The organism is Spirosoma liriopis (assembly GCF_023196085.1).
GTDB lineage: Bacteria > Bacteroidota > Bacteroidia > Cytophagales > Spirosomataceae > Spirosoma > Spirosoma oryzicola.
In genome coordinates this window covers 1-57,671 of sequence record NZ_JALPRF010000007.1, presented here as the reverse complement: position 1 = coordinate 57,671, position 57,671 = coordinate 1, and the positions used below count along the sequence as shown (strand labels likewise).

55 protein-coding genes and 1 pseudogene (1 of these 56 running past the window's edge) are annotated in these 57,671 nt (G+C 48.7%); 27 read left to right on the top strand and 29 right to left on the bottom strand.

Annotated features, from left to right (window positions below):
* Together M0L20_RS25455 and M0L20_RS25450 are read left to right on the top strand one after the other, a co-directional pair.
* Positions 1–214, top strand: partial view of an MbcA/ParS/Xre antitoxin family protein gene (locus tag M0L20_RS25455; RefSeq protein ID WP_248479961.1) — the final stretch only. The gene continues 317 nt to the left of window position 1, outside the view; the window shows 214 of its 531 coding nt (coding positions 318–531); its start codon lies beyond the left edge, outside the window; it ends in the stop codon at positions 212–214.
* Between the two features lie 4 nt (positions 215–218).
* Positions 219–686, top strand: a complete 468-nt coding sequence (locus tag M0L20_RS25450; RefSeq protein WP_248479960.1) for an RES family NAD+ phosphorylase — start codon at positions 219–221, stop codon at positions 684–686.
* Between the two features lie 180 nt (positions 687–866).
* Here M0L20_RS25450 and M0L20_RS25445 read toward each other — a convergent pair whose 3' ends face one another.
* Positions 867–2,009, bottom strand: a complete 1,143-nt coding sequence (locus M0L20_RS25445) for a lycopene cyclase family protein (RefSeq protein WP_248479959.1) — start codon at positions 2,007–2,009, stop codon at positions 867–869.
* A gap of 745 nt (positions 2,010–2,754) precedes the next feature.
* On the opposite strand from M0L20_RS25445, the gene M0L20_RS25440 reads away from it, so the two are divergent.
* Positions 2,755–3,183 (top strand): Xre family toxin-antitoxin system antitoxin, encoded by a 429-nt coding sequence (locus M0L20_RS25440; protein ID WP_248479958.1) that lies wholly within the window; start codon positions 2,755–2,757, stop codon positions 3,181–3,183.
* A 3-nt stretch (positions 3,184–3,186) separates the two neighbouring features.
* On the top strand, positions 3,187–3,654 hold the full coding sequence (locus M0L20_RS25435) for an RES family NAD+ phosphorylase (protein WP_248479957.1): 468 nt from the start codon (positions 3,187–3,189) through the stop codon (positions 3,652–3,654).
* Positions 3,655–3,803: 149 nt separating this feature from the next.
* On the opposite strand, the gene M0L20_RS25430 is transcribed toward M0L20_RS25435, so the two are convergent.
* The 3 genes from M0L20_RS25430 to M0L20_RS25425 form a co-directional block, all read right to left on the bottom strand.
* A complete protein-coding gene (locus tag M0L20_RS25430) occupies positions 3,804–4,100 on the bottom strand; it encodes a YdeI/OmpD-associated family protein (RefSeq protein WP_248479956.1) in 297 nt (98 codons plus the stop codon).
* Between the two features lie 31 nt (positions 4,101–4,131).
* On the bottom strand, positions 4,132–4,257 hold the full coding sequence (locus tag M0L20_RS30175; RefSeq protein ID WP_262924018.1) for a hypothetical protein: 126 nt from the start codon (positions 4,255–4,257) through the stop codon (positions 4,132–4,134).
* 214 nt (positions 4,258–4,471) lie between these two features.
* On the bottom strand, positions 4,472–5,515 hold the full coding sequence (locus M0L20_RS25425; RefSeq protein ID WP_248479955.1) for an amidohydrolase family protein: 1,044 nt from the start codon (positions 5,513–5,515) through the stop codon (positions 4,472–4,474).
* A gap of 312 nt (positions 5,516–5,827) precedes the next feature.
* Between M0L20_RS25425 and M0L20_RS25420 the strand changes: the two genes are divergently transcribed.
* Positions 5,828–6,223 (top strand): hypothetical protein, encoded by a 396-nt coding sequence (locus M0L20_RS25420; protein WP_248479953.1) that lies wholly within the window; start codon positions 5,828–5,830, stop codon positions 6,221–6,223.
* 22 nt (positions 6,224–6,245) lie between these two features.
* Positions 6,246–6,914, top strand: a complete 669-nt coding sequence (locus M0L20_RS25415; RefSeq protein WP_248479951.1) for a DUF5700 domain-containing putative Zn-dependent protease — start codon at positions 6,246–6,248, stop codon at positions 6,912–6,914.
* A 182-nt stretch (positions 6,915–7,096) separates the two neighbouring features.
* On the opposite strand, the gene M0L20_RS25410 is transcribed toward M0L20_RS25415, so the two are convergent.
* Positions 7,097–7,447 carry a hypothetical protein gene (locus M0L20_RS25410; protein ID WP_248479949.1) on the bottom strand — a complete coding sequence of 117 codons (351 nt, stop codon included), beginning with the start codon at positions 7,445–7,447 and terminating at the stop codon, positions 7,097–7,099.
* A 616-nt stretch (positions 7,448–8,063) separates the two neighbouring features.
* Between M0L20_RS25410 and M0L20_RS25405 the strand changes: the two genes are divergently transcribed.
* Together M0L20_RS25405 and M0L20_RS25400 are read left to right on the top strand one after the other, a co-directional pair.
* Positions 8,064–9,146, top strand: a complete 1,083-nt coding sequence (locus tag M0L20_RS25405) for a PA14 domain-containing protein (protein ID WP_248479947.1) — start codon at positions 8,064–8,066, stop codon at positions 9,144–9,146.
* Positions 9,147–9,524: 378 nt separating this feature from the next.
* Positions 9,525–10,721, top strand: coding sequence for a PQQ-dependent sugar dehydrogenase (locus M0L20_RS25400; protein WP_248479945.1), 1,197 nt, complete (start codon positions 9,525–9,527; stop codon positions 10,719–10,721).
* Between the two features lie 743 nt (positions 10,722–11,464).
* On the opposite strand, the gene M0L20_RS25395 is transcribed toward M0L20_RS25400, so the two are convergent.
* The 3 genes from M0L20_RS25395 to M0L20_RS25385 form a co-directional block, all read right to left on the bottom strand.
* A complete protein-coding gene (locus M0L20_RS25395; protein WP_248479944.1) occupies positions 11,465–11,953 on the bottom strand; it encodes an SRPBCC family protein in 489 nt (162 codons plus the stop codon).
* The gene (locus M0L20_RS25390) at positions 11,950–12,270 is read right to left on the bottom strand and encodes an ArsR/SmtB family transcription factor (RefSeq protein ID WP_232563156.1); all 321 of its coding nucleotides are present in this window, start codon (positions 12,268–12,270) and stop codon (positions 11,950–11,952) included. Before M0L20_RS25390 ends, M0L20_RS25395 begins: the two co-directional genes overlap by 4 nt.
* Before the next feature lie 281 nt (positions 12,271–12,551).
* Positions 12,552–13,682, bottom strand: coding sequence for a beta-1,2-mannosidase (locus M0L20_RS25385; protein ID WP_248479942.1), 1,131 nt, complete (start codon positions 13,680–13,682; stop codon positions 12,552–12,554).
* A gap of 592 nt (positions 13,683–14,274) precedes the next feature.
* Here M0L20_RS25385 and M0L20_RS25380 point away from each other — a divergent pair.
* The 4 genes from M0L20_RS25380 to M0L20_RS25365 all read left to right on the top strand — a co-directional run bounded on the left by M0L20_RS25380 (position 14,275) and on the right by M0L20_RS25365 (position 18,323).
* Entirely contained in the window at positions 14,275–14,709 is a 435-nt protein-coding gene (locus M0L20_RS25380) for an SRPBCC family protein (RefSeq protein WP_248479940.1), read from the top strand.
* Positions 14,710–14,975: 266 nt separating this feature from the next.
* Positions 14,976–15,338: a cupin domain-containing protein gene (locus tag M0L20_RS25375; RefSeq protein WP_354004279.1), complete on the top strand. Its 363-nt coding sequence runs from the start codon at positions 14,976–14,978 to the stop codon at positions 15,336–15,338.
* 269 nt (positions 15,339–15,607) lie between these two features.
* The gene (locus M0L20_RS25370; RefSeq protein ID WP_248479938.1) at positions 15,608–16,444 is read left to right on the top strand and encodes a penicillin-binding transpeptidase domain-containing protein; all 837 of its coding nucleotides are present in this window, start codon (positions 15,608–15,610) and stop codon (positions 16,442–16,444) included.
* Between the two features lie 550 nt (positions 16,445–16,994).
* Entirely contained in the window at positions 16,995–18,323 is a 1,329-nt protein-coding gene (locus M0L20_RS25365) for a MutS-related protein (RefSeq protein ID WP_248479937.1), read from the top strand.
* A 112-nt stretch (positions 18,324–18,435) separates the two neighbouring features.
* Here the strand turns inward: M0L20_RS25365 and M0L20_RS25360 are convergent, their stop codons facing one another.
* A complete protein-coding gene (locus M0L20_RS25360) occupies positions 18,436–18,630 on the bottom strand; it encodes a hypothetical protein (protein WP_248479936.1) in 195 nt (64 codons plus the stop codon).
* 905 nt (positions 18,631–19,535) lie between these two features.
* On the opposite strand from M0L20_RS25360, the gene M0L20_RS25355 reads away from it, so the two are divergent.
* The 9 genes from M0L20_RS25355 to M0L20_RS25315 all read left to right on the top strand — a co-directional run bounded on the left by M0L20_RS25355 (position 19,536) and on the right by M0L20_RS25315 (position 29,586).
* Complete coding sequence (locus M0L20_RS25355) at positions 19,536–19,925, top strand: DUF3592 domain-containing protein (RefSeq protein ID WP_248479935.1); 390 nt, start codon at positions 19,536–19,538, stop codon at positions 19,923–19,925.
* A 90-nt stretch (positions 19,926–20,015) separates the two neighbouring features.
* Positions 20,016–20,174, top strand: a complete 159-nt coding sequence (locus M0L20_RS25350; protein WP_248479934.1) for a hypothetical protein — start codon at positions 20,016–20,018, stop codon at positions 20,172–20,174.
* A gap of 507 nt (positions 20,175–20,681) precedes the next feature.
* Positions 20,682–21,842, top strand: a complete 1,161-nt coding sequence (locus tag M0L20_RS25345; RefSeq protein WP_248479933.1) for a zinc-dependent alcohol dehydrogenase — start codon at positions 20,682–20,684, stop codon at positions 21,840–21,842.
* A gap of 11 nt (positions 21,843–21,853) precedes the next feature.
* Positions 21,854–22,399 (top strand): hypothetical protein, encoded by a 546-nt coding sequence (locus M0L20_RS25340; protein ID WP_248479931.1) that lies wholly within the window; start codon positions 21,854–21,856, stop codon positions 22,397–22,399.
* A 239-nt stretch (positions 22,400–22,638) separates the two neighbouring features.
* Entirely contained in the window at positions 22,639–23,667 is a 1,029-nt protein-coding gene (locus tag M0L20_RS25335) for a major royal jelly family protein (RefSeq protein WP_248479930.1), read from the top strand.
* A 24-nt stretch (positions 23,668–23,691) separates the two neighbouring features.
* Positions 23,692–24,546: an SRPBCC family protein gene (locus M0L20_RS25330; RefSeq protein WP_248479929.1), complete on the top strand. Its 855-nt coding sequence runs from the start codon at positions 23,692–23,694 to the stop codon at positions 24,544–24,546.
* A complete protein-coding gene (locus M0L20_RS25325) occupies positions 24,527–25,693 on the top strand; it encodes a zinc-dependent alcohol dehydrogenase (protein WP_248479928.1) in 1,167 nt (388 codons plus the stop codon). The genes M0L20_RS25330 and M0L20_RS25325 overlap by 20 nt, the downstream gene beginning before the upstream one ends.
* 230 nt (positions 25,694–25,923) lie before the next feature.
* The gene (locus M0L20_RS25320; protein WP_248479927.1) at positions 25,924–28,422 is read left to right on the top strand and encodes an excinuclease ABC subunit UvrA; all 2,499 of its coding nucleotides are present in this window, start codon (positions 25,924–25,926) and stop codon (positions 28,420–28,422) included.
* A 621-nt stretch (positions 28,423–29,043) separates the two neighbouring features.
* Positions 29,044–29,586: an NADPH-dependent FMN reductase gene (locus tag M0L20_RS25315; RefSeq protein ID WP_262924017.1), complete on the top strand. Its 543-nt coding sequence runs from the start codon at positions 29,044–29,046 to the stop codon at positions 29,584–29,586.
* 271 nt (positions 29,587–29,857) lie between these two features.
* Here M0L20_RS25315 and M0L20_RS25310 read toward each other — a convergent pair whose 3' ends face one another.
* A complete protein-coding gene (locus M0L20_RS25310; RefSeq protein WP_248479925.1) occupies positions 29,858–31,030 on the bottom strand; it encodes an aspartyl protease family protein in 1,173 nt (390 codons plus the stop codon).
* Positions 31,031–31,451: 421 nt separating this feature from the next.
* Here M0L20_RS25310 and M0L20_RS25305 point away from each other — a divergent pair.
* Positions 31,452–32,081, top strand: a pseudogene (locus tag M0L20_RS25305) (serine hydrolase domain-containing protein); the annotation flags it as partial.
* A 2-nt stretch (positions 32,082–32,083) separates the two neighbouring features.
* The gene (locus tag M0L20_RS30385) at positions 32,084–32,590 is read left to right on the top strand and encodes a serine hydrolase (RefSeq protein WP_354004278.1); all 507 of its coding nucleotides are present in this window, start codon (positions 32,084–32,086) and stop codon (positions 32,588–32,590) included.
* Between the two features lie 359 nt (positions 32,591–32,949).
* Here the strand turns inward: M0L20_RS30385 and M0L20_RS25300 are convergent, their stop codons facing one another.
* The 13 genes from M0L20_RS25300 to M0L20_RS25245 form a co-directional block, all read right to left on the bottom strand.
* Positions 32,950–33,648, bottom strand: coding sequence for a Rossmann-fold NAD(P)-binding domain-containing protein (locus M0L20_RS25300; RefSeq protein ID WP_248479922.1), 699 nt, complete (start codon positions 33,646–33,648; stop codon positions 32,950–32,952).
* Positions 33,649–33,654: 6 nt separating this feature from the next.
* The gene (locus M0L20_RS25295) at positions 33,655–34,068 is read right to left on the bottom strand and encodes a hypothetical protein (RefSeq protein ID WP_248479920.1); all 414 of its coding nucleotides are present in this window, start codon (positions 34,066–34,068) and stop codon (positions 33,655–33,657) included.
* Positions 34,065–34,211 carry a TetR/AcrR family transcriptional regulator gene (locus tag M0L20_RS30380; protein ID WP_354004277.1) on the bottom strand — a complete coding sequence of 49 codons (147 nt, stop codon included), beginning with the start codon at positions 34,209–34,211 and terminating at the stop codon, positions 34,065–34,067. Before M0L20_RS30380 ends, M0L20_RS25295 begins: the two co-directional genes overlap by 4 nt.
* A 190-nt stretch (positions 34,212–34,401) precedes the next feature.
* Positions 34,402–34,692: a nuclear transport factor 2-like protein gene (locus tag M0L20_RS25290; protein WP_248479918.1), complete on the bottom strand. Its 291-nt coding sequence runs from the start codon at positions 34,690–34,692 to the stop codon at positions 34,402–34,404.
* Positions 34,693–35,386: 694 nt separating this feature from the next.
* Positions 35,387–37,822, bottom strand: a complete 2,436-nt coding sequence (locus tag M0L20_RS25285) for a hybrid sensor histidine kinase/response regulator (RefSeq protein ID WP_248479917.1) — start codon at positions 37,820–37,822, stop codon at positions 35,387–35,389.
* A 1,003-nt stretch (positions 37,823–38,825) separates the two neighbouring features.
* Entirely contained in the window at positions 38,826–39,260 is a 435-nt protein-coding gene (locus tag M0L20_RS25280; protein ID WP_248479916.1) for a response regulator, read from the bottom strand.
* A gap of 597 nt (positions 39,261–39,857) precedes the next feature.
* A complete protein-coding gene (locus M0L20_RS30170; protein ID WP_262924016.1) occupies positions 39,858–40,508 on the bottom strand; it encodes a transposase in 651 nt (216 codons plus the stop codon).
* Entirely contained in the window at positions 40,430–40,666 is a 237-nt protein-coding gene (locus tag M0L20_RS25270; RefSeq protein ID WP_262924027.1) for a hypothetical protein, read from the bottom strand. The genes M0L20_RS30170 and M0L20_RS25270 overlap by 79 nt, the downstream gene beginning before the upstream one ends.
* Before the next feature lie 409 nt (positions 40,667–41,075).
* Positions 41,076–42,203, bottom strand: a complete 1,128-nt coding sequence (locus M0L20_RS25265; protein WP_248479915.1) for a hypothetical protein — start codon at positions 42,201–42,203, stop codon at positions 41,076–41,078.
* Positions 42,203–42,835: an ABC transporter ATP-binding protein gene (locus M0L20_RS25260; RefSeq protein WP_248479914.1), complete on the bottom strand. Its 633-nt coding sequence runs from the start codon at positions 42,833–42,835 to the stop codon at positions 42,203–42,205. The genes M0L20_RS25265 and M0L20_RS25260 overlap by 1 nt, the downstream gene beginning before the upstream one ends.
* A gap of 701 nt (positions 42,836–43,536) precedes the next feature.
* Complete coding sequence (locus tag M0L20_RS25255) at positions 43,537–45,303, bottom strand: glycosyltransferase family 39 protein (RefSeq protein ID WP_248479913.1); 1,767 nt, start codon at positions 45,301–45,303, stop codon at positions 43,537–43,539.
* 76 nt (positions 45,304–45,379) lie between these two features.
* The gene (locus M0L20_RS25250) at positions 45,380–45,763 is read right to left on the bottom strand and encodes a hypothetical protein (RefSeq protein WP_248479912.1); all 384 of its coding nucleotides are present in this window, start codon (positions 45,761–45,763) and stop codon (positions 45,380–45,382) included.
* 12 nt (positions 45,764–45,775) lie between these two features.
* Entirely contained in the window at positions 45,776–46,516 is a 741-nt protein-coding gene (locus M0L20_RS25245; RefSeq protein ID WP_248479910.1) for a class I SAM-dependent methyltransferase, read from the bottom strand.
* A 592-nt stretch (positions 46,517–47,108) separates the two neighbouring features.
* Between M0L20_RS25245 and M0L20_RS25240 the strand changes: the two genes are divergently transcribed.
* Positions 47,109–48,647: a SulP family inorganic anion transporter gene (locus M0L20_RS25240; RefSeq protein ID WP_248479909.1), complete on the top strand. Its 1,539-nt coding sequence runs from the start codon at positions 47,109–47,111 to the stop codon at positions 48,645–48,647.
* Between the two features lie 184 nt (positions 48,648–48,831).
* Here M0L20_RS25240 and nhaD read toward each other — a convergent pair whose 3' ends face one another.
* Both nhaD and M0L20_RS30375 read right to left on the bottom strand, forming a co-directional pair.
* Entirely contained in the window at positions 48,832–49,923 is a 1,092-nt protein-coding gene (gene nhaD, locus M0L20_RS25235; RefSeq protein ID WP_354004286.1) for a sodium:proton antiporter NhaD, read from the bottom strand.
* A 12-nt stretch (positions 49,924–49,935) separates the two neighbouring features.
* On the bottom strand, positions 49,936–50,127 hold the full coding sequence (locus M0L20_RS30375; protein ID WP_354004276.1) for a hypothetical protein: 192 nt from the start codon (positions 50,125–50,127) through the stop codon (positions 49,936–49,938).
* Between the two features lie 907 nt (positions 50,128–51,034).
* Here M0L20_RS30375 and M0L20_RS25230 point away from each other — a divergent pair.
* Entirely contained in the window at positions 51,035–51,172 is a 138-nt protein-coding gene (locus M0L20_RS25230) for a hypothetical protein (protein ID WP_248479908.1), read from the top strand.
* A gap of 455 nt (positions 51,173–51,627) precedes the next feature.
* On the opposite strand, the gene M0L20_RS25225 is transcribed toward M0L20_RS25230, so the two are convergent.
* The 4 genes from M0L20_RS25225 to M0L20_RS25210 form a co-directional block, all read right to left on the bottom strand.
* Complete coding sequence (locus M0L20_RS25225) at positions 51,628–52,068, bottom strand: VapA/VapB family virulence-associated protein (protein ID WP_248479907.1); 441 nt, start codon at positions 52,066–52,068, stop codon at positions 51,628–51,630.
* Positions 52,069–52,187: 119 nt separating this feature from the next.
* Entirely contained in the window at positions 52,188–53,810 is a 1,623-nt protein-coding gene (locus tag M0L20_RS25220) for a hybrid sensor histidine kinase/response regulator (protein ID WP_248479906.1), read from the bottom strand.
* Complete coding sequence (locus M0L20_RS25215) at positions 53,774–54,139, bottom strand: hypothetical protein (RefSeq protein ID WP_248479905.1); 366 nt, start codon at positions 54,137–54,139, stop codon at positions 53,774–53,776. The genes M0L20_RS25220 and M0L20_RS25215 overlap by 37 nt, the downstream gene beginning before the upstream one ends.
* 90 nt (positions 54,140–54,229) lie before the next feature.
* The gene (locus M0L20_RS25210) at positions 54,230–55,030 is read right to left on the bottom strand and encodes a hypothetical protein (RefSeq protein WP_248479904.1); all 801 of its coding nucleotides are present in this window, start codon (positions 55,028–55,030) and stop codon (positions 54,230–54,232) included.
* 439 nt (positions 55,031–55,469) lie between these two features.
* Between M0L20_RS25210 and M0L20_RS25205 the strand changes: the two genes are divergently transcribed.
* Together M0L20_RS25205 and M0L20_RS25200 are read left to right on the top strand one after the other, a co-directional pair.
* Complete coding sequence (locus tag M0L20_RS25205; protein ID WP_248479903.1) at positions 55,470–55,625, top strand: hypothetical protein; 156 nt, start codon at positions 55,470–55,472, stop codon at positions 55,623–55,625.
* Between the two features lie 815 nt (positions 55,626–56,440).
* Positions 56,441–57,439: a S41 family peptidase gene (locus M0L20_RS25200; protein WP_248479901.1), complete on the top strand. Its 999-nt coding sequence runs from the start codon at positions 56,441–56,443 to the stop codon at positions 57,437–57,439.
* Positions 57,440–57,671 lie beyond the last annotated feature (232 nt).

Sequence of the window (57,671 nt, the reverse complement as noted above, 5' to 3'; positions counted from 1 at the left end):
CCTTGAGCTAACCGCTCCTAACTCTCTTCGAGATATGGGTAGCTTTACTCAACCCATTGAGCAAGCGACTCAGCCAGCTAACAAGGAAATGCCTTCTACATTGTCTAATGAAGCGGTGGTCGCCCAATCCCCTCTAGCTATGCTGGATACGGTATCGGGATTCTCACTGGCCGAAGATGTACTGGGCCGCATTGAATGGGGCCTGATAGGGTAAGCAAATGGACGTCTACCGTATCAACAAAGAGCCCTATCATCGGGAGCCGTTATCCGTCGTGGGAAGCCACCGACATGGAGGCCGTTGGAATCCCAAAGGGATGGGTATCCTGTACACTAGTCGCACCCCAGAACTAGCCTTGCTGGAAACATTGGTGCATTTACCTCCCTTAACCTTAGGAGAACTACCTCAACTGTGGTTGAGTACCCTACGTTTGCCTATCGAGACTGACAGTATTTTTTGGCTTGAGCCGACCAAGCTACCTAATTATTGGAAGAGTGGTACTTTGGGCGAAACCCAAACAATCCTAACCGAATGGTTGCAAGCCCCTTTTTGTTTAGCTATAGCGGTACCGTCGGTCATCTTGGAAATGTCGTACAATCTCCTGTTGCACCCCCAACATGCTTCCTATGCGGCAGTAGAGGTCGTTGGCCAATCTCCTATACCACTCGAGAGCCGACTGCGTAAATGAGACGTTTTCAAGATCACATGGTGAAAACGAAAAAGGAGCGTTTAAAGAGATAAGATAACTATTAGCTACATGCATAAGCGCACGTTCGCAAACGAATGACCTTGGGTTGACAAACAAATAGCATCCCTATTGCCTAAACAGTACACTATGCCAATACAATGAAGATGAGAATACCATCCTCTAATGAGCAGTAGCTTCTCGCAACGCGGCTAAAATAAAGGTAGGCTTGTCCATCACGTTGGTTAATCGAAATTCTTCCCAAACATTCGTCTCTTCGGACAGAAAGCGGAGAATAAGGGCCGCTGGCAACTGCTTAAACAGATCATTGAAGACTAACCAAGAAGGCCGCTTTTTTTCCTTTAGCACGCGCAGAAAGATGCGGTCATACAGCGCGAAGCGATTTAACTTGAATCGCTCTGCGCTGGTAGGTGACTGGCCAAATGCCAACCGCCTGGCGATTGCTTGACACTGCTTTTGAATAAAGCTGAAGGTATACCCCGTTGAGGCTTTGGTGGCTCCACCGGCCGTGCCAATGTTAACAATGGCTCCTTCACCCACTGGAAAAGCAGCGTTGGTCATGGGAATCACACCCGACTCGACGTGAGATATCCGATAGTCATTAAGCCCTAAATAAGTTCGAATATACCCATCAAGAGCTCGATCATACTGGGCGGATTCCAACATAGTGGTTGAGAATCCGGTATACTCGACCAAGGCCCGGTAGGGGCTGGTTGGTAGCACATAGACAAACCGACAATCCTGGTCTTGCTCGACTCGGAAATCCATCAACACGGGCTTCTCCACATCAAAAGTTGGTTGATCGGTCTCAATGAAATAGCCTCGGAAGTGTTGCAATAAGTAGTGGGTGTGGGTTGATTGAGCCGGATTTCGAAAGACGCTGTTGAACACATAGGTTGCTTTATAACTGTCTTTTGTTCCGACCACTGAGCCGTTAGGGTGTATGGATGTAATCTGGTCTTGCTTGAAAACTACCTTAGGATGGTGCTCAATGAGTTGAAAACAATGCTGGTAGAAGGCGATGCTTGTCAACATTTTGTACTTATAGGGGCCGATGTCAACTTGCTCCGAAAAATCAGGCGAATGAAACATTAGTTTTTCCCATTGGCTTTCTAGGCATGATTCAAACGGACCCTGCTCTTGCTGCCAGAAGCACCAAGTTCGATCATTGGTTTTTTTTAAGTCACTATCAATCAATAGAATACTCTTTTGGGCAAGATTCTCTTCCGCAAGGAGGTAACACAGCAGGCTTAGACCCGCAGCGCCCGCGCCAGCAATTATGTAATCGTAATTTGATTGATCCATGTTAATGCAATTATACTCATTGGCAGTGGTACAACTAAAGTTACGCCCAAAGAGCCTGATCTCTATTTTTATTTATTCAACTTGTCAAGGGCGTCTTTTAAGCGCCCTTTTTATGAAGCAACCGTTATTTTGCTTCTTGCCAAGCTAAGTAGCGGTACGCCGTTGCTCGGCTGAGATAAAATAACTGACCAATCTCTAAAATCGTATGGGTTTTAAGAGCATGAATAGACTTCATGGCCCGGGCTTTCGCTTGAGCTTCAAGCGTGAGTCCTTTGGGTCGCCCGCCGATACGTCCCCTGGCCCGAGCTGCAGCTAAACCGGCTTTGGTTCGTTCCCGGATCAGATCCCGCCGGGTGGCCGACCGTCCGCGGCTGCGGTGCCATCAAATTTAGCTAATGAAGCAAACAGGTTAAACACCAAGCGACCGTGCGGTGTTGGTATCAATAGCCACCGTGGCGCGGCAATAGCATACTAGTATTTCATTACAGGAAAGGAAGCCAGTCTGAACTAACAGCGGCTAACCATATACTTCGTAAGTGAATTAGCAGGGTAGGGCTGATTGATAAGCCACTACCTTATCTACAGTTTCTCAGGAAGATGCGACTAACAATCCGTCAGTTGCATCTTCCTGAGAAACTCTCATTTTGCTGTACGCTTATTATTACGTGCTATCAGGCTGGCCAAGCAGATGACAAACTTGATTGAGTGAACTTTTATAGTTATCTTAGTGAAAAAATTCATCCTAATGGCCATCACTTTGCCTTTCTTACCGCCTAACCAAGCCCTGTTACCCCGGCTCATGACCGAACAGGAGATCATCGCCCGCAGTCGACAAGGCGTGCTACGAGCGGAAGCCGACCGCGTAGCAAGGTTAGTTGGCTTAACTGACAAAGAAATGGCTATTGCTTTAGGCTTATCAGCTTCATACCTGCATCGACTGAAAGTCGATCAACGCATCAGTCAGGATGCTTCCGAGCGACTGCTGCTGCTAGAGAACTTACTTCTACACATGTTAGATACCTTTGAAGGACGTGCGTCAACTGCCCTCAACTGGATGCGCGCCCCCCTACGTGAACTTGACTACCAAACGCCCCTTCAGACGTTAGATACGGTTACGGGCTATACTTTGGTAGATCGGGTACTGGGCCGAATTGACTATGGCATCTTCGGATAAGCTATGGCCCTTGTTTATCGAGTGGTGCGCCAGAAGTATGCCGCCCAACCCCTAGATGTTACCGGTACCTGGCTCAATGGAGGCCGGTGGAATCCGCCGGGTGTTGGCATTCTCTATACGGCCGAACATCCGGCACTCGCTTTGGTGGAAATCTTAGTGCATATGCCTCAAGTGCCCTATGATGAGTTACCCGCCTATCGGTTGTTGAGTCTGGAGTTACCCATTGACAGTCAGCGAGTATTGGATGCGACTCAACTGCCGCCTTATTGGCAGGAAAACACGTACAATCGGAGTCAGCATCTTGTAGCCGATTGGCTAGCCAAGCCGGATGTGTTAGCCTTAGGTGTACCCTCATCGGTTATGCCCGATGGCATCAACTATTTATTGCATCCGGCCCATAGCAGCTATGGCTCCATACGAGTGATTGACGAGAAGCCACTAGTAATTGACCCTCGCCTTTGGTCGAAATAGGCCAAGGTGACGTGATGTTAATCCACTTCGTCTCACATGCGAGCGAACTGGGAGACGTTTATTTTTTAAAATCCGTCAAATACAATCCGTTATGTGTGTCTCATTGGAGCATATCTTAACGAGTCATCATTAGCCTTTCGAAGGAACTGTCACTTTTTTGCTTCGCCTAAATCCGAGATGGCTTTGTCAACTCGTTTCTGGCGAGTTTCAGCCAATTTTGCGCCGTAAAGTAAGCCCACATACTTATTTTTACCACTGGGGGACAGAAAACCAAAAAAGGCCTTAGCACCTGGATTGGCTTTTAAGGCCTGCTCAAAATCAAGGGGGACAGCCACCACCCGGGGCTGGGAATCTAGACGCACGATCACCCGGATTGGATCGCCCCCTTTTGGGCCAGCACTCTGGCGAACGGCACTACTAACCGGAATCATGTAAACCCCACTCATCACCCCTACAGTAGATGGATAGGTGAAGTGGTTAATGGTTACCAGGACGGAGGGGCTTACCCGCTCCTAGCTGCTGGATAACCTCATCCGGTACTCGGATCGCTGTCTTATTACCCGTTTGAAGTAGAGTGGTGTCGAAGGCTATACTGTTTTCCATGGTAGGGGTCCGGATATAGGTTTAATCCAGCGTTCTTGACAACTAAAACAAACGTAAGCGCTTCGGGAGAGTAGCCATGAGGCAAAGCCGACATCAACAGAGGTATTTGCGACAACTTTGCAGCTCTAGCGCTTCTGCGGCTCATAATAGCCCTCGTCTCACATAGGAGCCTAACTCCCAACGCTCAAGACACGCCACTATTCTTGCCTAGGACCTACTTTCTAATGGCATGGCCGCCGACCACGGATTTCCGGCCATCAAGAGCCGTATCCAGTCGCAAAAACCGAGCGGCATTGTTGTAAAAAATATCTCGCTTCTGAGCCACACTCAGAAAAGGAGCTTGCTCGATCGCCTGGATGCCGACTGCAATCGCCCCGGGCCACACCATCTGATCCGAACCGAACATCACCCGCTTGCCAAAACCCGCATCCATAATCCGTTTTAGGTAGGCATGAAATTCGGCCCGGGGCAAGATATAGCAGATCACCCCCAGATCCACATACGCCTGAGGGTGTGCATATAGGGTGGCCAGCAAATCATCCCCCAGCGGCCAACCCGCATGCGCGATGGCTACCCGTAGTTTCGGATGACGAATCATGGCCTCTTCCGCCGTCAAAGCGCTGTGCAGGCGAGCCCGGTACTTAGGATCCCCGAAATAGGCCACCCCCGGCGGCCCCGTGCCAATGTGTACACTGACCGGGACGTCAAACTCTTCGGCTAGTTTGAGGTAGGGTTCGACCACTGAATCGGACAGGGCGATACCCTGATACTGTAGACATAGCTCGCCAAACACCTTGACGGCCCCCGTCTGAAAATAGTGCCGTAGCGAGTCAAGGGTGAGTGCGGGGTCTCCCATGGTAAACAGCACGCCGGGAATGATACGATCCGGAGCTTGTTGTTGCCAGCGTCGTACATAAGCCATCGGCCCGCTGGTCACCCCGATGATGTTATACTTATCAAGTAGCGCAATGGTTTGGTCGCGTAAGGCGTCATCGGAGGGGGCGGAGGTTAAGCAGTTGACACACATCGAGGCTGATTTGAGCAACTGATTGGCGTAGCCCATACCCCCGCCCTGTTTGGGGTCCTGGGCCGACCAATCGCGATAGGGGGCACCAATGGTGACTGGTGGGGGCCCCTGTGCGGTGAAGGGAAAGGCATGTAGATGCATGTCAATGATGGGTAAGCGTTTAAGGCTAGCCTGAGCCCACACCTGAGCTTGGCTCATAATCAGAAAGATCCCTAGGGCAATAAGTCTCATAGAGTAGTGGTCGAATAAATGGCTAGCCAGGTAGAAAACGATTACCGAGTGAGTGGACAATATAGATATGATAAAGTCATCTCTGCCACAGGGTTTTATCTATCGGTAAATTGAGGGCGAAAGCCTGGTGCTCCATACGATATGCTTGCTCAGCTCATTGTACATGCATCGTATTTGTTTTGAAAACGTCTGAAGTACACTGTTTCAAGTCGATCTTTATCTCAGGTGGGAGCATTATTTAAGAATTTCTTTTTGCAATCACTTCGTACTATTTCTGTATCTGTCCTACTTTACCAGTAATACCCAGTACTGATGCAACATAGCCTGACTCACCGTATGTTTAAAAAAGTAGCACTCACACTGATCTTCCTTGTTGTTGCACCGGCTGTTCATTCTCAGCAGTTTAACTTTCAACCTTGCTATGCCTTTTGGAAACTGACCGATCGATTAAGAGAGGGCATAGAGCTAACACCGGAAGACTGGCAACAGTTGAAAGAAACCGACGGATATAAGCGCGTAAACACGACCGCTTGGAATCAATTTATCCAACAAGTTACGTTAGTCTACACCCCTGGAAACCAGGAGCGCATTCAGCAACAGATCAAAACGGATCGTTCGCTACAGCGGATCATCCGCTACGAAAAGGAAGAGCTCAACTTAAAGAACTACATTGCCAGGATTGACCAACTGCATTTGATGGATAGATAGTGCGATGGCCTATACCAAACGAATGCTACCCCAAAAATGGAAGAACTGCTTCCCGGCTCCCAGGGTCGATTTTATCTTATACAATTACGATGGCAGTGCCCGTGAATACGGTATCACAATGGACCTATTAATGGCATACGATATGGAGACCTATCGACCTGGTGCGTTTCTGGGTCATGAACTGTTCCATTACGCTCTATTCTACTGTCGCATAAAACTTCGCCATTTCAAATCGGTACCCCAAGACCAGCAGGCGGCTTTCGTGGCGATTAATGGCATTAGTGAGGAGGGAATTGCCGATTTGATTGACAAACCGTTTGTCCTATTTGATAAGCAATCACCTTATCGAGAGAAAGAGGCATTTTTGACTCTTTACGAAACGCAGTCTAGTTCATGTATTGCGAAACTTAATCAAGCCTTTGAGCAATTAGCGGATCGGGCGGGCGAGCCTTTTACAAGTTTTTCATATTGGAACTCAATCGTTCTGGCTACGGGTCATGTGCCTGGGATGTTTATGGGTAGACTGATTCAGCAACAGGGCTTAACCAATGAACTGATTCAGCATATCGAGAACCCGTTTGCGTTCTTTTATCTATATAATAAGGCTGCCCGGAAAAGCCTAATGGGTGCACCAGCATTTTCCGCCAAGGCGCTGCGCTTTCTTAAATCAATGGAGAAAAGGCATTACTAGAGCGAGGAGTAAAATGGGGTTAAGGGTCGAACTCGATACGCTTGATTAGAAGAGCCAAACGGTTTATTCTATGGGCCATTGTCATCATCATTACCCAGTTTAAGTAGTAGATAGCCTAGAGATCATCTAATTTCACTTGGGAGCATTTTCTGAGAACATTCATCTGACGCTGGATGAAGGCATTATTGTTCTTGGATGGAAAGAAGGGATAAGTAATAATTCTTATCACCTGCGACAAAGCCAAGTTGCTTGTCACTCTGGTAATAAGTACCGCTAAAGTTGACTTTCAGACCCGTTTTTTGATAGTTAGAAGCTAAGTTACAAGTGTAACCAAGATCATGGGAATCAAAGCTATTGGGGACCCGAATAAAGTAGCTGCTTTGAGCGGAATCATAGTAAACCACGCCGTTTGCATTTTTAACCTGTTTAACCAACGCTCCTGCATTAGCGCAGCGGGGGGCAAGGGCCTCTTTTGTTTTACAAGAGCCTAGACTCAACAATAAGCTTACAAGTAGGAATAATCTGGCTCTCATATCGTAGTTCTTTGCCTAAATGATTCTCAGTTTACGACAATAGTTGGAATGGAAGTCGATAACCACTCCTTTTACGTGCTGACTTACAAAACCTACTTTATCTCAACTGGGAGCGGTTTGTGAGATATGGCAAACGGGAATATACCGGTAAGACGTCTGTATTCTCATTCCGTACTACCGGCTAAATAGTCATTTAGTTCGTGCCCTCCGCTCAATCAATTACCATCCAGCCATCTTCTCCCTTTTGTCTCTTGACAACCTGTTGACAAATAGCGTTTTGTTAGACACATCCATAACCCCTTCTAAATTCTGATTATATTATTTGTATATATAATTTTCTTATATATTTTTGATTTAAATCTATGCACTCCTTTTCTTCTCACTATGAATTAGTAGATAAGAAATTTTAACAGGAAACTTTGAAAGAGCTTGTGCTGCACTGACTGGCTCAGTTAAAACCAATTTAGGGTTACCAGATTACTCAGGTGGCTGAAGAACGGACTGTGGGCGAGCTAATGCCCACGTTTTGCCAAATGCCCTCTGAAGGTTATCCTAATCCAAAGTATAGACTCATCCAAGTGCAGGTCACTAATCCTATTATTGACGAAGTCCGCTTATGAAACCAATCCTACTTTATGGCCATATACTGCTTTGCCTGCTTGCACAACAGGCTTGGGCTCAGTCAGGACTGAAAGGGGATTACTACATTGGTACGAATTTTGAGCAGAAAGCTTTCTCCCGAATCGATCCAGCGATTAGTTTCAACTGGGACAGACGGAGTCCGGGAAAGGGTCTTTCCCGATCCTATTATTCGATACGCTGGAGGGGCAAACTGTTGGCTCCTGTTACGGGAGAGTATGTGTTTTTTGCCAAAGTGAATGACGGCATCCGGGTTTGGGTCGGCAACAAGCTGGTGCTGGATTCCTGGCAGCTCAACTCCTATAAACATTATACTGGTACCATCGCGCTGAAAGCCGGACAGTACTACGATCTGCGGGTTGATTATTTCAATGCCATCGAATGGGGCGAAATTTACCTCTACTGGAAGCCCCCGCCAACGCCCAACTCCGCCTTAAATCCGTTCGCCGAAAGCGGTGAGCCCATAGCAGCGCAGTATTTTTTTCAGAAAGCTCCGCTTGTTACGGTCGTTCCTAAACTGATTAGTACAGTCATCACCAAGCGATCAGCCGTTATGACAACGATTCCCAAACCAGCACTAACTAGAAAACTAAAAACGGCCAAAACCATCCCGAACCACACAGTAGTACATCCCAAAAGGCTACCCACTACTGACACATTAGCCGCCGTGTTCACGCCCATCCGTCGAGGGGATGCTGCACCGTCACCAGCAATTTCTTCCGGAGTTACCTTTATCTTAAGAACGGTACAGTTTGAGCAGAGCAGTTACGTATTGCTGGCCCAGGCATCGACTGAGTTGAATAACCTAGTTCAATCGATGAAAGCCAACCCACAGTGGCACATCCACGTTACTGGCCACACCGACAATGTGGGTGATCCCCGGCTGAATCTGGCCTTATCTGAGCATCGGGCGAAAGTAGTGGCTGCGTACCTAACACGGCGGGGGATCGCTGAGGAAAGGATTACCACCGAAGGGTTTGGCAGTAAACAGCCTCTTGGCGACAACACGACGGAAGGCGAACGGAGCAAAAACCGTCGCGTAGCGATCACCATTCGTTGATCGCTATTTGCCCTTCTATCCAGCTATACTAACCAGCCTTATTTAATAAGTTCAACGCCTTTTTAAAGGGAAGAAGCAGTTAGTATTGTATGATAAACGTTAATTCACTAGACGCCCAGTTTGAGAGGCAAAATTGGGTTGGCATGGCTAATTGATTAAACCAACTTGACTACGTTTGCACTTTTGCAACTGCACTGGCCGGTATGTCGGAGCGGGCCCAGAGCCACGCCCATTAGACAAAAAGGGGAGGGTAAAGAGAGGTTGGGCAGCTACTACAGCAGCAAAAATTAGTAAAAATCGCCCCAAAACAAGTCGAATTAACAGGTAGTTAGAAGATTGCTTTCAGTGAACAACCTGTTTGCAATACTTAATCACCCTATGAGACAACAAGCCATTTCGTTACTCATCAGCGCAGCCGCTCTGCTGGGTGCGCTGCCATCCAGCGCCCAGAACGATTACCAGAACACCTTGAAAGACGGCTACTCCGTCAATGTGTTCAAGCCCCAGCAGGTTGATGCCACAACCGAGCGCATAGCGCAACTGAAAGCCCCCGCCGGTTTTACCGTCACCACTTTTGCCGAAAAAACGGGCAACCCGCGTATGCTGGTAGTGGCAGCCAACGGCGACGTGTACGTGTCGGACCGCACCAAAGGAACCGTTATGCTGGTGCGTGACGCTAACAAAGACGGCAAGGCTGAACTCGTTAAAGACGTGGCTCAGAAAGCCGACCTGCACGGACTGGCTCTGCGCGACGGTAAGCTGTATATGACCTCCATTCGGGAATTGTACGTAGCCGACATCAAACCCGATGGCTCCCTGAGCGACTTAAAAACCCTTTACAACGATCTGCCCGACGCGGGGCAACATCCCAACCGCACGATCAATTTTAGTCCTGATGGCAAGCTGTACCTGTCGGCGGGTAGCACCTGCAATGCCTGCGACGAGCGCAATAAAGAAGCGGCCACACTCATCCAGATCAATACCGATGGCTCGGGGCGCCGGGTCTATGCCAAAGGCCTTCGCAATACCATCGGGTTTGGCTGGCACCCCGCCACAAAGGCACTGTGGGGATTTGATCACGGCATCGACTGGCTGGGGGACGAGGATCAGCGGGAAGAACTCAACGAAATTAAAGAAGGGGCCGATTACGGCTGGCCTTACGTATATGCCAATGGTAAGCTGCCTCCCCACCCGCAACCAGCCGACGAAACGCCCGAACAGTATGCCGCAAAGACGACGAAGCCTGTTCAGTTGTACGATGCCCACGCTGCTCCTTTGGGCATGGTTTTCAATACAGGCCGCAGTTTCCCGAACCAATACCAGAACGACGCTTTCGTGACCATGCACGGTTCCTGGAACCGGGCCAAACCGTCGGGATACAAAGTGGTGCGCGTGCGTTTCGATGAGCAAGGCCGGGCAACGGGCATCGAAGATTTTGTGACGGGCTGGTTAGTCAACGGCAATAAGGAACAGTTTGGCCGGGTGTGCGGCATTGCGCAGCATACGGATGGGTCGTTGCTGATCACCGACGATGCCAACGGGGTAATTTACCGTGTAGCGTATTCGGGCAAGTAAGATAACGGCTAATGGGGCCGAGACAGCAGCGAAATATCACCCGCTCCGTCGCTATCCCGGCCCCGCTGTCAATAATTCGGACAACGAAGTTCATTTATAGAAAAACCGTATGCCTTTAGCTTTGCTCAGTGCTATTATTCTAAGATACTATTAGTCGGACTTTCATCTTGGATAACTCACAAACGGGAGCGACCGCACTGCCTGGTCAGGCCCTGCAGCGATGCTTTAACTCGTATGTCAGCTAAGACCGCCCGGCGGCCCAGCTATCAATCAATGTAAGCCTCTGGGTAGTCCTTTGAACACAAGACTCAACTAGCAATCAGCGTTTTAGATGATTAATTGACTAGTATTACCTGCAAACATGCAGCCGTATGCTAGGGCTAGTCGTTGACAGCTAGTAAAACTGACCCTCTAATTAAACACCCGGATTATTAGTATATAAGTTGCTCCTTGTCTCATGAGGGAGCGTATTGTGATAGTGAGCAATCGGTGGTTGCTCACTATCAGTTCTCTTTGGACGACCCAAACCCATCGCACAACAATCGGTCCAGCCGCGAGCCGAATAAACGGTGCGTCACCTAGCTAGTGTTGTAGGCGCAAGCACCGGTTTACGGCTTGGCGAGGGTGGAGGTAGTTGAAAGCGGTCTGCTCAATAAACGACGACTACCGAGTAAATATCCAAGCCCAACTCGAGAACTCTCCGACCCCCTTCGCCAAGCCGATGATAGCGATAACCTATTGCTTCACTTTCCCTTCGATAAAGTGACCAGCAACTCCTCCAGGTTTTTCAGATTCATAGCCGTTCCTTCCCGAAAGCCCATGGCAAGCATCTTCTCCATGCGTACAAGCGATTCATTATAAATACGGATCCGTACCGTCGTCTTCCCCGTATGCTCGCTGAAACTTAAATCCCATTCTGAACCAGGCAACTCCGGGTTTTCATCTTTATCGGCAAACGCATTCCATAATGTAAAATTGGTTTTGGGACTAATGGAGGTGTAGCGTTGAATTGACCAATGCTCGTCTCCTTCGGGGCTGACCATGGCATAAAACCGGCGGCCACCCACGATAAAGTCCATAACTTTTGTTTTTGAGATCCAGGGTTTAGGTGCCCACCATTGATCTAAAAGTTCTGGCTTGGTGTAGGCATCCCATACCAAGGACAGCTCGGCATCAAACTCGCGGGAAAAGGTTACTGTTTTTGCGGTTTTGTCAACGGTGAAATCGTTCATTGTCCTTGTTTTTTAAGGGTTGCTAATACGTTGTCAAGTTGATGATAACGGGTTTCCCATAGTTCCCTAAATTGGTTCACCCACTGATCCACCTCTTTTAGTTTTTCCACTTCCAGGGAGTAGTAGATCTCCCGGCCCTGGTGTTGAGGTTTGACCAATTGGCATTCGGTGAGGATGCGCAGGTGTTTGGAAACGGCTTGCCGGGTAGAGTTGAAGTGATCGGCAATGGCGTTGGGCGTCATGGCCTGCAGGGCGATCAGGGTGATGATTGCCCGTCGGGTGGGGTCAGCAATGGCCTGAAAAATATCTCGTCTCATCCTGTTTATATTTTGCTTTGCGAAACCATATGGTTGCAAATTTACGCGCAACCGTATGGTTTCGCAAATTTTTTTGAAATAAAATAGCTACGTAAGTCTATGGTTACATTAGCAGACTTATATTAAGCATTCCTTGATGGCCGACAACACGACACGAAATACCTGACCGTCCCCGTGAGGGGCTTTTTGCCCAACTACACCTAAGGTTTAGTCAAGCGCACGGTAAAGAGAACACCATAAGAGGTGCAGAAACTCGTTAGTAAAGCGCGACCAATAGCACACTACTTACTTTGCGGGTCATACACCGCTACGGCCACCCGACTGTCAGCACAGCCATAATACAGAAACCACTGACCCCGATGATAGACCAAGCCTTCTACAAATACGGTTCCAGCCGGGTATTGGCCACTTTTTTCGAACGGCTCAGTCGGCACAAAAAAGGGTTTGTCCAGGCGGGCTATAACCCGGGATGGATCATGCTGATCAAACAACACCTGGCCTGCGGCATAGGTGTTTGCTGTGTAAGCCGTATCTCGGCCCGGTCCCGGCTTGTTTTTACCGTTATAGAGAACCAGTATGCCTTTATCGGTCAAGATCGCAGGCGGGCCACATTCGGTCAGGTCGCTGTCGAAATAATGGAGTCGGGTGGTGAGCACGGCTTTCAATGCGCCCCCTTCATCCAGCATGGGTTCCCAATTCACCAAATCATCTGAGGTGGCGATGTTCATAAACTTTTCACCCCAGTACATCAGGTATTTGCCATTCACGCGGGTGATCACTTGCCGACCCTTTACCAGTCTGGTTACAATAGAGGCTGACTTGCTGGCTAGGTCTTTGAACCTGCCCCCATAGGCTTGGTAGAAGGCGGGACCATGTTTAGTCCAGGTGGTCAGGTTTTTAGATGTAGCCACAGCCAGCCTCGGCACCTGCCTGTTCCACTGGGTGTACAGCATAACATAGATGCCTTCCGGGGTTACTGCAATGCGAGGATCTTCGCAGCCACCCGGCCACTCGAACTCTTTCTGACTGTCATCGGCGGGATAGAATACAGGCAACGAACGGCGCTTCATGCGCAGGCCATTTTTACTAGTCGCCAGGCCCAACCGGGATGTGCGTTTGCCAATGCCCTGCCCCGACTTGTCTTCGGACCGATAGAGGATATAAATTTTGTTTTTGCGAATGACCGCTGCTGGGTTGAACACATCACTGGCCTCCCAAGCAACGCGTTGGCCACTCATCGGATCCGGAAAGGTGCTTTTGGGGTTAGGGGAAATAACGGGATTTGCACCAGCCGGCCGAACGAAAGGGCCCAGGGTCCAGTCCTGCGCGGTTGCGTTTGGGCAACTCGTCAGCCATGCCAAGGCCAGCAGTATCCCTGTTGTGAATGCTTTACTAATTACTACGCGAATCATAGAGGTAAATAGGTCATGGTAGCCCGCTCTGAGTAGAGGGATAACACCATAAGACTAAACTGAGCCCTAGTTACCGGATCATACATTGCTTTTGCCGAGATTTACTTCGATTGACTAGCGGATTACTGTTCGCTCGGGATGAAGCTGACCGCGTGCTGATGGACACCGGCGGTCTGCCTCCTCCGATCACGGTTCGATTAGTAGTGGAAAATGAGAAGAGTCAATTGGAAGATTGAGCGTAGCTTTGGCTTAACTACGTAGCTAATAACCAGCTGGCCAGTAAATCGGTTAAGGCCTTTAAGTCGACAGAATATGATCAGATATTCATCAAAGCCAACAGCTTGGGTAGGCTGTTTGTCTTCGGCTTACCCATAGCGTGCTGGGTTCACAAGTATCTACCGGCCCTAAGTAAACACATAACTGCCGAGTAGTTCTGCCGAACTTGCATGGTTTTTCGGCAGAACTACCCAAGGAGTTTCTTTTATAAATTACGAGTAAAGGAGCTTATTATGAGAATCTGAATCTTTGGTAGATTGATTAGCCTAACGTGACTGATACTGCCCTTTATTCATCCTTGAATCCCAAGCCAGAAATGATTGAACCATTCTCAACCGATGTTACAATTCAAGCTAAACCAGCTGCTGTGTGGGCTGCTTTGACCCAGCCCGCACGAATGACAGAATGGTTAGCAGAACCAGAAGCGCAAATCCAGGTCATTACCAATTGGCAAATCAATACCCCAATCACCATTCGTGGATTTCATCACGTAAAATTTGAAAACAAAGGCATTGTTCTACGCTTTGATCAGGAACGAAAATTAGCCTATACGCATCTGAGCTCGGTTTCGCGACTGCCCGATATGGCAGAAAACTATTCCATTCTTGAGTTTACGTTAAGCGCTGTTGATCAGTTTACCCACCTACGGCTCACGATTGAGAACTTTCCCACTGAGTCGATTCAGAAACACTTAGAATTCTATTGGCGAACGACTCTTTTTCTGATCAAGGAACAGGTTGAGCAAGCTTAAGCTATATAAAGACAAGATTCATTACAGACTTCTCAGAGTCACGAACATAAGAGCACTTATTGAGCCTTTTGTGATAATTCCTTTCTTTGTTAAATTAGCTAACACAAAAGCACTTACGAAATAATTTGGTCCAATGACTAATCAAGCAAGTGGAACCTGGAAACCTATTATCCTTCAAGCAGGAGAAGGGGAGAAAATTCTGTTTCGGATTGGGCTGATGACCTTTAAAGCCACTTCTGAAGATACTCATAACAGCTTTATGATCAGTGAAACGGTGCTTCCCCCCCCAAGCGAGCGTGGAGCCCCATTCGCATCCTGAAGCGGAAACGTTTTATATTCTAGACGGCGCGTTTTCGTTCTACGTGGAGGATATGACCAACCCTATCCTTTGTCAGCCAGGTGCCTTTTTAAGTGTACCACCTTTTGTGCTTCACGCCTTCACCAATCATACCAACTGCTCTGGAAAAATATTGGGTATGATGATGCCTGGGGGAGCTACTGGCTTAGAAAGTCTTTTCCGCCAATTTGGTGTCGTTATTGACTCGGATGAGCAGTTGCCCGATTTCAATCAACCGGTTTCGTATACGCTGGAGAAGCTGACAAAACTTCGAGAGCAGCAAGCTGAGTAGGCGTGTAGCCAACCATAAAACCTACTCATTGGGCCTTTTCTGAGAACCGATAAAAACGGTTCTTTAGCAATCGGTTACGCTTACTCGCTTACTAATTATCTTTTTCCCAGTCCAGTTATACAAGGCCTTTGGTGTTAGCGATTAGTTTAAGATCAAACCTTGTACTAAGTCAAGACCGATGTCTACTGAAAAGAGAAGAAATACAGCATTACTACACGACTGAACTATTCGCATATTGGTCTATCTCTCTGCCAGGTAGTCTACTCGACATGATGAAAAACCTATTGATTCTGCTTGGCATCGCCTGGGCACTGAATTCATTTGGACAAGCCGGCTTTCAACAGCACTTTGACAGTTTAGCCCTCAAAGGAAGCACGACCATCTACCAGTACAAGACCAAAAAGTGGCTGTTTACCAACAAGCAAGATGCTGAAATGCCCACCCTGCCCGCTTCTACATTTAAGATTCCAAACTCGTTGTTTGCCCTTGACTATAAAGCCGTTCACGACGAAAATGAGGTGATTAAATGGGATGGAACTAGGAGATCCCATCTAGGAACGGTCATAGAGGCTTGGAACAAAGATACTGACCTGACAAGCGCTTATAAAAACTCAACGATCTGGTTTTATGAAGAGGTCGCCAAACGCGTGGGCCGAGAGCGCTATCGAGAGGTGTTGCCACAACTGAAGTATGGAAATGGAAACCTCTCCCAAGTCGGCACGGACTTTTGGAATTACGGCGCGTTTGCGATCACGCCGATCAACCAAATCGAGTTTCTCGTCAAATTGTACGAAAACAAACTTCCTTTTTCCCAAAAGACGATGGAGAAGGTGAAACAGATCATGGTTTCGGAGAAAACCAGCACGGGAATCTATCGCGATAAAACTGGTTGGACAAGACGGGACGGGGTCGATATCGGCTGGTACGTAGGGTATGTAGAAACCCAGGACGAGGTGTATTTTTTTGCGACCCGCCTTCAGCAAGATGCCCATGATGCCAATCCCCACTTCTCGAAAGCTCGCAAGTCAATAACCCAGCGAATTCTCCACGAGTTGGCGGCAAAAGAGCGACTACCGGTGCCCGTTAACGTACTTGCACCCAAATAGGATGCTTCGATAATGTGAAGCCGCATTTGGATATGCAACAGATAGTAGTAGAGAGATATCAGAACTGGCCACCAAATTAAACGTCCGTTTAACGAACACGCAAATCTCTCTTCGTCTCACGTGGGAGGGTATTTTGAAACAATGTGACCCAGGGGTAGGCGTATGTACTTACTGTACTTTATAAAACTCCTGTTTAGAGGCCAGCTCTCTAAGTCTAACCAGCTGGTGAAAGGCAAGTAAGCGAGCCCTATTATCGCTTATTGTTTGGTTATAGCGATAAAAAAATGACACGTTTGGAAACAGAGCTAGAGGAGCGAGTTGACCAGGCCAAAAAGCTGAAGCAGGGACCTTTCGAGTGGGACAAAATCAAACGCTTTTTCAGTTAACTGATAAAACAAGTGTTTACCAGGTCATCTCCGACCGAACCTGTCAGGACCTGGACCTCGACGAGCTATTTATGTTTATTGACAGGACCAGCTCGAAAGTAGGTCCGCAGATGCTGTATGCTACCCTTCGTACCCTACACCAGACTACTAACAGAACCCAGCGGTTGGAGAAAATCATTCACCTCATCGATGAACACGCAAACCTCAGAATGACTCTTTTGGACCAATTAGCGTCCCTTTCCAACACCAATGTTTACGCGATCACGTCGTTATTTCTTAAAAAGCATAACCCAAAGCCGGGCTGGTTTTGGCTGGTAAAAGGCTTAGCCATCGCCAGCGTGTCCAGCGTACTACTGGCCTTTATCTTCCCGCAAACGCTTTTACTGCTGTTGCCTTTACTGGCGGTTAACTTCTGGATTCATTATTGGAATAAGAATAATCTGTATCAGTACGCCGGGTCCATTCCCCAACTAGCCCGCATGAATCAGGTGGCCAAGCAGTTACGCCAGCATCAAGCTCTTGAAAGCCTGTTTCCTACTATTACGCCATCAATTGAGGCCATTGAACGCTTGGGACCACAGATGTCCTTGTTTAAGTTGGAGGCAAAATTGCAAAGTGAAGTCGGCTTAGTGGCCGAGTACGCGCTAGAGTTGATTAAAGCCCTCTTCTTAATCGAGCCACTAATCTTTTATAATGTCTTGGAAGAAATTAGTCGAAAGCGATCTCAGATCGAGTCTGTTTACCAATACATTGGTGAACTAGATGTGGCTATGTCGATTTATCTCTTACGAGAAGACCTGCCTTTTTTCTGCTTGCCAACCCTGCTTGTTGACCAAAAACAACTGCTGACCCGGGATGCTTACCATCCGCTGATTGACCGGGCTGTGCCTAATTCGATTGATTTATTGGGTAAATCCGTCTTATTAAGTGGATCCAATATGTCGGGCAAAACTACTTTTATCCGCACGATGGGTATCAATGCCATTCTGGCCCAAACGCTCAATACATGTTTTGCCCGACAATGGCGAATGCCAAAGCTTAAGATTCACTCAGCCATCCGAATTAGTGATGATCTGTTGAGCGCCAAGAGTTACTACTTCGAGGAAGTGCTGACGATCAGAAATTTGCTTGAGGAAAGTCAATCAAATGACTGTCATTTATTTTTATTAGATGAGCTGTTTAAGGGGACCAATACGGTTGAACGGGTCGCTTCAGGAAAAGCGGTATTATCTTATCTCAATCAGCAGTCGAATCTAGTATTTGTAGCGACTCATGATCTAGAGTTAACCGAGCTGCTAAAAGATTCTTTCTGTTTGTTTCATTTTACCGAGATTGTACAGCAGGATAAGGTATTATTTGATTACAAGCTGAAGGGGGGGCCTCTAAGGAATACAAATGCGATTCGAATCTTAGAATTGAATAATTATCCCGAGGAGGTCACCCAGGAAGCAGCTCAATTAGCTAGTCGCATGACAAGAATGAATGATAGCTAGCTTCTTCGACTGTATCAAAATTCGCCCGAATAATACAACACTAGTCAAACTCTAGCCATTTGCCTTATTTTTCTAGTAGCAATCTAAGCCGATAAAGCCAGAAAGGTCTTATCTAGTAGCTGACCTTTCTGTTATTCTTCCTGAGTGAAGCCTGAATAACGGCCCACGCTTTACTCTTTAGCTGCTGATGAAGTTCTTTGTCTCGGGGCACAAACGTGGTGCTGCGCACATCGCCAGGCTCGCATTTTATTGCCCAATAATTGTTATCCGAAGTATCCGGGATAGCGGTATAGGTAGGTTGACTCATATACAAAGGTAGCCTTTAATCGATGACTAACTAATAGAGGTGAATTAATCTGGTCAAGCAACGAATAAAAGATGGTTTTAGATGTGCATTGTACGCCCTGCTTACGCTACTCCACATAATAGTATAGGTTAGTCGTTTAGTACACAATCCGTGACTTGCCTTTGTAAGGCACGTGTGGCAAGAATGGAGCGATTTATAAGAATGCTGCTTATTCAACATGCTTGCTCAATATAAATAACGGTTGAGTTGCCAAAACCTGTAGCAGTCTCTGGAAGTAAGAGTTGTCCTAGTTTGATTTTCTAGTTACAAGCCATCTATAAACAAATACGGACATCACTACAAGCTGCAGGGCTGCCCAAAACCAGTTCCTATCCAGACTGTAACTGATAGATGTAAGTAAAAACAAGGTAGCACCCAGTAACTCAGACCAGTCCTTGCGTCTTTTATGCAGCGCATAGAACATAGCTAAGACAACCAGGATACGGCCCACAAACAAGATTGCTGTCATACCATTAATTTTAGCTGCTTAGTCGAAGTGGTAGGGGTAAGGGCAAACGCTTGCCAGCAACTTAGTTCGTTCAGTCAACACCCAACTAACTACCCATATTTTAAATAGGAAATGAGCGTCCTTGTGAGATGTTGGTAATTCGTATTCTCGCTAATTCTATCAGCCACTTATGATCCTTTTAAGGATAGGTAGTCGGGTGACAGATGTCGACCCAGCTTGCAAATCCGGTACTCTACTTAGTCGAATACGTACTTATCCGCTGTTATGGCTACCGACTCCGGCCTATCTTTGAATCACTGCTGATGCCCTCAAGCCCAGCACACCGTAAAGCCATCCAGACCACCTGTAAGACTAAATGTAGACTACCCAATCCTTGTCAACAGAAATTGAATGACCGATGAAATTTCTGATACCCCTTCTGATTGGCGGAATTTTTTCGTCTGTTTTATCTGGTTTCTTCTTGATCTCTTATTATCGATTGATTAAAAGGGCCAATAAGACAATTGGAACGATTACCTCGTTCGAGCGGAGTGATTTTTTCACACTGCGCCAGCTTTGGGTCCCCATCGTTCGCTTTAAAACGCGTACTAATACCTGGATTGAGCATCAGCCTGAGCATTCGGTGTTCCATGAACTAAATTACTTTAGCGCTCACCAAGAGGTGAGGGTGTTTTACCGAGAAGAAACCCCCAAGCAATTTGTGATTGAAAGTGGCTTGGAGGTTTTTATGAACTGGCTGATTATTATCCTTACTCTGGGCGGTATAGCCTGGTTATTTGTCCAGTAAAAAAGCCAGCCAAACAAGGCTCCTTCATCTCAGTGGGTAGCCTTTCGTGAGAATATACGGATAGTTGCCTCCCTTACGATAGCCTAACGATTGCTTACACTTATCCAGCAAATCTACCAAACGATAGCCATCGACCCAAGCATGGCTTACTCCAACACCCCTTCGAGCCGCAAGGCTGCGAGTTCATTGACCCTCATCGCTTCACATTACCAGCAGGACCAATACCTCATTATCCATTCAGATGTTTAACTGCCTTGCCGGCAAGAGAGTCTTCTGGGGGACAAGTCGAAAGCTTGACCGATGCGGTCTACCCGTTTGTCCAGGAAATTCATAAAAGAATTTGCTGATTTGGTCCGAACGATACTGATGGCGATGGACTATCTGAACAACCGCGCACAGCCATGTAGAAGATTGACCATTCTTCTACATGGTGACAAAGGAATATGCTTGTTGGCGACCACTACACCGGTTTGCTAAGCAAGCATAGGGAGGAATGATATTGCTCAGCCTGAAGGAGAAACGAATCATCCCGTGTTCACTGGCTTGCTCGAAACACGCGACATTCCCTTCTGAAAACCTAAACACTTCGCTCTACGAGCCTAGGCATGGGTACTTGTGACTGAAATACGTCTTGGTGGAATCTGCGTCTTTGTAGCCTACGCTTCCGGTAGGTGTCTAATCATGCCCTCGTCAACGCGGCATGACAGCCTGATGAGTTCAGTCGATTCGTTTCATCACATTTAACCAGTGGCTACTATGTTAGCAATGAATTTTCGCGGGCCCCGGCAAATCCGGCTAGACCGGAGTAAGCCTGAACCCGAGATCAAGCATCCCTACGATGCCATTGTCCGGGTCACCCGATCCCTGATTTGTGGCTCAGACCTGCACCTGTATCACGGTCGTGTGCCCGATACCCGAGTGGGTATGACCTTTGGCCATGAATTTACCGGTATTGTCGAGGCCGTAGGCTCGGGCGTGCAAAAGCTCAAAGTGGGCGACCACGTGCTGGTTCCCTTCAACGTTGCCTGCGGTACCTGCCCGCACTGCAAGCAGGAACTCTATGGCAACTGCAACGAGTCTAATCCGGAAGCCACTGCCGTTGGCGGCTTTTTTGGCTATGCCCACACGGGCGGGGGCTACGATGGCGGACAGGCCGAATATGTTCGGGTACCCTATGCCGACGTGAGCCCCACCGTAATTCCCAAGGAGATGGACCTGGAAAACGCCGTCCTACTGACGGACGTAGTGCCCACGGGCTACCAGGCTGCCGAGCAGGGGGGCATCCAGAAAGGCGATACCGTGGTAGTGTTTGGGGCCGGTCCGGTGGGGCTGATGGCCGCCCGCTTTGCCTGGTTTTTCGGGGCGACCCGCGTCATTGTGATCGACCACGTCGACTACCGCCTGGAGTTTGCCCGCCAGTTTGCCTATGCTGAGGCTTACAATTTCCGGGAAATGAAAGACCCGGTGTTATTCTTGAAAAAGGCCACCGACTACTTTGGCGCCGACGTATGTATTGATGCGGTAGGTTGCGATGGCACGGGCAGTTTCCTGCAATCTATCACCGGTAAAGGACTGCTTTTGCAAGCCGGCGATGCCACGGCCCTGCACTGGGCCATCAACTCGGTCAAAAAAGGTGGCATTGTGTCCATTATCGGGGTATACGGTCCTCCCTGGAATCTGGTCCCCGTCGGCAGTCTGATGAACAAAGGTATTACCGTGCGGGCCAACCAGGCTTCGGTGAAACGGCTGCTACCCAAACTGATCGATCACATAATGAGCGGCCGCATCAATCCCAAGGAAATGATTACGCACCGGATACCGCTGGAAGAAGTGTCAGATGCGTACCGCATGTTCTCCAGTAAGCTGGACCATATCATTAAACCCTTACTCATTCCGCCACGCGCCAATGCGGCTTAACCCCTTATCGTATGCAACCCATACTAGAAGACACAATAGACGAATTTCAGGACCGCAAAATTGCGGACCGCAACCTGGATACCCGCGTTAAAGACATCCCCGGCTGGGGCATGGATGCTGATCCGGAAAATGATCCCACCTATCCCATGAAGCATTGGAACGGTGCGGACCACGAACGACTCAACTATGTAAAAGCGCCCCAGCAGCCCATTGACATGGAGATTCTGCATTCGGTGGAGCGACCGGGCGTTACCCGGGTTTTCGGTACGTCAACACCGCCTTCGGGACTCAGTGGGGCTATCCGTCGCTATGCCTATCAGTATAGCGAAGCGACCGCTACGCACTGGATGACGCTCATACTGGCCGACCGGGTCAATGCCATCGAGGGAAAGCTGAGTGACTTAAGACACGGCACTATCCCCAATCCCTGGATTGAGCGGGGCTGGGGAGCGGAATGGAAGTACAACCGCCCTGCTTTTGTCACCAAGGCCGCTACCACGGCTTTGGTGATCACGGTCGGTGTTTTGCTGCTGAACCGAAAAGAGAAACGTAAGTAGCTGTTAGCAAGCGGATAGGATTACAAGTTTAGTGTATAGGCTTGTAAACTGGTTTTTCGACAGGATTGACAGAATTTTCAGGATGCATTTTGCCCATAGTTAACGCAATACATCTTGTTAATCCTGTCAATCCTGTCGAAAAAAGACCTTATTCTTTACCCTTTTAAGTTGATCCGTTCTGACCCGGCTAGCGAATGGAATCTAGTTACGGGTACCCTGTCAATTAAACCGATTCAATCATGAGTATGAACAGTCAGGAATTGGAACAAGTCTTTTCCGACGATACCTACCAGTTAACCGGTGTGGCAATAGCGAAAGACGGTCGTTTGTTTACCTGTTATCCCTTATGGCCTGGGCCACACCAGTACGGTGTTGTCGAAATTTTACCCAATAATCAGGTGAAACCGTATCCAGACGAGCCATGGAACAGCTGGCAGGAAGGGGACGACGGAACGAACAAATGGGTTTGTGTGCAGGCCGTGTATGTGGACGAGGAAAACAACCTGTGGGTGGTAGACCCGGCCTGCCCGAACATGGAACAGGTGTATGACACCAGTTTCAAGCTGGTCAAGTTCAACCTGGCTACCGACAGCATCGAAGACGTGTACCGATTTGAGGGTGTACTGAGCCCTAAAAGCTATATCAACGATGTGCGGGTCGATACCCGTAGACAGGTAGCGTATCTGACGAACTCCAATGAAGGGGGCATTGTGGTGGTTAATCTGGAAACGGGAATAATCCGACAGGTATTAAGCAGTCATCCTTCGGTGAAACACGACCCTTCCTTTACCCTGATCGTGGACGGGAAGGAATTTAAAAAGCAGGGGCAGCCGGTACACCTTCAATCCGATGGCATTGCTTTAACACCGGATGGCGAATGGCTGTATTACAAACCGCTCACCGACAATAAACTCTACCGCATCCGAACGGAGGTTTTGCGGGACGAAGCCTTGCCGGACGATCAACGGGAGGCTGCGGTAGAAGATTTAGGCCGGTTTGCGGTTACGGACGGGATGATCTTCGATACAAACGGCAACCTCTACCTGGGCGATTACCAGAACTACAAACTGGTCCGACTAACGCCCGAACACACGCTAGAAGATGTCGTGTCCGATGAAAGGCTGATCTGGCCGGATAGTTATTCCATGTCGACGGATGGCTATTTGTACATCAGTTGCTCCCAGATCAATAAGCAGCCCGATTACAATGAAGGCGAAAACAAACGAACCACCCCGTACGCCATTTACCGAATGAAGTTGCCTGTTTAACAAACCTTACATCTTTCTAAAATTATGGCAAACAAAAAGCAGCCCGTGTCGCGTGTACAGGGCATGGGTCCGATTGAACCAGACACCAGCGGTTCGGGTCAACTCAATGTTGGCAATACGGAGCGGATCTGGTCGACGGCTGGTGGAGCGTTGTTAGCCACGTACGGCTTACGGCGTGGTTCGTTTGGCGGGCTATTACTGGCTACACTGGGCGGATTTATGGTCTACCGGGGGGCGTCGGGCTATTGCCCCATGAACCAGGTGCTGGGACGAAATACGGCTGAGCCAACCGCTGAAGACAAGACAGTGGATTCGATTGAAATCACCAAAAGCCTGACGGTCAGCAAACCCCGCGAAGAAGTCTATGCCTACTGGCGACAACTGGAGAACCTGCCCCAGTTTATGTTTCATCTGAGCGAGGTGCGGCAACTCGACAACAAACGGTCGCATTGGGTCGCGAAGCTCTCAGATGGTCTCCTCGCCAAAACGCTGGGAACGGTGGAGTGGGATGCCCAGATCCTTGAGGAGGTAGAGAACGAGCGATTGGTCTGGAAATCAGTTGCTAATGCCCGGATTGATAACGCCGGCGAAGTCCGTTTCGTCGATGCGCCCAATGGGCAGGGTACGGAAGTTCACGCGGTGATCAAGTACCGTCCACCCGCCGGGCAACTGGGTGGCGCGATCATGAAGCTGTTCAACCCCGCTTTTGAGGAGATGGTCAAACAGGACCTGCGCCGGTTCAAGCAACTGCTGGAAACCGGCGAAATTACGACCATCGAGGGGCAGCCGTCCGGTCGCAAAAGTGAGCAACAGTCCGGTAAGAAACCTGTATCTGAACACGCCAAAATAGACGAAAAACATGAAAGCGGTATGTTATAACGGTGTTGGCGACCTGCGCACGGAGCGGGTTCCCGATCCAACCATCATCAACCCCAAAGATGCGATTCTGCGGGTTATTCTGTCGTCGGTTTGTGGCTCCGACCTGCACCTGCTCAACGGCTACGTACCAACGATGCGCGAAGGCGACATCATTGGCCATGAGTTTATGGGGGAAGTAGTCGAAATAGGTTCCGAGGTGAAGAAGCTGAAAAAAGGCGACCGCGTCGTGGTGTGTTCGATTCTGGGGTGTGGCGAGTGCCAATATTGCCAGAGTACGCAATGGTCGCTCTGCGACAACTCCAATCCCCACGCCTGGATACCGGAAAAAGTCTATGGTGATTCGCCGGCCGGAATTTTCGGGTACTCCCACGCCTTTGGCGGCTACGCCGGTTCGCATGCCGACTATATCCGCGTACCGTATGCGGATCGGGGCTGCTTTGTCATTCCCGAAGGATTGCCAGACGAAGCCGCCGTGTTTGCCTCGGATGCCCTCCCCACGGGCTTCATGGCTGCCGATATTGCCGACATCCAGCCGGGCAACGTAGTAGCCATCTGGGGATGCGGAGGGGTTGGGCAGATGGCCATTCAAAGTGCTTTTCTATTGGGTGCGTCCCGCGTGATTGCCATCGACCGGGAACCCGACCGGCTGCGAATGGCCAAAGACATCAGCGGAGCCGACGTGCTAGATTTCTCGAAAGTCGACATTCAGGAAGCGTTGCGGGAGATGACCGGTGGGCGTGGCCCCGACCGCTGCATCGACTGCGTAGGCATGGAAGCCGTCAGCGAAGGGCTGGATTATTACTACGACAAAACCAAGCAGTTTGTCCGGCTGGAATCCGATCGGCCGATCGTGCTGCGGGAAGCTATCCTGGCCTGTCGAAAAGGCGGAACCGTTTCGATTATTGGCGTGTATGGCGGCCTGGTAGACAGCATCCCGATGGGGGCCGCTATGAACAAAGCTCTGACTTTCCGAATGGGTCAGCAACACGGACAACGGTACATTCCCCGGTTACTAGAGCATCTGCAAAAAGGAGAGCTTAATTCAAGCTTTATGCTGACCCACAAAATGTCGCTCGATGAGGGCATGGCAGGCTACGATCTGTTCAATAAGAAAAAAACAATGCGGGTCGTTTTTGCTCCCCAATAGCCGGTTAGACTCCTTGTAAAGTGGGTTTACACCTGCTTTACAGGGCGTTTTTGTCATGCTGACGAATGAAGCATCTTCGGGAATGGATGTTTTTAAATTCCCGAAGATGCTTCATTCGTCAGCATGACAAAAAACCACTTTCCGGACTAATAATAAAAGTTCAAACTGGTTCGTAATCTAACAACGACGAACCAGCAGCGGTTACCCAAGAAAAGCCACCTATAAGCCTAGTGAATTCTTCGTCTGAACAAGACCATCAGGGTTTCATCCGCGTACGCGGGGCCCGGCAGCATAATCTTAAAAATATTGATGTGGCCATCCCCCGGGATGCCCTGGTGGTGTTTACTGGCATCTCCGGTTCCGGTAAATCATCCCTGGCGTTCGGTACCCTCTATGCCGAAGCCCAACGCCGGTATCTAGAATCGGTATCCCCCTACACCCGGCGACTCTTCAACCAGATGGCCGTTCCCGAAGTCGACGCCATTGAGGGCTTACCCCCGGCCGTTGCCCTGCAACAGCAGCGAGGTACACCAACCACCCGTTCATCCGTGGGCAGTGTTACGACGCTCAGTAACCTGGTGAGAATGCTATATTCCAGAGCCGGTGATTACCCGCCGGGCCAGGAAATTCTCTACGCGGAATCTTTTTCAGCTAATACGCCCGAAGGGGCCTGTCCGACCTGTCACGGGCTGGGCAGTATCTACGAGGTTACCGAGGCATCAATGGTGCCCGACCCTTCGCTGACCATTCGGCAGCGGGCGGTGGCCGCCTGGCCGCAGGCTTGGGGCGGTCAGAACCTGCGCGATATTCTCGTATCGCTGGGCTACGATGTAGACAAGCCCTGGCGGGAGATTCCTAAGGACCAACGCGATTGGATTTTATTCACCGACGAGCAACCCGTTGTTCCGGTATATCCCGGCTATACCCCCGAGCAAACCCGCCGGGCCATTGGCAGAAAGGAGCCGCCCGATTACATGGGTACCTTTAGCAGCGCCCGGCGACACGTGCTGCATACGTTTGCCAATACCCAAAGTCAGTTGATGAAAAAGCGGGTATCGGCGTTCATGCTCCAAACTCGCTGCCCAACCTGCCACGGAAAACGGTTACGGCCGGAGTCGTTAAGCATCACGTTTGCCGGGCTGGATATCACCGACCTGTCAGAACTACCTCTCAAGCGCCTGACGACGATTCTTCAACCCTATACCGATGACCCAAAAGAAGCCCAGCCCGAGCGGGCGGAAGTGATTCGCCGAATCACCACTGATCTGGTAGCGCGTCTTCAGGTGTTGCTTCAACTGGGGTTGGGGTATTTGTCCCTGGAACGGAGCACGCCGACGCTATCGCCGGGTGAACTGCAACGGCTGCGACTGGCTACCCAGCTTTACTCGAATCTGTTTGGGGTGGTCTACGTACTGGATGAGCCCTCGGCGGGCCTGCACCCGTCTGATACTGAAGCGCTGCTTGCTGCGCTGGCGGGCTTGAAACAGGCTGGGAATTCCCTCTTCGTTGTCGAGCATAATCTGGATGTAATCCGGCAGGCCGATTGGCTGGTCGATGTTGGACCGGGGGCTGGTGAGCAAGGTGGTCAGATTCTCTACAGTGGCCCACCGGCGGGTTTGGCTCATATCCCCGCGTCGCAAACCCGACCCTATTTGTTTGCCTCGGAGAAAAATGCCTTAGCACCACCCCTTACCCCGTCGGACTGGCTCCGGTTGGTCGGAGTAAGCCGCAATAATTTACAGGCACTGGACGTAGCCATCCCCCTGGGCGTGCTGACCGCGGTGACCGGCGTGTCGGGTTCGGGTAAGTCCAGTCTGATTAGTCAGGTGCTGGTCGAGCTCGTCGCGGACCATTTGGGGCAGTCACTGGCCAATGAGGACGAAGAAGATTCGATGGAGGAAGAAAGGCCGGTCACTACGGCCGGTACAATCATCAGCGGTCTGGAGCGTATCAAGCGCCTGGTCCGGGTCGATCAAAAGCCCATTGGCCGCACACCGCGCTCGAACATGGCTACCTATACAGGCCTTTTTGAGGCCGTCCGGAAACTGTTTGCCGCCACCCCGATGGCCCGCGAGCGCGGCTATGATGCTGGCCAGTTTTCGTTCAACGTAGCCAAAGGCCGCTGTTCGCACTGTCAGGGCGAAGGGTTTGTAATGGTCGAGCTGTTGTTTCTGCCCAGCGTCTATAAACCCTGCCTGGTCTGCCACGGAGCCCGCTACAATGACCAGACGCTGGCAGTCCGCTACCGGGGCAAAACCATCGCGGACATACTGGCCCTTACGGTTGAGGAATCGCTCTCTTTTTTTGAGGAAGAACCAATCGTTTTGCGTTCGCTAACGGCGCTGGGTGAAGTAGGACTAGGGTATTTGCGATTGGGTCAGCCCGCCACGGAGTTATCCGGCGGAGAAGCCCAGCGGATCAAACTGGCAACCGAGCTGCAACGCCCTAACAATGGCTCCTCACTTTACATCCTGGACGAACCCACAACGGGCCTCCATCCGGCTGACGTAGATAAGCTACTAGGTCAGCTTCGCAAGCTGGTGGCGGGGGGTAACACCGTCATTGTGGTCGAGCATACCATGCGGGTCGTTGGGGCCAGTGACTGGGTGATCGACATGGGGCTGGGCGCGGGCGATGAGGGCGGTCAGGTGGTGGCGCAGGGGCCTCCGAGGAAAGTGGTTCAACAGCCCGGTAGCCGAACTGCTCCGTATTTAAAGCCGTATCTGTAGAGGCTGGCCGTTGATAACAAGACCGGACAGGTAAATATGGATACATTTCATCGATCTGACCAGATTATAGACGTGTTTTATGGTAGCCTATAGTTCTGTACTTTATGTTACCACTCTTGTCTTATCCGTTTCAATAAACGCCCGAATTATACATACTCGATTCGCTCCTCGTCTTAAGTGGGAGGATTTACTGAAAATTCATACATCTGAGATTACAGCTTGAAACCCAGGCCACAACGTTCACTGAGTTGTTATTGGTCAAATTAGGTTGGAGAGGTATCTTTGTGAACCTTGATGGTCAAGGTTGTTGAACATAAAATGGGACCAGAAAGGCCACGCTTAAGGGCGTCCATTCTGGTTGTAGAATGGTTACTGATTAGATCAGTCATTCTGAGCGTGCCGAGAATAGAGGTTGTTTTGTGATACAGAAGCTAATGCACTTAGTCTACGATGGGAGCGGCTACAGCTTCGACAAGACCATCAGGGGCTAATTCCTCACTCGTAACGAGCAAAACGGCGGTATCCAGATACGCTCGGTTTTTCCAGTCTAGCAATGATTTCTTTCCCTATTGGGTTATACCAACCTGATAGGGATGCCAACCTGTTTGTCTCGTTAGCAATATGGTCTCTTTAAAAAACGTATTAATTCTCATTGGGAGCGCTAGTAATTCTTCCTCCAATCTGCAGCTGATGAAACAGTTCGCCGAGCGAACTCAAGACCGCTTCTCCACCACTATTTTCCAGCAATCGGGAGCCCTTCCCCCCTTCAACCCACAACTTGCCTTTGACAACTGCCCGGAACTCGTTCAACAGCTTCGAGACCAAATTAGTCACGCTGATGTCGTTGTCATCTGTACGCCGGAATATCTATTCAGTATTCCGAGTCGCTTGAAAAACATATTGGAATGGTGCGTGTCGACGACGGTGTTTGCCAATAAGCCGGTCGGTCTAATTACGGCTTCGGCTGATGGGCAACGGGGGCATATTGAACTACAACTCATCATGCAGACGCTAATGGCTCGCTTCACGGCGGAAACCACGTTGTTGATCTCGGCGGTGAAAGGTAAGTTAGATAGTCAGGGTAATGTAACGGATGAACAGACCGACGCCGAGCTATCTAGGTTCATAGCGGCTTTTGGGGTGTTGATGGATACCCAAGCGTAGTCGAATGGCCCTTGAGACGGCTCTTATAAGCAACCCATTGGGTAGCCGTGAGTCATAAAGCGGCTGTTTGTGGTAAAGGTTGCCGCCAGAGAGCATGGCGATTATCTAGAGAATTTTACCTTGTATTGATCTAGGCGACACTTGTTTTATAGAGACTAGCTACCTCCGTAAGGCCCCTCCCTGTAAAAAATATGAATTATTAATCTCACAGAGGAGCCTTCTGTGCGAAACTACATACTGGTAATCATTGGTACGTTTTGTCAAACCAAGGTTAGGTGCCGCTTTTCTTTTTGTCGGCAAAAGCGGCATCGTAAAGGTTGTTGGGTTTGAGATAAACCACATTCTTTTGAAAATCTAACACCGTATTAAACCGTTTCAGAATATCGTTACCTAGGATATGAATGTTCAGTCCGTGCATCGGATTCGCGTGTTGCATGACTTGAATTGGGACATGTTTCAAGGTAAAATTGCCAATCTTCAACAGGTCTAAAGTAGCCGTAATAACCGGAACTTCATTGCCACTAGCTCCATGCATGATTACTTTATTCAGTACTCTCATATCATGGGTAGGAAAATGTGTCTCTTTCAATAAATCACTATCCAGCATAACGGTTCTGGTATACCCTAAATCAAACAGAAACCAGTTTTTAGATTTGGTTCCGCGTTGCTGAAGTTCACTTTCTATAAACGGCTTATTGTCGATATAGCGCATTTTAAAGGTCTGGTAATCCTTATCACGTAGGATTTGTTTAGGCATTGTAGAGTGGACAATCAGTTTATTCGCGTCATAATTGAGTTCGACGACCATTCCGTCAAAGTTGTTCCACCCCAACAGTCCATCCGTCTCGTGGCCGGCCATTTCGATGTCATGAACTTTACTTGTATACAGTTTGCTGCCGATTTGCAGGCTATAATCCGTATTGTAAAGCGTTGGCTTGGCTCTAAATTTACGCTTCAACGCATCAGTGGTAAGTGCTACGTCATTCGCCCCGGTATCAAAATTAAGGACAAGTGAATTCGTGCGGTCAAAGATGACCTTTAAAAAATTAGTGTTATACTGATTGACAAAGAAGGGAATCGAATCATGAATTTCGGGCGAGAGCTTAGCAAAGTTCTTTGTTTCAATAGTCTGAATTTGTGTGACACAAGAATCTTTGTCATTGAGCAGCACAACAAACTCCCTGCTCTGTCCGGGTTTGATCGTAAAGGTGAGTGAATCACGATCGGTTTTAAATGTCACCATTGTCGGTTTGATCAGTTTACCAACCGTAAACACATCTCGTTTTACGTTCGGGTTGATGTGCCATCGATACACGGAATTACGTTGATCGTATTTTACGTAAATAGTTGCTTGATTAGAATGTGCCTTAATAAGTGGTGTTGCCTTTTGGGCAAAGCAAACACAAGCGTTTAGGGCAAGAAGCAACGTCAAAATTGTCTTCATACAGGTAAGGTTTTTTAATTATCATCTACCAATTTCGGCTTGTCGCCGGTAGGTCGTCTAAAAATAAGCGAATAGACGTTGTATATAGCTTATAAGTTTTATACTAGCTCTTCGCTTACGTGAGCCAGTAGCGAAAATTAGTTTATGATGACCATTTGCGGGGGCATTTTGTACGCCTTTGGGTTTCTCCGTCGCCAGTTATCTCCCCTATTCGCTTGTGCCTGGATACTCGGATAGCTAGGATAACGGAATCAATAATCCGTGTCATTAAACGCCCAGTAGTGGAGACATGGATTTAATTTTGGAGCGATTGCTGAGAATCAGTAAGTCATGGTGATAAATCCTTTTTTTATTCCTCATCAGGTATGCTTCAAACTACAGTGATAATTAAACAGCAATAGGTTAACTAGCGTGTTGCTCAATGAAGATATCTAGAAAGATGACTGACATGACTGGTATGACTTATTTTGTTAACCGCTTCTACGTGATGATTCGCTTTAGAGTACTTGTTCTATGCATCGCGTGGATAACGCTCGATGCCAATGCCCAAAACGATCCGACCGAACAAAGGCTTAAACGACCATTGGTTGGACTACCTATGACCAAAGCCAACGTGGTAGGCATCAACCCCGATTCCATTCAGCACTTAATTAGCTTGATTCGCACAACTCCGCCCAGCGATTTAGTGGTTCTCAAAGACGGAAAACTCGTGGTGGAAGAGTATTTCAACTCCTATTGGCGGGAGACCATTCATGATATTCGCTCGGCAGGAAAAAGTGTTACTGCCCTGCTATTGGGCATTGCTATCGACAAAGGCTCGATTAAAAGCGAAGAGCAAAGCCTGGCGGAGTTCTTTCCCCAAGCGAAAGGACTTAAGTCGGACATCAAGATCAAGCATCTACTGATGATGTCTTCCGGGCTGGCCGCTGATGATAATAATCCGGCCTCGCCGGGTAACTCGTCCAAATGGTTGACCGAGCCGGACTTGGTTAGTTTTGCGCTTTCGCTACCAATGGCCTTTAAACCAAGCGAAAGATTTGTTTACAATGATGTGTGTCTGATGCAAATAGGGGCCATATTGAGCACGTGTCGGGTCAAAAGTTGGCCGATTTTGCCCGAGAATATTTGTTCACTACACTGGCTATTCGCGAAGTCTATTGGTACACCGGCTCCAGCGGTCAAACCGCGCCCATGGGCAACTTATATCTCTCGACGCTGGACATGGCCAAGATCGGTCAGCTCATGCTCAACAAAGGGGCATGGCATGGCCAACAGTTAATCAGCTCGGCCTGGATAAGTTGGGTGGAGCAACAGCAATTTACGCTTTCTAATTGGTATGCTCAGGGGTACGGCTATTATTGGTACCACTCGTCAAAGTCAATCGGGCGAACAACCTATGCTTACTGGTTTGCCTCGGGCAATGGTGGCAACCTGCTCTTTGTGGTACCTCAAGTTGATTTAGTGGTCAGTCTAACATCAAGCGCTTACGGGCAAGGGTATGGTCATCAGCGCTCACACACTATTTTTGAGTTGGTTCTAAAGGCTCTCATAGACCGATAAAATCAGCGTTTTTAGAAGAATGATAGATTGCCTTTCTATACTCTTCGTGGATGTTGCAAAAGTCCATTTGCCATCAAATAGCCAGCCAGCATCGTTCGCTCTTTTTAGGCTCTCCACTGACAAAGAATCTCCTCACCAACTAGTCTTTTGACGGATCGACTTTTACAACACCCAATTCCCAGCTGATCGGCTCAAAACGCGTTCCTCTCCTTGACTCTCTACGCTTAAAAGCGAGCCCCGCTCTATAAATTTTGACTCTTTACTAATGCCCTATTACTCGTTTAATCTCATTTTCTACCGAAACCTCAGTTAACATGTATCTATCTGAAGAAGATTAATGATCAGTACCAACGGTGGAATCACCTGAAATTATAGGTATCCAGCTCACTCTGTTTGGCCAGTGATTTCATCTCGTTTATTTCTAAGATAGTTTTGTCGTATCCAAGTCTCAATACTCGAATCAATGCCGTGGCGACTTCATCATAAGTTAAGGTCAACTTTGGAAAAACATACGGATAGATTAGCTTAAGTCCTTTATACAGTAACCGCACATTCTTCTGCCCTTTCAACGGCATGATAAAACCGGGTCGGAAGCTGCAAACAGCTTTAAACGGTAGCTCATTTAATGCGTTCTCTGTTTTGCCTTTTATCCGTGCCCACATTATCTTTCCCCTTTCTGAACTATCAGCGTAAAGCCCAGATAAGTAAACAAAAACCATACCTGGATTGAAACGGGCAAGGTCTCTTGCAAACAGCATGGTGGTATACAAAGTGATGTGGCTGTATTGCTGCTCATCCATACTAAAGGAACTGATGCCTGCGCAGTAAAAACAGCCATCGTAGACAGGTAAGTGAACGCTATAGGAGACTAAATGGGTAAAATCAGGTACGATCAGTTCGGTAAGTTTGGGATGCTTTAACCCAGAAGATCGTCGGTTCACCATCAAGACCTGGGTAATATGGGGATGATCAAGTGAAGCGAGCAGAAGGCCTTTCCCATCATGCCTGTGGCTCCCGTTAGGATTAATTTCATGGCTTCGCTTAAGTCCGTTGCTCATCAGCGTTCAATCTATTTTCCAGAACATAGAGAAAGTGTTCTCAATGATGGTGTGCTGTTGTTGGCGGGTGAATGGCGTTGCAGACAGGTATTGATGCACACTAAATACCTGATTACTGATCAACGCATACAATAACGCTACATCAAGATCAGCGATCTGTTGCTCGGCGATAGCGGCACCAAAAAGTTGTAATACGGGCTCAATCTGGACCGAAGTTTGCTCAGCGCCTATTTTTTTCAGGTAGGGCGAATTGGAAAACTGCGCAAGAAAAGAGAATTCGTTAGGATGATGGAGCGCCCATTTAAGCGATTCTACGTAATACGTTTTGATGACTTCCTTAGTGGCTTTAACTGCTGAGAGGGCATCATTTATATGGGCTGCTGCCTGTCTTTTTAATTCTAAGTAAAGTGAAATGATCAACTCATCCTTAGTCGGAAAAAGTAAAACAACGTTCCCGTTGCTATACCTGCTTCTTTGGCAATTTTACTCGTAGGGGTATCGTAAAATCCTTGTGATACAAATAATTTCAATGCGGTTTGCAGTAGTTTTTCTCTTTTATCCATGAACTCAGATCCTTTTGAATGCCAACGAGGTATAAAACCACTGATAGATCTCGATTATATGGCTACTATCATTGACTGTTACTTTACTTTATATCATCCATTGGGCCACAGAACAATTCATTAACCATAATGGTATCCAAATATTCATAAAGCCCACTAATTAAGTCATCCCTGAAGGTCAACACTAGCATCACATCGTTTTCGTAAATGCGGCTATCCGCTCGCGCGCCCCGAATATGGACATGAAGCGCTGCCCGCTGCTGATCGATTGAAGCGTCATGTTCATTCCCTGGGGAAAACGTTGGGCTACGATGCCCCATAATTTTGCTTGGTTCTCCAGTGATTGGTAACCACCAAAGGGCCAAGATCCCTCCCCACTCAACCAGTACACAGCATCAGGCGTCTTTAAGGTAGCCATCTGGTCAAAGTCCCCCCCCACCATTGCCTTGAAGTACTTGTCTGCAATTTCTTTCGTTTCCATACTTACAAAGTATGGAAACGAAAGAAATTGCAGACAAGTACTTAGATCGGATAAGCGTATTGATAATCAATAAATTAATTAAGAGATTTAATTTGTCTAGTTTTGGCTTGAGTAGCATTTATGATACCTCCACTACGTTTTTTCACTGTTTCAGCACAAGCTATAATGCACTAACCGACTACAGTCACATCAATAGGAAGCGGATGGCTTATGTGCTGCTCATGAATTCAGCCTGAACTAAATGCTATTCTATCAAACGCCCGACTATAGAGGCATCATGTTATGCATTATCCATCTCAGATTGGGGAGGGATTTTTGAGATTCCATTAAACTCACTCTTTGAAGATTACTCGACTATATCTTTTTCATCCTGCTGCGCTTCTAGCTGGGTAAGCTGGGTTAACGCTTATAGGTCACTCATCGACTCAGCCGCCCGCTGCTGGCGATCTAAATGAAAAGAATAGCTCTCCACTTAGGCTGACTGTACATCAGGGGCGGTTTGTAAGGCCACCGACCGCTGATAATTCAAGTCAAGCTAATGCTGCATCAGCTTGACTTGATCTAAATGAAGTTTCAATCCCTGGACATGATCCCGAAGCCAGTGCAGTTCCATTGCTGCTGAGTTTGTTTAGTCAGTGGATGCTTGATGATTAAACTCATTTCCCAAGGCTTCGCTCTGGCAAGCAGGCTGAGCCTACTGATCAGGGACAACTTCGCTTAGTAACTTGCGAAGCTGTGGCAAATTAAGCGGCTTGATCAGATATGCCGCAAAACCAGCCTGCTCGGTTCGTGCCTGGAATGACTGGGGACTATAGCCCGTTAGGGCCACGATTGGCAGGGACTGACCCCAGGACTGCTCCCGCAAGCGCCGATTCACCTCAAAGCCATCCAGATGGGGCAAGCCCAGATCCAACAGGATGACATCTGGCCGCCACTGCTCGGCCACCACAAGCCCATCCATTCCGCTGTAACTGACACGGGCTTCATACCCGCTTAACGCCACCAACCGGGCTGTCATATCAGCCAATGTCTGATTATCCTCGATCACCAGTACCCGTCCCTTGCCGGTAGCCGTATTGAATACCGGCAAGTGGGGCAATTCTAACGCGGCCGATTCCGGTTTTAGCGGCAAGCGAACCAGGAATTCACTGCCTTCTCCGACGCCTGGGCTGTGCACTTCAATGCTACCTTCATGCAACACAACCAGTTGTTTCACCACGGCTAAACCTAAGCCCAGTCCACCCCTGGGCCGGTCCAGGGTGGTTTCGCCCTGCACAAAAATGTCAAAGATGGTTGCCTGACGGTCAAGGGCAATGCCAATACCGTCATCCTTAACCCGTAATAAGGCCTGCTTTGGCTGAGCCTCGTCCTTTTCCAATTGAAGACTGACCCAGACATGCCCCCCTGGATTAGTATACCTGAGCCCATTGGTCAGTAGATTCATCACCACCTGCACCAGCCGCGTCTCATCACCCAGCATCGGCAGCGCGTAAGGGGGTAAGGATACGCTTAACTGCCGACGCTGCTGGCTATAAAATGGCTTAACGGTCTCGACGGTTTGCCGCATAAGGGTCACCAGATCGAGAGGCTTCCTGTGGAGCTGGATCAGCCCATAGCGGATGCGGCCTACATCCAACAGATCATCGACCATGCGGCTCATGTGGCCCACCTGCTGGCTCATCTGCCCGACGGCCTGCGGATAGGACAGGTTCTCATCGGTGCCTCTGGTTAACTGGAGGACTAACAAGGTGTTGGCCAGCGAAGCCAGGGGATTGCGTAGTTCATGGGCCAGCATAGCCATAAACTCATCTTTGCGCCGGTATTCTTCCCCGAGTGCTTCTTCGGCCCGGGCTCGTTCGACCGCGGCCCAGGTGCGCTCCGCAATTTCTTCCAGCAGGCCCACGTCGGCCTCGTTCCAGAAACGACTCGGAGCATCCTCCACAAAGAACGAGCCGACCCACTGGCCTTCTTTGAGCCGGGGAGCCCAGATGCGGGAACCCCTATCGCCGGCTCGTTTAGAGGGCGCTTCTGGGGGCGGGTTTTGGCTATCCTTACCCGCATCATCCACCACCGTTTGTCCCGAACGTAACCGGCGGATAAGCTCACCGCTCCAGCTGGAAAGCGGGTATGCATCTTGCCGGCTTGGCATTCCTGCCTTGGTCCAGTCCCGGCTGATCACCAACTGGTTGTACGGCGGGGGAAGCTCGGCAAACCCGCAGCGATCTACCTCGTAATGCCGCCCAATCAGTTCGCTCACCGTGGTCATGATGTCCCCCGAAGCAGTTAAGGGTCGGATGGCATCGGCTAGCTTAAGCAGCAGAGCCTGCCGTTTTTGCTGCTGCTTGCGCTCGGTGGTATTGCTAAACAGCACACCCACCCGCCGGCTGGCCGGTGAGCCCAGGGCAAAGACGTACACCTCAAACCAGCGGCTCAGCACCGGCGAATAAGCCTCGAAGCTGACCGTCTCGCCCGTGGCGGCTACATGGCCATAGCCTTCGTACCAGGTCTCCTCCAGTCCGGGTATGAGCTGGCGCGTCGTCTGACTAAGCACGTCGGCGCGGGCCAGACCCGTCAGCTGCTCAAACCGGGGGTTGACTTCCAGCCACTGGTAGTCCATGGGTCGCCCAGCCTGCTGGTCGGCGGGTAAGATCTGACCGATGCCAAAGCCCTGCTCCATGGTTTCGAACAGGGTGCGGTACGTCACCTCCGACACCTGCTGAGCTTCTTCGGCCCGTTTGCGGTCGGTGATATTGGTGAACAGGACAGCGATTTGAGCCGGCTGCTGACTGATAGGGAAAACGTTGGCCTCGATCCATCGGTCGAGCGGGGCGACATAGGTCTGAAACTGAGTAGACTGCCCGGTTCGGGCAACCTGCTCATAGAGGGTTATGATGCGTTCGTCGAGTTGGGGAACGACTTGCCGACTGGTTTTGCCGATTACATTTGTTAAACCCGTGTGCTTTTCGAAGGCAGGATTGACCATCTGATAGCGAAAATCCGGGGGTTTATTGGCTGGGGTATCGACTTTTTCCAGGAAGCAGAAGCCCTGGTCCATGTTGGCAAAGGCAGCGGCATAGGCGGACGCGAATGGATCAAGCGACGCGTTTTGTTGCGGATCGGTTGTTGCCATAGCTGATAACTAAGGGTATGTCTATAAGCCGAAAGGTATTCACAAAGTTAAGCCATCATCTGCTTCTTTAAGAATGGATCAAGCTTGTATAAGCTGATTATAGCACTGGGCCAAAACGCCCTTTTCAACTTTCTGGTATCAGGGGTAAATTTGGCCAACTTGAGCGCATGAATTAAATCGAGTCAACCGCTACTGAACTTTTGCAACGGCGTGGCTGATTTTAGCCACCTACGTTCGGTTGAGTATTACAAAATGAGAAAAAAAACAAGTGCTATCCTAGGGCTGTCAGACAACAGGCGAGTTCAGTAAGTTGCCGTTTTTGAAGCAATGCCCCGTTTTTGAAGATTCTATATGAACGCCCCTTCGTTTCGTAAATGAGAGATACAGCAATTAATGCTGGGTTGGCTACTGCCTCTGCTTTTCTCGTGACCCTGCCACGCTGCGCAGCAGTGCTAGACTTTCCACTGGACACCAGATCCTCCCTGGTAAAGATATTGCCCCGCTTTCGCCCTTACCGCTCAATGCGTACCGTTTCGAACTGCCTATGTTCGATTGTTAGATTATCCGAACGTTCACCTTTGGGCCGGGTTCGATGGACCACGTTTTGGGGAGTACCGAAGAGCTGGCCCGGGTGTAATTTGACAGTTTACGTTTCCAGATCAATCAATAAAATGCCCTCCGTTACAATAAACGTTTCATCTGAATTGGGATGATAATGCCAATAAAAGTCCTGGTCATTAAATTCAACTTGACCACATGATCATTGACCGTGGCCAGAGTTAAGTTCAGGAAAGGAGTCGTCACCGCTTGGGTTAATTGACCAAAATTCAGGAGTGTTAAAGGGGCAATGTCCATAAAGGCCGGTAAGCAGTTAGCCAGCAAGTGCTAGGTTTTAATCTGCTACTTCCTGTTCTGGCTCTCTGGGTAAGTAGGCAAAAAAGTCGGAACGATCTTATCGCTGCTCAAACTTTTTCACCAACTAGGCCAGACTGTGACTGGTTATCTAATTGGAAAACCAGACGGGAACAGTCCGAACGGTGTTTACCCAGTACTGCCGTAAATTACTTAGGTAGGTTTTCCAGCCCGTTAAGTCGGTGGGCTTGCTGGTGAAACTAGCCGCTCCGAGCACGATTGCATCCAGAACATTCGCGTCTGAATCGTTCGTTGTCAGCATCACCACCGGTATACGAGCCGTCTGCTCATCATACCGTAAGCTAGCTAGAATATCCACGCCATCTTTGGACTCATTCAGATTCAGATCCAATAAAATCAGAGTAGGTCCATAACCGCATAGTTGGTGAAAATACGTCTCCAACTCGGCGGAATTGTGCATTTGCAAAAACCGGGCTTGTGGGAAAGTCTCTTTAGCTGCGTAGGTCAGTATACCCAACAAACCGGGATCATCATCTACTAAGATTATCAAAAATTCGTCGTTCATAGTATTATATTCATACAAGGACCAATATAAGTACTATTTACGTTTTTAAAATGTCAGTAGACTAAAATTTTTCATCTCTATAATAATTAGTTTTTTTGTGAACTAGATTACGCTATTGGTTTGTGGATCTATCTGATGCGACTACTTCAACCCTTCTCAAGCGCCTTGGCTCACTCCCAGATGTTGTTTCGTTACTACTCGAACCACGATGACATTCATTGATTTGCTTCACGATTATTGGCGCTTTGCGTGCTGATAAAGCGGAGGGTTTTCGAAGTTCAAGGAGAAAACCACAGCCGAATCGAGCTTGTAAGCGATGCGATTGCTGAAATGCCCAGTTTAAGAAGCGGAGACATCAACTCGGCTTCGTCTCATTGGGGAGCGATTCCTATGAACAAAACAAGCCCTGTCAACTAAAAAAATTATTCTATTTGACATATATCATTGCATCGGATGTTCCCCGCTCCATGACGGCGACCATCCGATGCACCAATTTGTTACGATCGGGGCGCCGAAGCGATTGCATTGTAAACACTCATCTTGCGCTTCCCCGCGGCTACTTTCCGCTCAAAGTAATCTCTCAGCTACCCTTTTGTTTTAACAGCGGCTAAGGCGGCCATATGTAGCAAGTGTTTCAATCGCTTCGGCGCTCCGATTGGTATTCGCCATCCGACTCACCTTCGTTCGACCTCTTACGGATGAATCAGACTCATAGGCAAAAGGGGCAACCCCGGCATAACTGGCTAGCTTCTTTGCATCCGTAAACCGAGTAAAGTTTCCAGTGAAAATCAGCATGAACAACGCTGTTTGTCGGCCCACACCCGGTATGCTCATGAGTAAATCCATATTAGATTTTAACTCAGGAGAAGTCTTAATGTGGCGTTCAATCAGAGCCTCTACCTGCTTGACTTGCTTCTGTAAGGCGGCTAAGGCCAGCGCACTGGTCTGCTGATGCAGTTTCAGTTCTTCCAGCAGCCCCATGGCCTGGTAGTCCTGACTTAAATCCGTAAAGGCCTTGGCCATTATCATTAACCGCTCTCGCTGCTGGGCAAGCTGGCGAACCATAGCTAACACTTTATCAGTCAGATTAAAGAGCCGCTTATCACGCTGATGACGGATACAGTACTTGGCAATTAGTCGGGCATCCGCTTTGTCCGTTTTTCCTCTTTTTAAGCCCAACGAGTGTTTAATATGGACGGCTGATTGCAACCATAGATTAGCGCCAATGGGATAAAAAAAGCTGAGCATCGGTTGGCAGTATATCCCGGGGCGGCCCGTGCCGTATGCTCCATACAAAACAGCGTCGTTTCCAAGCTGGAATCAGGCAGTTTTTTGAGCTGTTTGAGCAAGCTTTCCATCCCCGCTCTGGAGTTGGGTATGGAAGGTTCGAATTGACGGTTTTCCATGGCGTCGAGGACGCAAACGGCATTAGTCGTCTTGCCAATATCAATACCAATGAAGTAGTTGTAAGTGGTCATGGTTTAGCGGATTTAGGTTACTGACTATCAATAAGCAGACTGGCGAACGAAACCGCCCGGCGGCCCGGTGTGATAGTAGGCCTGTTGCCTCAATTCCTATGAGTTCCCGGTTCTGCATTCAACAGCTAGCGGGGTCTGTATCGCATCGATAGGTCTATACCTAGTTTTTTGATTAGCTCGCCCCGCTATCTATTGAAAGGTCTTGATTTCTAATGACAAAGGCCAACCATGAATCTGGGTTTTGTCTAATCAGCGAACCTAACAGTTTTGTTGAGAATATCGGAAACAGTTTACTAGCTGTTCAGGCATTCAATAGGAATCGAACGTAGCCGCCTTCTTACTCTAAAGACGAGTAGTAATAGCAGTAGTTTAGTCCCCAGCTGCTGGCTAGCGCTCCGACGAGAAGCCACTCGGTTAGCCCGAACAGAATGATCAAGAGAAATACGGTGAAGAGCCCAAAGACAATTCGCAAATACCAATCCATCCGCTGACCAAGTGGGTAAAGTACGGCGCGAAACAACAGCAGTAGGCTAGTGGCCAGTAAGCTACAGAGAAGTCCCTCACTCCAGTCACTCAGCGTAAAAAGCAGTAGCAGCTCGGGGAGCAGCAGTAAACTGTATAAGCACCATTGTTGACCATACCGTTGCCAATAGCTAATAGGAAAGCTGCGAGCGAAACGAAGGGAATAGGATTCAAACACACTCGATTCATAGAGGAGTAAACTATGGGCTAGGGCGATACAAAGACTAATCAGACCAAATAGACGTATATCGGTGTGAGAGTCGGAAAAAACACTGAGCATGAGCACCAGACTGATCGCCGAGATACACTTGGTCACCAGGTAAGTAACCCGCTTTTTATGAATAACTTCATAGACGAATAAACTAAACAGGGGCTTAGGCCAGTTCCTAAGTCCCAATAATCTATTGTTGTCAACGGTATTAGAAACTGTACTAGTGATCAGGTGCGTGTAGAAGAAAGCATTGCCAACAATCAGGGCGGCTAAGTAAAAGGGTATTAACCCTGGAATGATCCAATGTCCGTAAGCAAAGCCGATTATCATGGCAAATACGCCTAAACCGGCAATGGGTAATGCGATGATCAACTGGACAACTGACCAGGCTATAAGCTGATTCGCTTGGCTGAAGGCGTTACTGCTGTAAAACAAAAACTGAACATCCACCGCCTTTAGCCGCCGGGCTACGTATTGCCCGCTTTTTAGGCTGTAAACCAACCAAAGGCTAAACAAAACCAATACGCCTAGCGGCTCGCTCACGGTGGTCAGTACCAGCTTCAAGGCATTGCGAATGATCTGCTCCTGAGTTAGATGCGTTTGGTTTAGAACAGGGGTGTAGAAGAAATTGATAAAAATGAGGATAAACAGGGAAAGTAGTAAACCAGTGTGGGCTTGATAAAAGCCTTTGACCATGGTTTTGATTAACACACGGATTAGCGCTCTTTTCATCAATTGGCTCGTAAGGTGTTATGCTCAACAAATAGGTTTTGTAGCACCGGTAAAGCCTGCCCGGCGAAGGATTGATGAGAAGATAACAAAAAGGTGGTTCCCTGCTGAAGGTATTGGTTGGCAATCCAAGCATACAAGACCGGTAAGGAATCAGCGTCGAGGGTCGTCAAGGGTTCGTCCAACAAGACACAGGCCGGTTGTCCGAGAAAGGCCAACACCAACGCCAATTTTTTGAGCATACCGCTGGAATATGTGCTCACTGGATCGTCGATGTAGGTGGTCATCAGCATACTCTCCAGGTAATAGTCTTGCTGATGGAACGGCGCTTTCTTAGCGGCCCTGAACAAGTCGATTAACTTGACTCCGGTTAAGAAATCAGGGAATACCGGTTCCGCTTCGGCGAAGTTGACCAACCGGCGATACGCCGTGGGTTGGTGCTTGAGACTAACTTGCTGGTGGAGGATACTATCTCCTTCAAAGGCGATCATGCCGGCCAGTGCTTTGAGCAATGTGCTCTTCCCGGACCCGTTCACGCCCTGAACCCAATAGATGCCGGGGGTGATGGTAAAGTTGTCCACCTGAAGAGCCACATAGCGATTGTATACTTTTCTAAAGTTCTTGATGTGCAGCATGTCGTAGGGGGTAGGCTGGCTGTGCTGAGGGGTTGATCAGCTATGGTTGGATTAAGTATGCTACAGTGAATGATGATAAACTCAATCTGGTTCAACCCTGATTTATTGCTAATAGTAGTGGCTCGCGAGATGGTGTTTAGCTCATTAATCGTTTATAGGGAGTCTACTCTAGCAAATGTATTGCTGTGGCACGCTTCATTTTGTACAAATCGACAAACGGCCTAAAACCGGGACAGTAGGAGTAAATCAATCGAAGCACCTCTTCAACGGTCACTCAATAGTGTATTTTCAATAGATTGAGCGAACTCGCAGTAAGTAGACTAGTGAAAAGGGTCATTAAACACGATTGCATAAATTCCCAAATGTCTCCCGGGGACCTTTCTTCACCTATTTATACTCCCCTGCCTCTACCGATTAGGGATTTGTCCAGCCTGCTTCCTGTGCTTGGTTGAGGATACCGCACAGAACCCATGGTCATTAATAAGGACTCCCTGAGTGGATCGCGATCCACTTAGTCTCACGAGCGAGCGATTTGTGAGATAGAATAATTTGAAGCGGTCAGTAGAATTCAGCCCCTTTCAACATTGTCCCTTTTCTTCAAGGCGGAACGATCAGTAGCCTTGTATTCCACCAGAACGCAAGGCTACTGATATAGCGATAAATTTACGACTTCTTCCAGAAGATAACTGACAAAACAAGCGTCAATACCGGTAAAGGCTACCCTTCAGATCGAACAGCTTCAGCCGTTGGCCAGATCGTTTCACCAGAATGATTTTATTTGCCTGGGTTGTGTCCATCCGCTGGATATAGGCAGCATCCTTGGGCAAATACATATTTGTCAACTGAGCATCTTGAATCGAATAAGGCCAGTACGTTTTTTCGATCTCGTCTCGAGGCTGTAACCGAACAGAAGGATACAGAATCGTATCGCCAGGCGAATAAGCCTGTTGTATTTTTTGAGCCGTCAGGTAATAGGGGTTGGCCCCCCGAGGCCTGGCAAAGTACGTGTATTTGGGGGCTCGGTCCTGGTAGATGTGGTATAAAAGCCGGGTCACGTAGTACGACTGGATCAGCAGCACAATGCCGAGAATTCCCTTCAAGAGGTTAGGGGCCGTTACTAACTGCTGGAGCGTTAGAGCAACCAGGATAACCGAGAAAGGAAAGGAAAAACCAGAGTATCGCTGGGTGATACCATACGTGTGACCGTTGCGGAAAGCCATCCCGATCAGAAATAGAGTGGGAACCAGAGCGAGCAAAATGACAAAGACTAACAGCGCCAAATGCCCTTCGGCCGCTTGTCGGCGCATAGCCAGCAACAGTAGATACGCCAACGAAGGCAAGGCCGCTGTCACCACATACTGAAGTGTAGGGACGGCAACAAATGGAAGGGGGGCAATCAGAAGCAGCCCGTACAAAACAGGGACCCAGCGCGGTAAGGGTCGTTGTTGGTAATACTGCGCCAATATCCAGGCGGCAATCAGGCCAAAAAACAAAGCAAGCGCCAGATAGCGAACCCCCAACGCATCGGTTTGCCCCAGCCCGTTGGAGATAATAAACAAATCGGACCAGATTGGTAACGACCGTTGAGCCACATTAATCAGTGTGGCGGGTAGGACGACACCAAAACCGCTTGTGTAGGGGTTGGTCAGGGCAATCGTGCGGTAAAACTGCGCCTGATAAGCAAGCGTTTGAAATGTGTACGTCCCCCCACCGAACAAAAACCAGAGCGATACCAGCGCTACACCAGTTAGGCCAGTAACCAGAAACGGTAACCAAGTACGCAGGGGACGGACAAAAAGCAGCGCATAAAGGCCATGACACAAAAAGACTGTGATGGTCAGGTAATGCGAGAGTAAGGCAACGACGAACGTTAGACCGTAAGCCAGCAGGAGCTTGGCGCTGGCTTGGCCGGTTTGTTTTCGTTCCACAATCAACAGAAACAGATGAGTGGCCAGCAACGTCAGAAAGAAGCTCATCGAATAATTGCGGGCCATGTGGCTGTAAGCAATGAAAAAGGGCTCAACAGCCGTCAGCAAAGCACTGATCAAGGCCAGACGTTCTGAGCCAAAGTGTCGGCGGACAAACACAAATACCAGCCCGGCCAGGAGCGTGCTAAAAAGTACAGAGGGAAAGCGAATAGAAAAATCGCTTAAGCCGAATAGCTTTGTCCACAACCACAGAACCGCGTAGTAGCTGGGGCTGTTGCCAATGTCGCCCCGAATGTTAGCGGTAATAAAATCAGCAAGAGTCTTTTCTTTCCAGAATTCCTGGGGCGTAAAATAGGGCTTGCCTGGCGTAAAGAACACATCCCGCTGGTTGGCTCCCTCCATGACAACCCCCTGAGAGATAACTAACGTGTACTTTTCATCCAGGTAAAGGCCATAGGTACTTGAATGATAGAGACGTAGCGCGAATGCCACAATTAGAAGCAGCCCTAGGCGTATTGCCGTTCCTTTGTTAATACTCATAAATAGGTAAATTAAAAGCCTCGTACCGCTTTCTTAATAGCACGATTTTCCATCTTTCGAAAACCTTGACAAGAACTCATTTAGTCAAGGCAAACCGATGCAAACGTATAGTATACAGATCCAGCGAGTAGTCATTACCCCCCCCCTCAGCCTCTACTTCATCCAGCAGCAGTTGTTGGCGTGATTGACTCGTCCTGGCTTTGGTTTCAAACAGCAGCTCAGCTTCAAGCCAATCAATGGCTTGGCCTAGTTGGTGCGCCTGATTCGTAATAATCGTCAGGATGCGGGCAACCTCATGGCGGTCGCCCGTAGCCTGAATCAATTGAACCAGTGCCTTTGCGTACGGAATTTGCTCGGCAGGCGACTCGCTTAGGGAAACATTGGAAACCAGCAGATCGACAATCCACTGGGCTTCGCTTTCCTCCATCAATCCAATAACCATAGATAATCCAATAATCATAAACGGATGGGGCTAGACAGGCTGCTTCGTTTCGGTTCGTGAACAGCCAATAATGAACTGAGCTGCAAATACGTGTTTTAGCAGGGGTATTTTTTCCAGAAAGGGTTGAACAGCATAAATAAGCTTGGCTGGTAAAGTGGGAAAGAAAAAGGGAACGTACCCCACATACTCAAACGAGTGAATTTGGCCGCCGGCCTTGCCGATCCACCGCTTCAATTCCCACTGAAAAAATGATTGTTCCTCATGCTCAATGTGGTAGCGGGAGGTGCGCTCAATAACCTTTAGAATGGGGTTGTTGCCGTTAGGCTCCATAATGATTAGGTTATCCGATAGCTTGAAAGCATTGGTAATGGCTTTCTGCTGATCAGACAAGTGATGCAAAACACCCCGGATGACGGCTACATCGTATTTTTTGGCAGGAATGGGTAACTGATCGTCCAGCAAATTGATCGTCTCGAAGTGTACGGATGGGTAATTACGCTGCGCTATTTGAATGGCTGATTCGGCCGGGTCAAACCCGTATACCTCCAACTGGGGGAAGTTTTGTTTAATGTTATGCGTGTACATTCCGTCGCCACAGCCAATATCAACCAGTGTTTTATAGCTGGGTTTGATGAGCGCAAAGATCGCGTCGGAGATTCGCTTGTTGGCCACGAAGGAGGAAAACTGGGCATTGGTGGTATACAGGAAGCCACCGTTCTCGTGCACATTCCGGTTGAAGGCCTGCACGTTCTTCTTGAGCGTTGTATTCATATGATAAAAAGTAATGGAAGCGTATAGCATCCCGATACGTTCGGAACGGAATAGCAGTGCGTAACGCTACCGGCAACCGGTAGGCATCATCGAAAAAATAAAACATAGGAAAGCTCCCCGGCTCCTATAGTGTAAGCCGTGTGATGGTCTGACCAGGAGAGGGTCAGTATGAGTTCATCAGGGGGGAGTAAGTTGCAGCATAGTTGTGTACGTAACGGCAAAGATTAAAAAAGGGTTAAAGAAATACGAGAAATTGTCAGAAGATTACGCAATTTCTCTAGCTGGCGGCTCTTTTTCAGGATAAATCCAATACGCTATTTACTTATTTTGTGTCGAGCAGAACTTGATAAGCGAAATCCTTTTTGATTTCCTTTGGCGGATCCATCTAGGTCAGCGTGTTACTATTCAGTCTGGAGGAGCCTGGCTGGCTTATCCTGAAAAAAGGCTTATCTTTACCCCATGCTAGTCTATCGCTCGCTCTATCCAGTTACTCCCCCCTGATTGCCATTCTCTGCTTAACGTAGTGTATTCTTCCCGCATGGGCTGATTTTGTCGGCTCCGGGTCATTTGTTGGCTTTTAGGTTCTGGTAACATGAAACAGTATTTGAATTTATTCGATTTCTCCCAACCCATTAATTACAAAACCGAGGTGCTTTCCGGGATGACTGTTGCCCTCGCCCTGATTCCCGAAGCCGTCGCCTTTGCCCTGATTGCGGGGCTTTCGCCCCTGACAGGACTCTATGCTGCCTTCACCATTGGCTTGGTAACTTCCATCTTAGGCGGTCGTCCGGGTATGATTTCCGGAGCTACAGGGGCCATTGCCGTCGTCATCGTTGCTTTAGCCAAGTCACACGGGGTCGAGTACGTTTTTGCTACTGTCGTTTTAGCCGGGTTGATTCAGATTCTGGCTGGACTGTTGCGGCTAGGCAAATTTATTCGGCTGGTGCCACACCCAGTTATGTTTGGCTTTGTCAATGGACTGGCCCTTGTCATCTTCCTTTCCCAGTTGGATCAGTTCAAGATGGCCGATGCCGTGGGTACGTTGCACTGGATGACGGGCACACCGCTGGTCACCATGGTAGGGCTAGTTGGATTGACAATGCTCATTATTTGGGGCCTACCGCGGCTGACCAAAGCAGTGCCGTCATCACTGGTAGCAATCATTGTCGTATCGCTCATCGCTATTAGTCTGGACATCGACACGCGCACGGTGGGCGATATTGCTTCCATCCAGGGCGGTTTTCCACCGTTTCATATTCCGCTCCTGCCATTTACAGTTGAAACGCTGTCAATCATCTTTCCTTATGCCGCCATTGTGGCCGGAGTGGGCCTGATTGAAAGCTTGCTGACCTTGAATTTAATTGATGAAATTACCAATAGCCGGGGATGGGGTAACAAAGAATGTGTAGCCCAGGGCATCGCCAATGTGACGACAGGCCTGTTGTCGGGCATGGGCGGGTGCGCCATGATCGGCCAGAGTCTGATCAATATTTCCTCCGGCGCGCGTGCCCGTCTGTCGGGCATGGTAGCCTCGGTCATGCTGCTGGTCTTTATTATGTTCGGTGCGTCGATCATCGAAAAGCTACCGATGGCTGCTTTGACGGGCGTGATGATTATGGTGGCGATTGGCACCTTTGAATGGGCCAGTCTAAAAACGTTCGGCAAAATGCCCTGGCCAGATGTACTGGTCATGGTTGTGGTTTCAGGAATTACCGTGTTGTTGCACAATCTGGCGCTGGCGGTTCTGGTTGGGGTCATCTTCTCGGCGCTAGTCTACGCCTGGGAAAACGCCAAGCGCATCCGTGCCCGCAAATACGTCGATGAAGCCGGGGTGAAGCATTATGAGCTGTACGGACCACTGTTTTTTGGCTCGGCAATGGCTTTTCGCGAAAAGTTCGACATAGCCAGTGACCCTGGCGAAGTGGTTCTAGATTTTCGGCAGAGCCGTGTCGCCGATATGTCCGGGATTGAAGCCTTGAGTAAGCTCACGGCCAGTTACCAGCAGGCCGGCAAGGTTGTTCATCTGAAACACCTCAGCGCCGACTGTCGGCGGCTGTTAGCCAATGCGGCCAGTATCATTGAGGTGAATATTTTGGAAGATCCGAGCTACAACGTAGTAGTTGATGAGTAAAGTCATTAAAAATAAAGAGGGGCAATGAGTTCCCTCTTTATTTTTAATAGGCTAGTGAGTGATCTAAAATACGATCATCTTCCAAGTAAGAACACATACGAAGTCCATCTACGTTAATTTAAAGCGCCTTATTGGAGATTTGTGCAGCAATAGATAGGACCATCACGTCATTATCCCTTGTGCTCTAGTGGCTTACCGCATAAGCGGCCAAATAAACTATGCCACCCCCTAGATAACCCAGCAGCGCTGAACCACTGATCCGACGTAGATACCAACCAAATTCCAGCCGTTCCATGCCCATGACGGCCACCCCTGCCGCTGAGCCGATCACTAACAAGCTGCCCCCGGTTCCAGCGCAGTAAGCCAGAAACTCCCATAGTTTATGATCGGTAGGATAGGTCTCTAGATCATACATACCCATCGCGGCCGCCACAATCGGTACATTATCAACTATCGCCGAGGCAATACCGATGATGCCCACGATTATATCCAGATTATCCACCGATTCATTTAGAGAAGTGGCGACCTGCTCTAGGATACCTACCGATTCCAAGTCCCCGACCGCCAGTAGAATACCTAGAAAAAACAAAATACTGGGCACATCAATTTTGCTCAACGCATAAGCCACTGAAAAGCGCTGACGGTCCTGCTCGTCTTTATCAGCATGAATAAGCTCCGAAACAACCCAGACTAGACGCAGCGCTAACAACATAGCCGTATAGGGTGGCAGATGGGTGATGGATTTAAAGATGGGCACCATGACAATAGCCGTTAAGCCTGCGGAAAATACCACTCGTCGATCACGCCGGGCCAAGGGAGTAATGTAGGGACGGCTGGTGAACTCCTGCTCCATGCCATCCTGTTTTTTGGCTTCAGGTCTGATGCTGAAACACAACACAATAAGCGGCACCAGTAAACATATTACACTGGGTAAGAACAATTCACTGATAATGTTGGCCGTCGTCACCTGCCCACCGATCCACAGCATCGTGGTTGTTACATCACCAATTGGCGAGAAGGCCCCTCCGGCGTTGGCCGCAATGATGATCATACCCGCAGTCAATTTACGCTGCTCAGCCTGCCGCACTAGATTGCGGGTAACTGAGACCATCACCAAGGCCGATGCCAAATTATCCAGTAGCGCTGATAAAATGAATGTCAACCCGCCAATGGGCCATAATAAAATGCGGGGATTGCGGGTAGCAATGCGGTCGGTAATGATGGTGAAGCCCCCGTGAATGTCGATCAGCTCGACAATAGTCATGGCCCCCAGCAAAAAGAACAAGATTTAGGCAATCTCGACCAGGTGATGACTGAGCGCTTCCAGAACCGGCTCCGGGCCGGGCACTGCAAGAATATAGGTAGTCCAACAAAGGATACCGGTAATGAGCGCAGTTGCTGTTTTATTGACTCGGATCGGATGTTCTAATGTAATCAGCCAATAGCCTAGCAAAAACACGACAACCAGTGTAGTGACCATAGCGCAGGGGTAAAGACGACAACAAAGGATTCTTGTCCTCTTATGAGTTTAAGATTAAAGGGGCAAGTTAGGCAATCAAGCTTACAGGAGCTTTGGTGCAGGATTAGAAAAACCTTAGAGTAATTTAGGGAGTCTTTGATGCCTTATTAAACGCCCGAATTATAGACATTCCCTCGTCTTAAGTAGGAGCAATTGGTGAGATTTGAATGGTTGCTTTTTGTTGACCGGTTGGTTGAGATATTGACGTTCTTCGACCAAATACCCTTAATTTTGGCGTTGTCTGAAGCCGTGCTTAGCCTAGAGTTTCTTGGTTTGATTATTCCATACGACCTCCTACAACACGCTGACGTTTGAAATAACAAAAATCCATTATAGCCGTTCTGCGCACGGCCAGTTTCAAAACAACCAAATGCGATTCCTCTCACTAGCCATAACACTTGCTTTCTTTTTGATTTTCAGCTTATGGACAGGCTAACCCGGATAGACTTAAAATTGAACGCTTGACTGGCGATTTTTATGTCTATACGACTTATAACAACTATGAGGGAGACAAAATACCAGCGCATGGTATGTACCTAGTCTCTGATGACGGAATTGCGTTGTTTGATACCCCTTGGGATACGACCCAGTTTCAGCCCTTGCTAGATAGTATCAAAACTCGACACCATAAAAACGTGGTCATGTGCCTGGCTACTCATTGGCATAGCGACCGAACGGAAGGACTTGCGTACTATAAGCAGCAAGGCATCAAGACATATACCACTTCTCGAACGGATGAGTTAAGTAAAAAGAACAACAAATTTTTAAAACGCCCGAATTAGGGATACTCAAATCTTTCCTTGTCTCACTAAGGAGCATTATGACAATACGTCTAATTTTCACTAACAGTACTCTTGGTTTGTAACCAATGGCTGCTGTTTTCCGCATCGGCTTTATCCGTCAGCCATCCATAGCCTACGCTGAGCACAAAAAAGCCTGCCCTCAATTGGGAGCAGGCTTTCCGTTTCTATCCACATCAATCGATTCATCCGAAATGAACCAATGATGCTGGCAAGATAGAACAAGAACTCATGGACCAGAAAGGTCTAGGCGACAACTCTCTGCTTTTGGTACCTACTGGTCAAAATAGGCAACGAATTGGTCAGTTCTCTATAAGGCGAAACTTGGGAAACCTGCCTACTTTGAGATTTAACGGCTTTTAAGAGTGTTAATAAGCCCAAAAACTGAGAGTAGTCAAAGCTAAAAAAGTAGCCAACAAGGCTTGTTGATACGAAGGGGAGAAAAGCAAAAACCAGGGAGACAGAAAGATTAACTACATTTATAGTTAATAGCTACTATTGATCGCTCTATGCGATGAGTGACTGTTGTTTAGCCAATTAGTGATAGCTTTTCAACCTAAAAGCCTGGTTGATAGCCAAAAATTCTAAAACAGGGAGAAGATTTGAAGTACTATTCCCTGTTTTAGAATGGGCACTTATTAGCGTACATTGTGACTCTAAGTTATGACCAAGAACCTTTTCCTCCTCCTGTTCCTAACACGGTCGAGACGCTACCTGACTGAAAACTGCCCAGGAAGTTACTGTGGGAATCAAAGAAATTCAAGTTAGTGTAAACGGGAGTAGCATTGAACTGAAAGCTAACCGTATCTCTGTAAAGCCGGTCAATATCGTCGGTATAAACATCACCAAATAGTGCTCCGCCCCCTGGTGATGAAACCCCACCTGCATTCCCCTCAAACGATTTACCGTTGGTAACATCAACCCGAAACTTGAGATAGAAGATCATGCTAGCTACGCTCCCTGTTGCCGGATATCGGTTTGTAGTAGTTAGCAGCTGGTTAACGGCACTATCAACAAGTGCTGGTTCAAGTATTCCCTGAAGTTGTGTTCGAAGATCGTTTGCCAATGTCTGCTTGTCGACAGCGTTTTTTTCAGTTTCCATGATGATAAGTTAATTAGTAGAGTTAAGGTTTAACTTCATCAAAGTTCCTACTAAAAACAGCATTGGAAACGGTCATAAATACCTGTTTATTAAAACAAGCAATTTAAGAGATTTAGGAATTACGCCAACCCTACGTTGTTCGGGTCCTTATCGAGTAAATCTGTGAGCATTTTTGTAAGCGCTTCCAAATCCACTGGCTTCACCAAATACCCGTTAAAACCCGCTTCTCTGCTTCGTTGCCGGTCTTCTTCTTGGCCATAACCCGTTAAGGCAATAATCACCAAAGCCTGACCCCAAGCTTGCTGGCGAATGAACCGACACGTTTCATAGCCATCCATACCTGGCATACCAATATCCAGCAGAATGGCCGAGGGCTGTAAACTTTCGGCCGCTTCAATGCCCGACTGACCACTAGTCCGGGTGTGGGCCTCATAGCCTTTCAGTTTTAACAGCATCCCTAAAGTAAACCCCGCATCGGCTATATCATCGATCACTAAAATGCGCTTGACTGCGGCTGGGTTGGTAACCGGTGGCGTAGCGGTAGGGATTGGTTCAGCAGCCGCAACCAGCGTTGGGAGATGAACCGTGAAGGTGCTGCCTTGGCCGACACCCTCACTCTGGGCCTCCACTTGCCCCCCGTGCAGCTCCACCAGCCGCTTCACCAACGTCAACCCCAAGCCTAAGCCGCCCTTGGAGCGAGCCGTCGAGATGTCCACCTGCACAAACAACTCAAAAATGGCTGACAGTTGATCAGCCGCTAAGCCAATGCCGTTATCCCGCACCTGCAAGATGGCTTGCTGGCGCTGGTGACTCAGACGGACCCACACCTGGTCCCTATCCCCCGTATACCGAGCGCCATTGGTTAACAGATTGGCCACCACCTGGCTCAGCCGGGTGACATCCCCTTCCAGGTAGATCGGATCGGTGGGTAGCTCAACCTGCAAACGCTTTCCTTGCTCCTTATAGAGCGAACGTACAGAGTCAACGGCCTGGCTCACGATCTCCACCAGATTGACCCGCTCTTTTTTAAGCTCAATCTTACCCCGGCTGATGCGGCTCACATCCAGCAGGTCATCCACCATCCGCACCAGATGATCCGTCTGGCGGTTCATCATCAGGACCGTGTGGCTGCTTCGTTCATCGTTGGCATCGACGTGCCGCAGGATTTGCAGTCCCGAGCGGATGGTAGACATGGGATTGCGTAGTTCGTGGGCCAGCATGGCCAGAAACTCGTCTTTGCGCCGGTCGGCCTGTTTCAGGGCTTCTTCCGCTTTCGCCCGCTCCACCGCTGTCCAGGTGCGTTCGGCTACGTCTTCGATCAGTTGGATCTCATCGGCTCGCCAACGACGGGGCGTCGAGTTGATGGCGACCATCGACCAAAGCGGCTTGTTTTCCCCTTTACGCAGCGTTGCCGCCACCATGGCCCACATTCCTAACCTGGCGCTGTTTCGCTTTTCGGTTTCCGATAAGCCCTGTCGCTCAAAGTTATCCTCGATCACCAGGGTTTGGTCGAGTATCGCTTTAGAGGCCTCGGGATATTCAGACAGATCTAAGCGTTGGGGCAAAGGCGGTACGGTGTCATTGCCGATCTGGTAGTCGAGTAAGGCGATATGTTCATCCAGATAATACGAAACGATATAACTACGATCCAGTCGCAAGTGGGCGATCAGCCCTTCGAGGGCACACTGGGCTACCGCGTCGGGGGTTACTTGCTGTCGCAGCTGGTCAGAGAACTGGAGCAAAACGCCTGCCTCTGTTCCCGTAATTTGTGTTCGGTGATGTCCCGGAAAACTGAGGTAATCAGCCGACTGCCTTGGCCCCCGATGCGGCCATAAAACGTACTAATCCAGCGGTCAAGGTCCGCACTATAGGCTTCCATGCGCACGGGCTCACCCGTTTGATAAACCCGGGTCATCGCATCCGGCCATGCCTGCTCCAGATGGGGCATCAGCGGATGGCTGGCCCGTTTGCCCACCCATCCGCTGATGCCTGCATTGCGTTCAACCCCCGCATTGGCCTCCCGCCAAATCATATCCGTGACACGCCCCTGCTGGTCGGGAAGGACTTCCACGATGGCTAAGCCGTTATCAATCGACTTAAAAATGGACTCGTATTTGTCGGTGGCTCGTTGCGCTACTTCATCTTTTAGATGAAGGACTTCCTACTCGGCTTGTTTTTGGTGGCTAATGTCTCGGGTGGTCATAGTGACGCCATCCTCGGTTTTGACCAGCGCCTGATAGAACCAGCCATCAAACTGCTCATGGGGGTAGTACTGCTCCTGTTCGTAAGCGACCCCGGTTTGGACGACCTGGACCATATGCTCAAAAACGCCCGTCGGCACCACGCCAGGATTTTGTTTCAGCAGTCTTTTACCGATCACTTGCCCGTTTTGGGCAACGGCTTTCTGGTTATTCATCACCCAGACAAAGTCCAGGATCTGGCCAGCTTCATCCCGCACGGCGTTGAAGACCTGAATCACATCCAGGGGGCTATCAATGACCGATTGCAAAAACGTCTGGCTTTGCTGAAGCTGCTCTTGGGCCTGCTTGCGAGTGGTAATGTCGGTCGTTGTGGTGACGACCCCATCATTCAACTTGACGGCCGATTGATGAAACCAGCCATCAAACTGCTCGTGGACATAGTGCTTTTCGTAGTGCTGGGGCTCACCGGTTTCCATCACCTGTTTAAAGGCGGCAAAAATACCTTCTTCCATTACCCCGGGCTGGCGTTCAAGCAGGCTTTTACCCACCACATCGCCGTAGATGACCTGGGCAGCATGGTTATTGAGGATCCAGGTAAAATCAATAATCTCTCCGTGTCCATTTCGTACCGCTTCAAAGACCTGAATCATGTCGGTGGAAGCGTCCAGCGTAGCGCGTAGTAACTGCTGGGTGGCCTGTAAGTCGTGGGCCTGCTGGTTGGCGTTTGGGTCAGCGCTTGCTGCAGATAAAAGGTCGTTCATTACTAAAAAGCAGGGTGCTTTTTAGTAATGACTAAATGGGAAGATAAGCCTATAGGTCGCCTAGTTCGTTCGAAGAATTAGGTAACGATCCAGTTAGCAGCCCTAGGTTATCCTGCTTGCTGTTCAAACGCCTTATAGGGAACGCTCATCCAGAAACGCTCGTCCTCGTCTCAATGGGGAGGGTATTTTAAACTGGTCTTTTCGTACTACACTTCCCAAAGTACGAATCTCACTTCACTATCAGCTTACGGCCGTTCCCTAACTACTAGTAGACAAAGTGGCAATACTTAGTCTGCAATAACCTACTTTTAAAAGGTACTATTCTACACGGGCTATGGATGTGCAATGGTTGCGTGAACACGCTAATCACTTGAAAGTGCATCTAATACATTTTAAACAAATGCATCAGATGCTCGAAGGATTTTATCAGCAATAGCTTTTGCATATCCATGATCAGGCGGTAAAGTCCTCGCTGATGGAAACCTATAGCATCCATTTGGATCGGCAGCAAAAAGCCATTCAGCACATGGCCCAACTCTATCAACAAGCCCTTGATCAACTAGCGCTCATAGAAGCCAGCTCCAACCAAGGATGACTACTCAATCTGTTTATGATCGATTGCTACACCTGCGGTGGTGCCATTGTTACCAGTGGAAGAATTTGCTGAATGAAGAGCAGGAAGCTAGGCGGCACCTGGAATAGTAGCACCAAGAGCAGTTACATCAAATTCCTGAAGCCCAGAAATGGACTAAGGTAGGCCCTGTATTACACGATCAATTGGTTAGCTTAAGCGTGTTGCGTCAAGCCCAGCAGCAGAAACGGTCGGAACTCAAGGCGTCACAAGTTCAACAGATACATCTGATTGAGGAGCAGTTGGCCCAGCAGGTTAAGGTGAATCGAGTTGTTGAGTTTGAGCATCTGTCGGTTTTAAGACGACCCTAAGCGAGTTTCTTTATTGATAGCTTGCTGCTTCACAGATAACCATTCGTGTTCTCAAGTGGTGTATTTACCATTTCGTACTTTTCTTATTAAAGTATGAAAATCGCTACTTGATTACCCTGCAAAACCTCCTTAAAACTCATTAATTGAGCATTTTATGAGAAATGACAAAAAACGGTTATTTCGCAATCGGTTACGCTTGCCTATCCAATGATTGTACTTTTCTCCGTCAAGATGTATAAGGTATGTGGCTACGATCCGCCGCGCGGTTGCAAAAGTCTCTAGACTACTTGCCTAAGCCCCTATCTCGCCTAATAACGGGTGGATTTTAGCTCTGAGATGTGCCAGATGTGGTTGATGACGTTTTGCAACTATAGTAGCCCAACCTAGCCACCCTACTTATTTAACAAGTTTAACTAGTATAGAGTAGCAGCCTTTTACTTCTTGACTCAACCGGCTAACTATACAATAATGACCCATCCGTTCGCAAAGTCAACGCTCTTTCCTGTCTTTTTCCTTTTGCTCGTCTTATCGAGCTGTACTAAAGAAGAGCCTAAAGCTACTTCGGCTCAAGCGCAGGCTTATATCGCTGAACTAATTGGCCTGATGAGTAAGTATTCAACCAATCGAAACAAGATTGATTGGCAAGTCTTTGCCGGTAAAGTCAATGCGAAAGCTCAGGGCGCTCAGACTATTGCCGATACATATCCCGCAATTACTTTAGCCTTAACGCTTTTAGAAGATAATCACAGCTCTTACACGGCTGCTACAGGCGGAACAGTCTTGTATGGATCAAGAACACTCAACTGCACGGACTTTGCCCTCGTGGCTGTTCCCCCTACCCCCCGCATCGGCTATATCAAAGTAGGTCATACAGGAGGCATTGATGCGAATGGAGTTAAGTACGGGCTGTGGGACATCGAGTATGCCCAAGCGCTTCAGGAAGCCATCAAAGCAGCCGATAGTGATCAATTGGTGGGATGGATTGTTGATTTACGCGGGAACCGAGGGGGAGAACTCTATGGTATGTTGGCGGGCATCGGTCCTATTCTGGGAGAAGGGATAAGTGGCTACTTCAAGTATCCCGATGACACGTACGGTTCCTGGGGCTATCAGGATGGCACCAGCTTTCTTGATAACAACGTGATCGTGCGCTTACCAACGCCTTACCAGCTTAAAAAGTCGAATCCTAAAGTGGCGGTGTTGACTAATCCTGAGACCGCTAGTTCAGGGGAAGGCATTGCAATTGCCTTCAAAGGCCGAGCCAACACCCAGAGCTTTGGCTTGCCTACCTGTGGTGTTTCGTCGGCCAATGCCCCTATCAAACTAAGTGATGGGGCACGGCTTACCTTAACCATTGGTGTGGTGGCTGATCGCACAAAAACGGTGTATGGTCATTCGGTACAAGCTGGCGAATTATTATCGGGTGTAGCAGCAATCGAAGCAGCCATTCGCTGGCTCAATCAGTAAGCAATTAACCGTTTGGGTATTTTGCAACCGCGCGGCGGACCGTAGCCATATCATATATACAGCAGAATTGGTATAATTTGTTTATCTGCTCAGTTTACGCGTTCTACTCCTAAATCATAATCAACCTTGAAATCGCTTCGTTTACTCTTAGCATTACCTGTTCTTACTTCTAGCTTGTTCCTTGCCGCGTGTAAGAAAGAAGAAACCCAACCGCAAACTGCCTTGCCTGCCA

Coding starts and splice junctions, on each gene's coding strand:
- M0L20_RS25380 (WP_248479940.1), top strand. CDS start 14,275: ATGATTGAACCATTCTCAACCGATGTTACAATTCAAGCTAAACCAGCT.
- M0L20_RS25280 (WP_248479916.1), bottom strand. CDS start 39,260: ATGAACGACGAATTTTTGATAATCTTAGTAGATGATGATCCCGGTTTG.
- M0L20_RS25250 (WP_248479912.1), bottom strand. CDS start 45,763: ATGATTATTGGATTATCTATGGTTATTGGATTGATGGAGGAAAGCGAA.
- M0L20_RS25415 (WP_248479951.1), top strand. CDS start 6,246: ATGCTACCCCAAAAATGGAAGAACTGCTTCCCGGCTCCCAGGGTCGAT.
- M0L20_RS25420 (WP_248479953.1), top strand. CDS start 5,828: ATGCAACATAGCCTGACTCACCGTATGTTTAAAAAAGTAGCACTCACA.
- M0L20_RS25355 (WP_248479935.1), top strand. CDS start 19,536: ATGAAATTTCTGATACCCCTTCTGATTGGCGGAATTTTTTCGTCTGTT.
- M0L20_RS25310 (WP_248479925.1), bottom strand. CDS start 31,030: ATGAAGACAATTTTGACGTTGCTTCTTGCCCTAAACGCTTGTGTTTGC.
- M0L20_RS25395 (WP_248479944.1), bottom strand. CDS start 11,953: ATGAACGATTTCACCGTTGACAAAACCGCAAAAACAGTAACCTTTTCC.
- M0L20_RS25360 (WP_248479936.1), bottom strand. CDS start 18,630: ATGAGTCAACCTACCTATACCGCTATCCCGGATACTTCGGATAACAAT.
- M0L20_RS25450 (WP_248479960.1), top strand. CDS start 219: ATGGACGTCTACCGTATCAACAAAGAGCCCTATCATCGGGAGCCGTTA.
- M0L20_RS25210 (WP_248479904.1), bottom strand. CDS start 55,030: ATGAACGACCTTTTATCTGCAGCAAGCGCTGACCCAAACGCCAACCAG.
- M0L20_RS25290 (WP_248479918.1), bottom strand. CDS start 34,692: ATGGAAACGAAAGAAATTGCAGACAAGTACTTCAAGGCAATGGTGGGG.
- M0L20_RS25445 (WP_248479959.1), bottom strand. CDS start 2,009: ATGGATCAATCAAATTACGATTACATAATTGCTGGCGCGGGCGCTGCG.
- M0L20_RS25200 (WP_248479901.1), top strand. CDS start 56,441: ATGACCCATCCGTTCGCAAAGTCAACGCTCTTTCCTGTCTTTTTCCTT.
- M0L20_RS25325 (WP_248479928.1), top strand. CDS start 24,527: ATGAAAGCGGTATGTTATAACGGTGTTGGCGACCTGCGCACGGAGCGG.
- M0L20_RS25265 (WP_248479915.1), bottom strand. CDS start 42,203: ATGAAAAGAGCGCTAATCCGTGTGTTAATCAAAACCATGGTCAAAGGC.
- M0L20_RS25390 (WP_232563156.1), bottom strand. CDS start 12,270: ATGAGACGAGATATTTTTCAGGCCATTGCTGACCCCACCCGACGGGCA.
- M0L20_RS25230 (WP_248479908.1), top strand. CDS start 51,035: ATGGCTGCTGTTTTCCGCATCGGCTTTATCCGTCAGCCATCCATAGCC.
- M0L20_RS25345 (WP_248479933.1), top strand. CDS start 20,682: ATGTTAGCAATGAATTTTCGCGGGCCCCGGCAAATCCGGCTAGACCGG.
- M0L20_RS25255 (WP_248479913.1), bottom strand. CDS start 45,303: ATGAGTATTAACAAAGGAACGGCAATACGCCTAGGGCTGCTTCTAATT.
- M0L20_RS25315 (WP_262924017.1), top strand. CDS start 29,044: ATGGTCTCTTTAAAAAACGTATTAATTCTCATTGGGAGCGCTAGTAAT.
- M0L20_RS25300 (WP_248479922.1), bottom strand. CDS start 33,648: ATGAGCAACGGACTTAAGCGAAGCCATGAAATTAATCCTAACGGGAGC.
- M0L20_RS25285 (WP_248479917.1), bottom strand. CDS start 37,822: ATGGCAACAACCGATCCGCAACAAAACGCGTCGCTTGATCCATTCGCG.
- M0L20_RS25330 (WP_248479929.1), top strand. CDS start 23,692: ATGGCAAACAAAAAGCAGCCCGTGTCGCGTGTACAGGGCATGGGTCCG.
- M0L20_RS25385 (WP_248479942.1), bottom strand. CDS start 13,682: ATGATTCGCGTAGTAATTAGTAAAGCATTCACAACAGGGATACTGCTG.
- M0L20_RS25370 (WP_248479938.1), top strand. CDS start 15,608: ATGATGAAAAACCTATTGATTCTGCTTGGCATCGCCTGGGCACTGAAT.
- M0L20_RS30170 (WP_262924016.1), bottom strand. CDS start 40,508: ATGCTCAGCTTTTTTTATCCCATTGGCGCTAATCTATGGTTGCAATCA.
- M0L20_RS25340 (WP_248479931.1), top strand. CDS start 21,854: ATGCAACCCATACTAGAAGACACAATAGACGAATTTCAGGACCGCAAA.
- M0L20_RS25440 (WP_248479958.1), top strand. CDS start 2,755: ATGGCCATCACTTTGCCTTTCTTACCGCCTAACCAAGCCCTGTTACCC.
- M0L20_RS25430 (WP_248479956.1), bottom strand. CDS start 4,100: ATGAGTGGGGTTTACATGATTCCGGTTAGTAGTGCCGTTCGCCAGAGT.
- M0L20_RS25225 (WP_248479907.1), bottom strand. CDS start 52,068: ATGGAAACTGAAAAAAACGCTGTCGACAAGCAGACATTGGCAAACGAT.
- M0L20_RS25240 (WP_248479909.1), top strand. CDS start 47,109: ATGAAACAGTATTTGAATTTATTCGATTTCTCCCAACCCATTAATTAC.
- M0L20_RS30175 (WP_262924018.1), bottom strand. CDS start 4,257: ATGGAAAACAGTATAGCCTTCGACACCACTCTACTTCAAACGGGTAAT.
- M0L20_RS25410 (WP_248479949.1), bottom strand. CDS start 7,447: ATGAGAGCCAGATTATTCCTACTTGTAAGCTTATTGTTGAGTCTAGGC.
- M0L20_RS25260 (WP_248479914.1), bottom strand. CDS start 42,835: ATGCTGCACATCAAGAACTTTAGAAAAGTATACAATCGCTATGTGGCT.
- M0L20_RS25270 (WP_262924027.1), bottom strand. CDS start 40,666: ATGGAAAACCGTCAATTCGAACCTTCCATACCCAACTCCAGAGCGGGG.
- M0L20_RS25405 (WP_248479947.1), top strand. CDS start 8,064: ATGAAACCAATCCTACTTTATGGCCATATACTGCTTTGCCTGCTTGCA.
- M0L20_RS30375 (WP_354004276.1), bottom strand. CDS start 50,127: ATGGTCACTACACTGGTTGTCGTGTTTTTGCTAGGCTATTGGCTGATT.
- M0L20_RS25400 (WP_248479945.1), top strand. CDS start 9,525: ATGAGACAACAAGCCATTTCGTTACTCATCAGCGCAGCCGCTCTGCTG.
- M0L20_RS25435 (WP_248479957.1), top strand. CDS start 3,187: ATGGCCCTTGTTTATCGAGTGGTGCGCCAGAAGTATGCCGCCCAACCC.
- M0L20_RS25245 (WP_248479910.1), bottom strand. CDS start 46,516: ATGAATACAACGCTCAAGAAGAACGTGCAGGCCTTCAACCGGAATGTG.
- M0L20_RS25335 (WP_248479930.1), top strand. CDS start 22,639: ATGAGTATGAACAGTCAGGAATTGGAACAAGTCTTTTCCGACGATACC.
- M0L20_RS30380 (WP_354004277.1), bottom strand. CDS start 34,211: ATGGATAAAAGAGAAAAACTACTGCAAACCGCATTGAAATTATTTGTA.
- M0L20_RS25425 (WP_248479955.1), bottom strand. CDS start 5,515: ATGAGACTTATTGCCCTAGGGATCTTTCTGATTATGAGCCAAGCTCAG.